The 57,671-nt window shown below is 41.7% G+C and carries 53 protein-coding genes and 1 riboswitch (1 of these 54 running past the window's edge); of the genes, 48 read left to right on the top strand and 5 right to left on the bottom strand.

Annotated features, from left to right (window positions below; translation table 11 throughout):
- Positions 1 to 810: the 5' portion of an asparaginase gene (locus EKM61_RS01325; protein ID WP_068223268.1), read on the bottom strand. 165 nt of this gene lie to the left of the window's left edge; only the first 810 of its 975 coding nucleotides appear in the window; it begins with the start codon at positions 808 to 810; the stop codon falls past the left edge of the window.
- Positions 811 to 1,305: 495 nt separating this feature from the next.
- Positions 1,306 to 1,403: riboswitch (THF riboswitch) on the top strand.
- 130 nt (positions 1,404 to 1,533) lie between these two features.
- On the opposite strand from EKM61_RS01325, the gene EKM61_RS01320 reads away from it, so the two are divergent.
- From EKM61_RS01320 to tsaD, 5 genes are all read left to right on the top strand, one after another.
- Positions 1,534 to 2,064 carry a folate family ECF transporter S component gene (locus tag EKM61_RS01320; protein WP_225359715.1) on the top strand — a complete coding sequence of 177 codons (531 nt, stop codon included), beginning with the start codon at positions 1,534 to 1,536 and terminating at the stop codon, positions 2,062 to 2,064.
- Positions 2,065 to 2,385: 321 nt separating this feature from the next.
- Entirely contained in the window at positions 2,386 to 3,114 is a 729-nt protein-coding gene (gene tsaB / locus EKM61_RS01315; RefSeq protein ID WP_068223276.1) for a tRNA (adenosine(37)-N6)-threonylcarbamoyltransferase complex dimerization subunit type 1 TsaB, read from the top strand.
- Complete coding sequence (gene rimI, locus EKM61_RS01310; RefSeq protein WP_068223279.1) at positions 3,098 to 3,646, top strand: ribosomal protein S18-alanine N-acetyltransferase; 549 nt, start codon at positions 3,098 to 3,100, stop codon at positions 3,644 to 3,646. Before tsaB ends, rimI (EKM61_RS01310) begins: the two co-directional genes overlap by 17 nt.
- 4 nt (positions 3,647 to 3,650) lie before the next feature.
- Positions 3,651 to 4,118: a ribosomal protein S18-alanine N-acetyltransferase gene (gene rimI, locus EKM61_RS01305; protein WP_158234209.1), complete on the top strand. Its 468-nt coding sequence runs from the start codon at positions 3,651 to 3,653 to the stop codon at positions 4,116 to 4,118.
- Positions 4,119 to 4,129: 11 nt separating this feature from the next.
- Positions 4,130 to 5,173 (top strand): tRNA (adenosine(37)-N6)-threonylcarbamoyltransferase complex transferase subunit TsaD, encoded by a 1,044-nt coding sequence (tsaD, locus tag EKM61_RS01300; RefSeq protein WP_068223282.1) that lies wholly within the window; start codon positions 4,130 to 4,132, stop codon positions 5,171 to 5,173.
- A 146-nt stretch (positions 5,174 to 5,319) separates the two neighbouring features.
- Here tsaD and EKM61_RS01295 read toward each other — a convergent pair whose 3' ends face one another.
- The gene (locus tag EKM61_RS01295; RefSeq protein WP_068223284.1) at positions 5,320 to 7,278 is read right to left on the bottom strand and encodes an ABC-F family ATP-binding cassette domain-containing protein; all 1,959 of its coding nucleotides are present in this window, start codon (positions 7,276 to 7,278) and stop codon (positions 5,320 to 5,322) included.
- Positions 7,279 to 7,620: 342 nt separating this feature from the next.
- On the opposite strand from EKM61_RS01295, the gene EKM61_RS01290 reads away from it, so the two are divergent.
- Entirely contained in the window at positions 7,621 to 8,280 is a 660-nt protein-coding gene (locus tag EKM61_RS01290; protein ID WP_068223287.1) for a redox-sensing transcriptional repressor Rex, read from the top strand.
- Between the two features lie 266 nt (positions 8,281 to 8,546).
- Here the strand turns inward: EKM61_RS01290 and EKM61_RS01285 are convergent, their stop codons facing one another.
- Positions 8,547 to 9,185: a CPBP family intramembrane glutamic endopeptidase gene (locus tag EKM61_RS01285; RefSeq protein WP_068223290.1), complete on the bottom strand. Its 639-nt coding sequence runs from the start codon at positions 9,183 to 9,185 to the stop codon at positions 8,547 to 8,549.
- A 196-nt stretch (positions 9,186 to 9,381) separates the two neighbouring features.
- On the opposite strand from EKM61_RS01285, the gene groES reads away from it, so the two are divergent.
- From groES to EKM61_RS01135, 30 genes are all read left to right on the top strand, one after another.
- The gene (gene groES / locus EKM61_RS01280) at positions 9,382 to 9,666 is read left to right on the top strand and encodes a co-chaperone GroES (protein ID WP_068223293.1); all 285 of its coding nucleotides are present in this window, start codon (positions 9,382 to 9,384) and stop codon (positions 9,664 to 9,666) included.
- A gap of 162 nt (positions 9,667 to 9,828) precedes the next feature.
- Positions 9,829 to 11,469 (top strand): chaperonin GroEL, encoded by a 1,641-nt coding sequence (gene groL / locus EKM61_RS01275; protein ID WP_068280896.1) that lies wholly within the window; start codon positions 9,829 to 9,831, stop codon positions 11,467 to 11,469.
- 874 nt (positions 11,470 to 12,343) lie between these two features.
- A complete protein-coding gene (locus EKM61_RS01270) occupies positions 12,344 to 14,173 on the top strand; it encodes an APC family permease (RefSeq protein ID WP_068223299.1) in 1,830 nt (609 codons plus the stop codon).
- A gap of 95 nt (positions 14,174 to 14,268) precedes the next feature.
- Positions 14,269 to 15,078, top strand: coding sequence for a TIGR00282 family metallophosphoesterase (locus tag EKM61_RS01265; RefSeq protein WP_068223302.1), 810 nt, complete (start codon positions 14,269 to 14,271; stop codon positions 15,076 to 15,078).
- 13 nt (positions 15,079 to 15,091) lie between these two features.
- The gene (locus EKM61_RS01260; protein ID WP_068223305.1) at positions 15,092 to 15,472 is read left to right on the top strand and encodes a YlbF family regulator; all 381 of its coding nucleotides are present in this window, start codon (positions 15,092 to 15,094) and stop codon (positions 15,470 to 15,472) included.
- Between the two features lie 2 nt (positions 15,473 to 15,474).
- Complete coding sequence (mutS, locus tag EKM61_RS01255; protein WP_068223308.1) at positions 15,475 to 18,180, top strand: DNA mismatch repair protein MutS; 2,706 nt, start codon at positions 15,475 to 15,477, stop codon at positions 18,178 to 18,180.
- Between the two features lie 65 nt (positions 18,181 to 18,245).
- On the top strand, positions 18,246 to 20,195 hold the full coding sequence (gene mutL, locus EKM61_RS01250; protein ID WP_068223312.1) for a DNA mismatch repair endonuclease MutL: 1,950 nt from the start codon (positions 18,246 to 18,248) through the stop codon (positions 20,193 to 20,195).
- A 263-nt stretch (positions 20,196 to 20,458) separates the two neighbouring features.
- Entirely contained in the window at positions 20,459 to 20,791 is a 333-nt protein-coding gene (locus EKM61_RS01245) for a DMT family transporter (protein ID WP_068223316.1), read from the top strand.
- A complete protein-coding gene (locus EKM61_RS01240; RefSeq protein ID WP_068223319.1) occupies positions 20,788 to 21,102 on the top strand; it encodes a DMT family transporter in 315 nt (104 codons plus the stop codon). The genes EKM61_RS01245 and EKM61_RS01240 overlap by 4 nt, the downstream gene beginning before the upstream one ends.
- Positions 21,103 to 21,201: 99 nt before the next feature.
- Positions 21,202 to 21,813: a Holliday junction branch migration protein RuvA gene (gene ruvA / locus EKM61_RS01235; RefSeq protein ID WP_068223321.1), complete on the top strand. Its 612-nt coding sequence runs from the start codon at positions 21,202 to 21,204 to the stop codon at positions 21,811 to 21,813.
- A 17-nt stretch (positions 21,814 to 21,830) separates the two neighbouring features.
- Positions 21,831 to 22,841 (top strand): Holliday junction branch migration DNA helicase RuvB, encoded by a 1,011-nt coding sequence (gene ruvB / locus EKM61_RS01230; protein WP_068223324.1) that lies wholly within the window; start codon positions 21,831 to 21,833, stop codon positions 22,839 to 22,841.
- A 27-nt stretch (positions 22,842 to 22,868) separates the two neighbouring features.
- The gene (queA, locus tag EKM61_RS01225) at positions 22,869 to 23,903 is read left to right on the top strand and encodes a tRNA preQ1(34) S-adenosylmethionine ribosyltransferase-isomerase QueA (protein ID WP_068223326.1); all 1,035 of its coding nucleotides are present in this window, start codon (positions 22,869 to 22,871) and stop codon (positions 23,901 to 23,903) included.
- Between the two features lie 512 nt (positions 23,904 to 24,415).
- On the top strand, positions 24,416 to 25,558 hold the full coding sequence (gene tgt, locus EKM61_RS01220; protein WP_068223330.1) for a tRNA guanosine(34) transglycosylase Tgt: 1,143 nt from the start codon (positions 24,416 to 24,418) through the stop codon (positions 25,556 to 25,558).
- A gap of 79 nt (positions 25,559 to 25,637) precedes the next feature.
- The gene (yajC, locus tag EKM61_RS01215) at positions 25,638 to 26,033 is read left to right on the top strand and encodes a preprotein translocase subunit YajC (protein ID WP_068223332.1); all 396 of its coding nucleotides are present in this window, start codon (positions 25,638 to 25,640) and stop codon (positions 26,031 to 26,033) included.
- 775 nt (positions 26,034 to 26,808) lie between these two features.
- Complete coding sequence (gene adhE, locus EKM61_RS01210; protein ID WP_068280888.1) at positions 26,809 to 29,433, top strand: bifunctional acetaldehyde-CoA/alcohol dehydrogenase; 2,625 nt, start codon at positions 26,809 to 26,811, stop codon at positions 29,431 to 29,433.
- A 291-nt stretch (positions 29,434 to 29,724) separates the two neighbouring features.
- A complete protein-coding gene (gene zwf, locus EKM61_RS01205; RefSeq protein ID WP_068223338.1) occupies positions 29,725 to 31,227 on the top strand; it encodes a glucose-6-phosphate dehydrogenase in 1,503 nt (500 codons plus the stop codon).
- A 147-nt stretch (positions 31,228 to 31,374) separates the two neighbouring features.
- Positions 31,375 to 32,490 (top strand): DNA polymerase IV, encoded by a 1,116-nt coding sequence (gene dinB, locus EKM61_RS01200; protein WP_068223341.1) that lies wholly within the window; start codon positions 31,375 to 31,377, stop codon positions 32,488 to 32,490.
- A gap of 81 nt (positions 32,491 to 32,571) precedes the next feature.
- Complete coding sequence (locus EKM61_RS01195; RefSeq protein WP_068223344.1) at positions 32,572 to 32,805, top strand: hypothetical protein; 234 nt, start codon at positions 32,572 to 32,574, stop codon at positions 32,803 to 32,805.
- 4 nt (positions 32,806 to 32,809) lie between these two features.
- Complete coding sequence (locus EKM61_RS01190; protein ID WP_068223347.1) at positions 32,810 to 34,114, top strand: DRTGG domain-containing protein; 1,305 nt, start codon at positions 32,810 to 32,812, stop codon at positions 34,112 to 34,114.
- An 8-nt stretch (positions 34,115 to 34,122) separates the two neighbouring features.
- Complete coding sequence (locus EKM61_RS01185; RefSeq protein WP_068223350.1) at positions 34,123 to 35,064, top strand: DHH family phosphoesterase; 942 nt, start codon at positions 34,123 to 34,125, stop codon at positions 35,062 to 35,064.
- Positions 35,065 to 35,078: 14 nt separating this feature from the next.
- Positions 35,079 to 36,428, top strand: coding sequence for a DEAD/DEAH box helicase (locus tag EKM61_RS01180; protein ID WP_125636141.1), 1,350 nt, complete (start codon positions 35,079 to 35,081; stop codon positions 36,426 to 36,428).
- Positions 36,429 to 36,777: 349 nt separating this feature from the next.
- Positions 36,778 to 39,417 carry an alanine--tRNA ligase gene (alaS, locus tag EKM61_RS01175; RefSeq protein WP_068223356.1) on the top strand — a complete coding sequence of 880 codons (2,640 nt, stop codon included), beginning with the start codon at positions 36,778 to 36,780 and terminating at the stop codon, positions 39,415 to 39,417.
- Positions 39,418 to 39,761: 344 nt separating this feature from the next.
- On the top strand, positions 39,762 to 40,022 hold the full coding sequence (locus tag EKM61_RS01170) for an IreB family regulatory phosphoprotein (protein WP_068223359.1): 261 nt from the start codon (positions 39,762 to 39,764) through the stop codon (positions 40,020 to 40,022).
- The gene (gene ruvX / locus EKM61_RS01165; protein ID WP_068223362.1) at positions 40,022 to 40,459 is read left to right on the top strand and encodes a Holliday junction resolvase RuvX; all 438 of its coding nucleotides are present in this window, start codon (positions 40,022 to 40,024) and stop codon (positions 40,457 to 40,459) included. The genes EKM61_RS01170 and ruvX overlap by 1 nt, the downstream gene beginning before the upstream one ends.
- 14 nt (positions 40,460 to 40,473) lie before the next feature.
- A complete protein-coding gene (locus EKM61_RS01160; RefSeq protein WP_068223365.1) occupies positions 40,474 to 40,788 on the top strand; it encodes a DUF1292 domain-containing protein in 315 nt (104 codons plus the stop codon).
- Positions 40,789 to 41,103: 315 nt separating this feature from the next.
- Positions 41,104 to 41,367, top strand: a complete 264-nt coding sequence (locus tag EKM61_RS01155) for a cell division protein ZapA (RefSeq protein WP_068223368.1) — start codon at positions 41,104 to 41,106, stop codon at positions 41,365 to 41,367.
- A gap of 23 nt (positions 41,368 to 41,390) precedes the next feature.
- Positions 41,391 to 41,924 (top strand): CvpA family protein, encoded by a 534-nt coding sequence (locus EKM61_RS01150; RefSeq protein ID WP_068223370.1) that lies wholly within the window; start codon positions 41,391 to 41,393, stop codon positions 41,922 to 41,924.
- A 149-nt stretch (positions 41,925 to 42,073) separates the two neighbouring features.
- Positions 42,074 to 44,431, top strand: a complete 2,358-nt coding sequence (locus EKM61_RS01145; protein WP_068280880.1) for an endonuclease MutS2 — start codon at positions 42,074 to 42,076, stop codon at positions 44,429 to 44,431.
- 152 nt (positions 44,432 to 44,583) lie between these two features.
- A complete protein-coding gene (gene trxA / locus EKM61_RS01140; protein ID WP_068223376.1) occupies positions 44,584 to 44,907 on the top strand; it encodes a thioredoxin in 324 nt (107 codons plus the stop codon).
- A 224-nt stretch (positions 44,908 to 45,131) separates the two neighbouring features.
- Complete coding sequence (locus EKM61_RS01135) at positions 45,132 to 46,529, top strand: helix-hairpin-helix domain-containing protein (protein WP_068223379.1); 1,398 nt, start codon at positions 45,132 to 45,134, stop codon at positions 46,527 to 46,529.
- Positions 46,530 to 46,597: 68 nt separating this feature from the next.
- On the opposite strand, the gene EKM61_RS01130 is transcribed toward EKM61_RS01135, so the two are convergent.
- On the bottom strand, positions 46,598 to 47,236 hold the full coding sequence (locus EKM61_RS01130; RefSeq protein WP_068223382.1) for a YslB family protein: 639 nt from the start codon (positions 47,234 to 47,236) through the stop codon (positions 46,598 to 46,600).
- Between the two features lie 172 nt (positions 47,237 to 47,408).
- Here EKM61_RS01130 and racE point away from each other — a divergent pair, with 172 nt between their 5' ends.
- The 12 genes from racE (at position 47,409) to EKM61_RS01075 (ending at position 56,397) form a co-directional block, all read left to right on the top strand.
- Positions 47,409 to 48,212 carry a glutamate racemase gene (gene racE, locus EKM61_RS01125; protein WP_068223384.1) on the top strand — a complete coding sequence of 268 codons (804 nt, stop codon included), beginning with the start codon at positions 47,409 to 47,411 and terminating at the stop codon, positions 48,210 to 48,212.
- 16 nt (positions 48,213 to 48,228) lie between these two features.
- Complete coding sequence (gene rph / locus EKM61_RS01120) at positions 48,229 to 49,590, top strand: ribonuclease PH (protein ID WP_068223387.1); 1,362 nt, start codon at positions 48,229 to 48,231, stop codon at positions 49,588 to 49,590.
- A gap of 92 nt (positions 49,591 to 49,682) precedes the next feature.
- Entirely contained in the window at positions 49,683 to 50,180 is a 498-nt protein-coding gene (cbpB, locus tag EKM61_RS01115) for a cyclic-di-AMP-binding protein CbpB (protein ID WP_068223390.1), read from the top strand.
- A gap of 22 nt (positions 50,181 to 50,202) precedes the next feature.
- Positions 50,203 to 50,907 (top strand): 2,3,4,5-tetrahydropyridine-2,6-dicarboxylate N-acetyltransferase, encoded by a 705-nt coding sequence (gene dapD, locus EKM61_RS01110; protein ID WP_068223392.1) that lies wholly within the window; start codon positions 50,203 to 50,205, stop codon positions 50,905 to 50,907.
- A gap of 296 nt (positions 50,908 to 51,203) precedes the next feature.
- Positions 51,204 to 52,346 carry an N-acetyldiaminopimelate deacetylase gene (locus tag EKM61_RS01105; protein WP_068223396.1) on the top strand — a complete coding sequence of 381 codons (1,143 nt, stop codon included), beginning with the start codon at positions 51,204 to 51,206 and terminating at the stop codon, positions 52,344 to 52,346.
- Between the two features lie 250 nt (positions 52,347 to 52,596).
- Positions 52,597 to 53,235, top strand: a complete 639-nt coding sequence (locus tag EKM61_RS12265; protein WP_250637285.1) for a dihydropteroate synthase — start codon at positions 52,597 to 52,599, stop codon at positions 53,233 to 53,235.
- Positions 53,204 to 53,710 carry a dihydropteroate synthase gene (locus EKM61_RS12260; protein ID WP_263850756.1) on the top strand — a complete coding sequence of 169 codons (507 nt, stop codon included), beginning with the start codon at positions 53,204 to 53,206 and terminating at the stop codon, positions 53,708 to 53,710. Before EKM61_RS12265 ends, EKM61_RS12260 begins: the two co-directional genes overlap by 32 nt.
- 49 nt (positions 53,711 to 53,759) lie before the next feature.
- The gene (folB, locus tag EKM61_RS01095; RefSeq protein WP_068223399.1) at positions 53,760 to 54,128 is read left to right on the top strand and encodes a dihydroneopterin aldolase; all 369 of its coding nucleotides are present in this window, start codon (positions 53,760 to 53,762) and stop codon (positions 54,126 to 54,128) included.
- Positions 54,118 to 54,630, top strand: a complete 513-nt coding sequence (gene folK, locus EKM61_RS01090; RefSeq protein WP_225359716.1) for a 2-amino-4-hydroxy-6-hydroxymethyldihydropteridine diphosphokinase — start codon at positions 54,118 to 54,120, stop codon at positions 54,628 to 54,630. The genes folB and folK overlap by 11 nt, the downstream gene beginning before the upstream one ends.
- Complete coding sequence (folE, locus tag EKM61_RS01085; RefSeq protein ID WP_068223402.1) at positions 54,602 to 55,165, top strand: GTP cyclohydrolase I FolE; 564 nt, start codon at positions 54,602 to 54,604, stop codon at positions 55,163 to 55,165. Before folK ends, folE begins: the two co-directional genes overlap by 29 nt.
- An 89-nt stretch (positions 55,166 to 55,254) precedes the next feature.
- Complete coding sequence (locus EKM61_RS01080; RefSeq protein ID WP_068223405.1) at positions 55,255 to 55,827, top strand: non-canonical purine NTP pyrophosphatase; 573 nt, start codon at positions 55,255 to 55,257, stop codon at positions 55,825 to 55,827.
- An 84-nt stretch (positions 55,828 to 55,911) separates the two neighbouring features.
- The gene (locus EKM61_RS01075; RefSeq protein WP_068223408.1) at positions 55,912 to 56,397 is read left to right on the top strand and encodes an S-ribosylhomocysteine lyase; all 486 of its coding nucleotides are present in this window, start codon (positions 55,912 to 55,914) and stop codon (positions 56,395 to 56,397) included.
- A 99-nt stretch (positions 56,398 to 56,496) separates the two neighbouring features.
- Here the strand turns inward: EKM61_RS01075 and EKM61_RS01070 are convergent, their stop codons facing one another.
- Positions 56,497 to 57,195, bottom strand: coding sequence for a metal-dependent transcriptional regulator (locus EKM61_RS01070; RefSeq protein WP_068223411.1), 699 nt, complete (start codon positions 57,193 to 57,195; stop codon positions 56,497 to 56,499).
- Positions 57,196 to 57,671 lie beyond the last annotated feature (476 nt).

The raw sequence follows: 57,671 nt of genomic DNA, 5'->3' as shown, positions 1-57,671 counted from the left end.
TTCCGCAACGCCGTTGAAACAGCGGGACACTAAAATAATGGGAATCTTATGGGCAATGAGTTTAGCAAGGGCAGGCAAGGTTTGTGGTGGCAGGTTGCCAGCACCAGTTGCTTCGATCACTAAACCATTGGTACTAGGCAGATCTAACATTGTTAGTAAGTGATCATCCATACCGGCGTATGCCTTTAATAGGTAAACGTGATCAATGACGTGGGTAATTGGGCAAGCCTGTTGTTCCGTTAGTTCTTGAAAAAATTTAACGCCATTTTTCTCCATAATACCAATTGGGCCAAAAGTAGGGGTACGGAAGGTCGCAACGTTAGTAGTGTGCGTTTTCGTCACAAAACGGGCGGTGTGAACTTCATCGTTCATTACGACGAGAACGCCTTTACCCCGGGCATCGTCATCGGCGGCCGTTTTTACCGCGCTTTCCAAATTATAAAGACCATCGGAACCGATTTCGTTGGAGGAACGCATGGCACCGGTGATCACCACGGGAATGGTACTGGGCAAGGTCAGATCCAAAAAATAGGCCGTTTCTTCTAAAGTATCTGTGCCATGAGTGACGACAACACCATCAACCCCGGCCTGTTCGGCCTGATTAATGCGTTGACTCAGCAGTAACATTTCTTTAGGTGTAATGTGGGGCGAAGGAAGGTTGAATAGCTCTTCAGAACTAACATCATATTGACCAGCAAATAATTGATTGTAGGCCATTAGTGGGTTGGAAGCCCCTGGAATGATGGTGCCACTTTCATTTTCGGACATGGCAATGGTGCCGCCGGTGTGTAAAATTAGAATTTTTTTCATTGTAACCTCCTAGAGCGTTTATTTAATCTAAATGATAACTTTATTTTGCATTTAAAAAAAGGGAGTGTGACAAAAGTCGGTTTTGGGTTTACTGCGTAACGTAAGCTAATCCAATAACCGTACTATGGTTATTGGATTAGCTGTAGTTAGGCACGTAAATCCAGACTTTTGGCGCACATTCTAGAGCAATGTTCAGAAACAGTAAGAGGCTAGGACTTTTGTCCCAGCCTCATTTAAAAAAAGACCATCTTCGGGGAAGAAGATGGTCTGGGGAGAGTCTCTTTTCAGTTACGAAAAAGAGTCGAAAAATGAAAAAGGTTTGGTTTGTTTTGGTTACATTCTTGATAATAAGGAACGAAAATGAAATTAAACCGTGATTTTAATCAGAGTTCGCCAAGCTTTTTCTCATTTTTTTTTAACAATAATTAAAAAACTTCGCCTAACTAGTTGGCCTGGTGAATTTGAAGCAGTATAATGAAAAATGTACAAAAAAATAACGGAGTAGGCTAGGAGCGTTAAGTGCTGACGGAACGGAATGTGAACGTCACCCGAAAACCGATATTGGTTGCGATTTCTTTGCCGCATTCGCCGCATATTTTGGGGGAGGTTTCTCAAGGTGTGCGTGAGGGACGCCTCACGTGACGGTTTGCTGAACTAGACACTTGGCTACAAAGCTAAATGCACGATCTCATATTTGTGGCACTCCAAGAGGAGATGTCCAGTTTGAAAGTAGCTTTAACAGGTAAACGGCTCAGTGCGCGCAGTATTGCGATTCTGGGTCTACTAATGGCACTGCAATTAGTGCTTGGTAAGTTTCCCGTGTTTGGAATTTGGTCAGTCCGGGTGGATTTTGTTTTTCTGGCCACGTTTATTATGGGTTGGTGGTTTGGACCCTGGTGGGCAGGACTAGCAGCGGTGATTTGTGATTTAGTTAATACCTTAATACTTGGCGGTTCGGGGACCTATTTTGTCGGTTTTACTATTTCGGCATTCTTAGGCGGCGTCATTTATGGGGTGTTCTTTTACCGGCAAAACATGAGTTGGTGGCGGGTTATTATGGCTACCTTAATTATTATGCTTGTCGTTAACGTCTTTTTAAATACATTGTGGCTAACAATTCTTTATAAAACGCCATTTTGGGGGATTTTACCCATCCGAATTTTAAAGGACTTAATATTAACGCCAATTCAAGTTCTGTTGGTGTATTGGCTGGGAACAAACCGCAATATGTTAAGTTTGCGGGATAGATTGTAAAAAATAAGTGGACCAAAAGGCAATGAAATTCTGAGGATTGGCCTAAGAGAGTGGCTTGGTCGTGAAACGGCCGAAACACTTTTGGTGGTCACCAGCAGTAATTGGCTTTTGGTCCACTTTTGTGATCAAAAAGGACTAGTGAGTATCAAAAAAGACACTTCTCAATTATGAAATTGAGTCTGGCCGCCTTTCAAATCTGCACTAGGCTATATTTAAAAATGCAAAATAGACATATTTTTTTAAGAGCCTTTAGGTAACAACTAATGAAAAAAAGGCTAATTTGTGCTACGATACCAACAAATACTAAAAAGGAAGTTCGAGATGTTAGTTTTAGCAATTGATACATCTAACCGCGCAATGAGTGTTGCACTTGTCCGCGACCAAACTGTTTTAGGTGAAACAACCATTAACGTTCGTAAGACGCACAGTGAAAGTTTAATGCCGGCAGTTGCCCAACTATTTAAGAGTACAAGTCTATTACCAGCGGCCGTTGATCGCTTTGTTGTTGCTCAGGGTCCTGGTTCCTATACTGGAATTCGAATTGCCGTGACTACGGCCAAAACGTTTGCTTGGACATTGCATAAAGAATTAGTCGGAATTTCTAGTTTAGCGGCTTTGGCAGCCAACGTGACAACTTCGGCCGGTTTAATTATTCCGGTCTTTAATGCTCGCCGGGATGCGGCCTTTACTGGGGCTTATCGGTGGCAGAATGGTGAATTAGTTTCAGTTTTGGCCGACCGTCACACACCGATGGCTAGTTGGCTTGCCGAATTGGCTACGCAAACGGCACCGTTGCAGTTTATTGGCGATGACGTTGAGTCGTTTCGGCCACAAATTACGGCTAAGTTAGGGCAACAAGCACAGTTTGTTAGTGGGATTGATAATTTACCACACGCTAGTAAATTGGCGTTACTTGGCCAAACTGCCCAACCAGTGGCGAATATTCATCGGTTTGCACCAAATTATTTACGGATTACCGAGGCAGAGGCGAATTGGTTGAAGCAGCATCCCACAAATGAGGGGCACGAACCGTATGTGGAAGAGATTTAAGGATTGGTACCAACATTCGAATACAAAGCCAACATTGAATTTTCTCGATCAGGCAGTGAACCTTGGTGGGCAAAATTTTAGCATGCGCCGAGCTCAACAAGATGATGTCGACGACTTGTTGGAAGTTGAACGGCAATGTTATGCTGGCACAACGCCTTGGGACCGGGCGGCTTTTTTAAGTGAGTTGAAAAAGACAACCCAGTCACTTTACGTTGTCCTTATTTTTGAGGGCGAAATTGTGGCCTTTATTGGTTGCTGGTTTACTAAAACTGAATCACACGTGACCAATATTGCTGTCGTACCTAAATTTCAAAATTTTGGGATTGGTCGTTTTTTGATGTTAAGTATGATCCAACGGGCGGCGGATCTTCCGTCTGCTAGGTTAACACTAGAAGTACGAGTTTCAAACGAGCCCGCTAAGCATTTATACCATCAGCTGGGTTTTTTGGATCAGAATATCAAACGTTCTTACTACGTTGTTAATCATGAAGATGCGTTGAATATGATGTTGCCTTTAGGCGAGGAGAATTAAGACTGTGGTGTTTTATTTTCCGACAAAGACGGACCTTGTGGCACACGCCGCGAAATTGAGTAAGGCCTGTTTTCAATTGTGTGAAGCAAGTTATCAATTTGGTTCACCGTGGAGTCAAACTAGTTTTCAAGAAAATATGCAAACCGATTATCAATTTTACGGTTTTTTAAAGTTGAATGGGCGGCTAGTGGGGTTTGTTAGTTACACAAAATTATTTGCGGAACTTGAGATCACGAACCTTGCTATTCACCGTGATTTTCAGCGACAAGGTTTGGCCTGGGCATTATGGCAGCGGCTATTAGCGCGGCAGACTGAAGCGTGCCGTTTTTTGTTGGAGGTTCGCGGAACAAATTTGGCGGCGCAGCAGTTATATCAAAAGTTGGGGTTTCAACTTTTGACGCAGCGAAAGGCGTATTACGCTAATCCAACTGAAGATGCGTTGGTTATGGAGAAGTACTGGCAAGGAAGGTAGGAGACAAGACGGTGACTGAAAAGAAACCAGAATTAATTTTAGCGTTTGAATCAAGTTGTGACGAAACCAGTGTGGCGGTGGTTGAAGATGGCGTCAAAATTCGTAGTAATGTGATCGCTTCACAGATTAACAGCCAAAAGCGTTTTGGCGGTGTGGTTCCGGAAGTTGCCAGTCGCCATCACGTTGAACAGGTGACCTTGTGTGCCGAAGAGGCAATGACGCAGGCTGGCGTAACCTACGGGGATTTAACAGCGGTTGCGGTCACTTACGGTCCAGGACTAGTTGGCGCACTGTTGATTGGCGTTTCTGCGGCCAAGGCAGTTGCCTTTGCCCATCAATTACCGTTGATTCCCGTTAACCACATGGCAGGTCATATCTATGCGGCTCGTTTAGTTAAGCCACTGGTTTATCCGCTGATGGCGTTATTAGTGTCAGGCGGCCATACGGAGTTAGTTTACATGCGTGGGGCTGGTGAGTTTGAAATCATTGGTGACACCAGAGATGATGCTGCTGGTGAGGCCTTTGACAAAGTCGGGCGGGTACTCAATTTGGCTTATCCTGCCGGCAAGAAGATTGACGATTTAAGTAAATTAGGGCAGGATACGTTTAACTTTCCTCGGGCAATGATTAAAGACGCTAACTATGATTTTAGTTTTAGTGGCTTGAAGAGTGCTTTTATCAATAAAGTGCACAATGCTGAGCAACGAGGTGAAAAACTATCGAAACCTGATTTGGCGGCTAGCTTTCAGGCTAGTGTGATTGATGTTTTGATCACGAAAACAATGCGAGCTTGTCAAGCCTATGGCGTTGGCCAACTGGTTTTGGCCGGTGGTGTTGCCGCTAATTCGGCTTTACGTAGTGCCTTAACCAGCGCAATCGACCAGGAAGATCCTAACTTGGATTTTGTGGTGCCACCGATTCGTTTGTGTAGCGATAACGGGGCAATGATTGGGGCTGCGGCTCACGTTATGATGGCGCGAGGTGCTCGTGCTGATTTAGATTTAAATGCCGATCCCAGTTTGTCCTTTGCCTACGCTGAAGAAGTGCTAAATTAAAAATAACGACCGCGATTGTGAAGCTTATCCTACTAGCATTTTGCTAGCTTGTGAATAAGCCACCAATAGTGGTCGTTATTTTTGTTGCTGCTTTTTTAAAGATTTTCTAGGGAATACTGGGAAAATACGATTTAGACTAAAAAACGCTAATCACCCGTTAATTCTTCCAAGGCCAAACTTTTTTCTTCCCAATCCGTTTCAACTTGATTTTGTTGTGCAGTGATTGTTTCCAATTGTTGCTGCAATTCAGTTAACTTAGTTGGGGCGGCCAAAACATCAGGTTGCGTCATTGCAACTTGAAGGTCATGACTTTGCTGGTCTAACGTTGTCATTTGTTGCTCCAGTGCCGCAACTTCGCGACTGAGTTTGCGTTCCTTTTTTTGTTGTTCCTTATTGAGCTGATAGTCCTGTTGAGCTGGTGCTGCTGCGTGGCTCACAACTTCAGTTGGGCCCGCATTGGCCATTTTTTCGGCCGTAATTGCCGCTTCCTCGGCCTTTTTATCCACGTAATAATCATAGTTACCAAGATAACGCTTCGTACCTTGGCGGGACAATTCCACCACGTTACTAGCGATGCGGTTCATAAAGTAGCGATCATGTGAAACAAATAAAATAGTCCCATCGTAATGAAGTAATGCCTTTTCTAGAACTTCCTTACTATCAATGTCCAAATGGTTAGTGGGTTCATCGAGAATCAAAAAGTTATTATGGTTCATTGCTAGTTTGACTAACATTAACTGAGCTTTTTCGCCACCAGAAAGGGCAGCAACTGATTTTTCAACATCCTTACCGGTAAAAAGAAAACTGCCCAGAATGCTGCGAATATTGACTTCAGGCATGGTTGAATGCTCATCCCAAATTTCGTTTAGAACGGTTTTATTACGGTGGAGGTTTTCCTGTTCCTGATCGTAATAGCCAATGTCAACGCCTGCACCTAGTTTTGCCTCACCGCGCAAAAACGGAATTTGTTTTAAGATACTTTTTAGCAGTGTTGATTTGCCAACACCATTCGGGCCGGTAATGGCAATTGCTTCATGACGTTTTAGGTGCAGGTCAATGGGGTCCGCCAAAACATGGGTGGCACTGTAACCGATAGCCGCGTTAATGACGTCTAATACTTGGTTACCAGAGGGCTTGTCCTCACTAAAACTAAAGCGGACGGTCTTATTGTCATTTTGCGGTTTTTCCAACCGGACAATTTTGTCTAACTGTTTCCGCCGACTTTGAGCCCGTTTAGTTGTTGAAGCCCGCACAATGTTTTTGTTAACGAAATCTTCGAGCTTGTTAATTTCTGCTTGTTGTTTTTCGTAAGCTTTCCACTCTTGTTCTTGGTAGGCAGCTTTTTCAGCACGGTACTTTGTGTAATTTCCTTTATAGTGGCGGGTGGTATGCTGACTCATGTCGTAGACCTCGTTGGCCACTTTATCAAGAAAGTACTGATCATGGGAAACAATTAACAGGGCACCTGAGTAGCCTTGTAAATAACCTTCTAGCCAAGTTAATGTATCAATGTCCAGATGGTTAGTTGGCTCATCTAAAATCAATAAATCGTGTTTTTCTAAAAGTAGCTTAGCCATGGCCAAACGTGATTTCTGACCACCAGATAACTCATTAATGGGGTGATCATAATAGTCTTCACCAAAGGCAAAGCCGTGTAAAACGGTACGAATTTCGGCCTGATAACCGTAGCCATTTTGGTCGCTAAAGTCGTGTTGCAACTGTTCATAAGATTTTAAGGTAGCTTGGTAAGCTTCCTCGTCGGCTAGTAGTTTGGGATCACCTAATTGTTGTTCTAAAGTGTGCATCCGTTTTTCCATTGCTTGAAGTTTAGCAAAAACGGTTAACATTTCAGCAAAAATCGTTTTGGTTGAGTCAAGGCCGGTATCCTGAGGTAGATAACCAATTGTGACGCCTTTACTTGTGATCACTTGGCCAACATCAGGGGGATTTTGCCCAACTAAGATCTTGAGCAATGTTGATTTGCCGATCCCATTACGGCCAACCAAGGCGACGCGCGCCTGTGATTGAATTTCCAGTTGAACGTGTTCAAACAAAACATCGGCCCCAAAGTGGCGGGCAACGTTTTGTGCTTGCAGTAAGATCAAAGTGGAATCCTTCCTTTCATTTCAGCAATTTATTCAATCTAGTTTACCATATAAGTGGGCGGGACAAAAGGTGGCCGACTTTTACAAAGGAAAAGCAGTACTAGTCATAAGAAAATTAAAGTTGCGGCTTTCACAGACAAAAGAACAAGTTTATGGTGGTTATTAAAGCGTTTTCATGTATTTTCGAGATCTGTTTAGGTTGATAAGTGATCCCTTTCCCAAATAAATTGGTGGTTATTTTAAACAGTCTAATTGCATTTCACAAGTAAATACGGTATTATAACCATTGTCTATTAAGATAAATTCACAAGCTAATTTAAGATGACTAATGGAGGATAAGCAATGGCTGAGGCAAAAATACCAAAGGCAACTGCCAAACGTTTACCGATTTACTATCGCTATTTGAACATTTTGTTCAACGCAGGCACAAACCGAGTTTCATCAACTGAACTTTCAGAAGCAGTACAAGTAGATAGTGCAACAATTCGTCGCGACTTTTCTTACTTTGGGGCGTTAGGAAAACGTGGTTACGGCTATGATGTCGAAGATCTACTCAATTTTTTCAAGAAGACCTTAAATCAAGATCGACTTACCAATGTTGCGTTAGTTGGGGTTGGTAATTTAGGGCACGCATTACTGAACTATAATTTTCAACAAACGAATAGTGTTCGAATCAGTGCAGCCTTCGATATTAATGAAGAGATTGCTAACACAATTCAAAGTGGTGTGCCAGTTTATCCAATGGTAGATATGAAGGAACAATTGCAGATTCAGCAAATCGATGTCGCAATCTTAACCGTGCCAATTAATCACGCGCAGGATGTTGCTGATGAGTTGGTTGCGGCTGGCGTAAAGGGAATCATGAACTTTACGCCAATTCGGCTTTCCGTTCCGGCAACTGTTCGGATCCAAAATGTTGATTTGGCCAACGAGTTACAAACGTTGATCTACTTTTTAGATCATTACGGTAATGAAGGTGGCACTAGCGACACTGCTAAATAAAATAGTTCAAAAAAACAACCAAGATTAGGACTTGGTTGTTTTTTTGCGCAAAATTTAATGAGGCTGGGACAAAAAGTCTTAGCCTCTTACTGTTTCCGAATATTGCTCTAGAACGTGCGCCAAAAGTCTGGATTTACGTGCCTAACTACAGCTAATCCAATAACCATAGTACTGTTATTGGATTAGCTTACGTTACGCAGTAAACCCAAAACCGACTTTTGTCACACTCCCATTAATTTAATTAAAGTAGCCTTAATCTGCGGATATTAACGATAGAGTAACATTAAGATTACAATGCCATTCATCACCATGTGGCTAATCATTGAAGTCGCAATCTTGCCCGTTCGCTGATAGAGGTAACAAAAGACTAGGCCAATGGCTGTGTAAGTTAGTAAATGGTTATCATTGTGAGCGATGGCAAAAAAGACACTGGAGATTAGAGCGGCGCCAAATTTACCAGTGAAGGGAGTAAGGTAGCCAAAAATGGTCCGCCGAAAAACTAGTTCTTCCATAATTGGTGCGGCAACGACGGCCATGATTAGGTAGTAAGGGTAGCTTCGAATAACGGTCAAGATAGCGCTGGTGTTGGCCGAGCTAGTCGTGGTGTGAAAGATAAGCTGATCTAAGTAGCTGGCGGCAAGTTGACCAATCAGAGCCAGAAAAGCACCAAGAATACCCCAGAGAATAATCTGGCTAGTTTTTGTTTGCGCTCCCTTTTCCATTTGCGTTGGTGCAAAAAATTTCTGGTAGATGATGATTAGAATAGCCGCACCCACCACGTAATCAATTGTTTGAAAAAGGTATAAAGCCGTTTTTAAACGAATAATTGAATTAACTAAAGCAGGTAATAAGAAAATAATCAAATAAACGCTAAGGGTACTGACAGCATTTTTTCGTGCGAGCATATAATCCTCCTTTAGAGCGTTGATTTTTGTACGTTAAAATATCTCTTTCTAGCTTAGCGGTTTTAATTAAATTTTTAAAGCTTTTTTGTGCTTAAGACTTGCATTCAAACTAGAACATGTTATTATAAATATTGTGATTAGCACTTAACTGCTAGGAGTGCTAAAACTCATCAAATGATAAATGGAGGGATTAAACGTGTTAAAACCATTAGGCGATCGCGTCATTGTTTCAGTAGAAGATGAAGAAGAAAAAACAGTTGGTGGTATTGTGTTAGCTTCTAACGCAAAAGAAAAACCAACAACGGGTAAAGTAGTAGCAGCAGGCCCAGGTGCCACAAATCATCATGGTGACGTTGTTCCCTTGACAGTCAAGGTTGACGATAACGTTATGTTTGATAAGTATTCCGGTACCAATGTTTCTTACGACGGCGCCGACTATTTAGTTTTACATGAAAAGGATTTATTAGCAATTGTTGAATAACTTTGCTTAGCGTATTAGTAACTTAGTTAATACGGTTCCTTTAGAATTAAACACAAATATTAAAATTTGTAACTTCCAAAAAACTGCAAAAAATATAGTAGTGAACATAACAAAAACAGATTGTAAGTTCACACTAAATTCATTTATGAGGTGAAAATTAAAATGGCTAAAGAATTAAAATTCTCAGAAGACGCTCGTTCAGCAATGCTTCGTGGCGTTGATAAGTTAGCAGATACCGTTAAAACAACTCTTGGACCAAAAGGCCGGAACGTTGTTTTGGAAAAATCATATGGTTCACCTACAATCACTAACGATGGGGTTACGATTGCAAAGGACATCGAATTAGAAGATCATTTTGAAAATATGGGTGCTAAGTTAGTTTCCGAAGTTGCTTCAAAGACTAACGATAACGCTGGTGATGGTACAACCACCGCAACCGTTTTGACGCAATCAATCGTTCGTGAAGGTATGAAGAACGTCACTGCCGGTGCTAACCCAGTTGGCATTCGTGATGGGATTGAAAAAGCAACCACCGCTGCCGTTAAGGAATTACACAAGATTTCCCATAAAGTTGACGGTAAAAATGATATTGCACAGATTGCTTCTGTTTCTTCATCAAGTAAAACCGTTGGTAAATTAATCGCTGACGCTATGGAAAAAGTCGGTAATGATGGTGTTATCACAATTGAAGAATCAAAAGGGATCGATACTTCCTTAGACGTTGTTGAAGGAATGCAGTTTGACCGTGGCTACTTATCACAGTACATGGTTACCGACAACGATAAAATGGAAGCTGACCTTGATAATCCATACATCTTAGTCACTGATAAGAAAGTTTCTAACATTCAAGAAATCTTACCATTATTACAAAAGATTGTTGAACAAGGCAAGGCTTTATTGATTATTGCTGACGACGTTGATGGCGAAGCATTACCAACACTTGTTTTGAACAAGATTCGTGGTACGTTCAATGTTGTAGCCGTTAAGGCACCTGGTTTTGGTGATCGGCGTAAGGCTCAACTTGAAGATATTGCTACTTTAACTGGTGCTACTTTAATCACATCAGATCTTGGACTTGAATTGAAAGATACAACCATCGATCAATTAGGCCAAGCTGGTAAGGTTACGGTTACTAAAGACAATACAACACTTGTTGAGGGTGCTGGCGACAAAGATGCCTTAGCACAACGTGTTGCTGAAATTAAAACACAGATTGCTGACACAACCTCAGATTTTGATCGTGAAAAATTACAAGAACGCTTAGCTAAATTAGCTGGCGGTGTTGCAGTTGTTCGGGTTGGTGCCGCAACTGAAACTGAATTAAAAGAACAAAAATATCGGATTGAAGATGCTTTAAACGCCACACGTGCCGCCGTTGAAGAAGGCTACGTTGCCGGTGGTGGTACTGCTTTGGTTAACGTTATTAAGGCCGTATCTAGCTTAAAAGCCGAAGGTGATGTTCAAACTGGTATTAATATTGTTCTTCGTGCCCTAGAAGAACCTGTTCGGCAAATTGCTGAAAATGCTGGTGTTGAAGGCTCAGTTATCGTTGAACACCTGAAGCAACAAGATCCAGAAGTTGGTTACAATGCCGCTAATGGCAACTGGGAGAATATGATCGATGCTGGGATTATCGACCCAACAAAGGTAACTCGTTCGGCTCTTCAAAATGCTGCTTCTGTATCATCATTACTATTAACAACCGAAGCAGTTGTTGCTGATAAGCCAGAACCAAAGGCACCTGATGCAGGCGCTGCTGGTGCCGGTGGTGGTATGCCTGGTGGTATGGGCGGCATGATGTAGCCTGATCTGCCAACTTAGGAAGCCATTTTTAAGCACGACTTGGTTCATAACTAATATGGGTCTAGTTTTATAGAATAGACCACGAACTACAAGTAATCGCAGCTAAATTATTCAATTAATGGTTAAACGCCAATCTGAATAAACTGATGAAAACCTTGGTTCTACCATTACGCATTAGGTAATGATCGGAAATAGTAAGAGGCCGCTGACTAAAAAGTCAGTGGCCTCTTTGTTTTGGAATATTCTAAACGTTGATTACGTTCTGAGCTGATTAAAGGTAATAATGACAGAATTGACTTTTGCGCTGTTTTGGGTGCTACTGCCTAGCGTAAAATGTCTAAATCACTAGGAAAAATTAAACAAAATTCGCTGGGGGATATACTTTAATGAATTAACTGGTATTATGAATTAGAACCTAGAAATTATTAGGTTACGACGCGCAATTTTTACCATTAATTTAGCTACGTTGTGCGTGTTGATTCAATTTGTAAATTTAAACAAAATTCGGGCTAGAATACGGAGATTGATAAGCGTACAATAATTCTTGTTTATCATTAGTAAATTAACCTAAATGTAACTATAAATGCCGTTTATGCTGCTTATACGGCTATTGGAAACTGGTAGGACAGGCAGAGCTGGTCTGAGTCATGTTTGGAAATTACTTTAAGTAGTGTTTCCCCGACTAATTCAGTGTAAATGTGTTTGAAAAGACTAGGTTCCTGCGCTTTTTCAAACACTTTCCTAGGCTGAACGCTATGCCTTGTTTTTTTGTTTAGGGAATAACGACAGTGTAGCAAGTTGTTTTACGAGTTGGGATGCGTCTGTGCCGCTCGGAGAATAAGCATTTGATTTATAAAAGGGAGAGCTAAAAGTCATGCAACATATCAAACGATTCTTCATCGGTAAACCATTAAAGTCGTCCGATGAAGGGGGACAACAGCTGAGTAAGGTTAAGGCGTTGGCACTATTGTCTTCTGACGCGTTATCATCAGTTGCTTACGGAACCGAACAGATTGTGACAGTTTTAATCACACTTTCGGCAGCAGCAATTTGGTATTCTTTACCGATTGCGGCCTTTGTACTGATCTTATTAACGTCACTCATTTTATCTTATCGGCAAATTATTCATGCTTATCCACAAGGCGGGGGCGCCTACATTGTTTCTAGTGAAAATTTAGGAACTTATCCCGGCCTGATTGCCGGAGGCTCACTGTTAGTTGATTATATGTTAACCGTGGCTGTTTCCGTTTCTGCTGGGACAGAGGCCATTATCTCGGCGGTGCCGGCGCTCTATGGTAATCAAGTGGGAATTGCAATTATTATTGTGGTGTTAATTACAGCGATGAATTTACGGGGACTGCGTGATTCAGCGTCACTGTTAATGATCCCAGTATATTTATTTGTGGTCGTCATTACCATTATGATTCTTACTGGCTTGGCCAAGATTTCCACTGGTAGTTTGGCCTTTCACGCAACATCATTAGTTGGTGCCGCAGTACCTGGGATCACTGTTGGCCTGATTTTGCGGGCCTTTTCTTCAGGTTCGTCATCCTTGACTGGGGTTGAGGCTATTTCAAATGCGGTTCCGTTTTTCAAAAAGCCTAAGGCCAAAAACGCTGCTGCAACGCTGGCAATTATGGGTATTATTTTAGGTTTCTTCTTTGCCGGAGTAACCTATTTAAACTGGTATTTAGGGATTACCCCCAAATTAAAAGTGACGATTTTATCGCAGGTTGGGGCCGCAATCTTTGGTCATGGCAGTGTCATGTTCTACATTTTACAGTTCTCGACGGCCTTAATTTTGGCGTTGGCGGCCAATACAGGCTTTTCCGCCTTTCCAATTTTGGCCTATAATTTAGCTAAGGATAAATTTATGCCCCACATGTATATGGATCGGGGGGATCGTTTAGGCTATTCAAATGGTATTTTAACGTTGGCGTTAGGTTCAATTGTTTTAATCTTTATTTTCAATGGGAGTACGGAACGTTTGATTCCACTCTACGCAACCGGCGTTTTCGTACCATTTACGTTGAGTCAAACAGGGATGATTCGTAAATGGTGGCACGAACGTTCAAAGGGTTGGATTGGGCGCTCACTGGCCAATTTTGTTGGTGCCTTAATTTCATTTTCAATCTTTATTTTTCTATTGATGTATCACCTAGGCGATGTTTGGCCATACTTTATTATTATGCCAATTGTGTTGTTGGTTTTTTATAAAATTCATGATCATTATCATAAAGTTGCCGCGCAACTCCGGTTGGTGGAACAGGTTAAATTTCATGACTACGCTGGTAGCACAGTGATTGTATTGGTAAGCAATGTGACTCAAGTAACGGTGGGGGCGCTTAATTATGCGCGTTCAATTGGTGATTATGTCATTGCCATGCACGTCTCAATGGACGAAAATCCGGCTAAGGAACACGAGACAGAATCTGAATTCAAAAAAGATTTTCCGGACATTCGTTTCGTTGATATTCATTCGTCTTACCGTTCGGTTTCACGGCCAGTACTGCGTTTTGCGGAAATTATTAGTAAGAACGCCCGGAACCGTAATTACACAATTACAATTTTAGTACCACAATTCATGCCGAAGAAACCCTGGCAGAATATTTTGCATAACCAGACAAGCTTCCGTTTGCGGGCCGCACTGGCCTCCCGGGAAGACATTGTCGTCGCAACCTATAGTTATCATCTAAAACGCTAATGTTTTGCTTAGAATCGACTAAAAAGGGTGCTTTAGCTTTCTGGTAAATTAAAAATGGTACAATGATTGTATGTTGATTGGAAAAGAGGAGTAAGATGCGGATATTATTTGTTGGGGATGTTATGGGATCGCGCGGTCGGGACATGATCAAAGATTACTTACCACAACTAAAAACGAAATTTCGGCCACAAGTGACGATTGTCAATGGTGAAAATGCTGCTGGCGGTCGCGGGATTACGGAGAAAATCTACAAAGGCTTTTTACAGGCCGGTGCGGACGTTGTCACCATGGGTAATCATGTTTGGGATAACCGCGATATTTTTGACTTTATTGACAGTGCCAAAAAAATGGTGCGACCGGCTAATTTCCCTGAAGAAACGACGCCAGGGTTAGGCTTCGTCTACGTACAAGTTAATCAGCTTAAACTAGCTGTGATTAATTTGCAGGGTAACGCGTTAATGGGGCAATCGTTGGCTAATCCATTTCATAAGGCTGATCGATTATTAAAAGAGATTCACCAGCAAACAGATCTAGTGTTTATTGATTTTCACGCGGAGACAACGGCTGAAAAAGAGGCCTTGGCGTGGTATCTAGATGGTCAAATATCCGCGTTAGTTGGAACGCATACTCACGTTCAAACCAATGATGCACGGATCTTGCCAAATGGGACGGCCTATTTGACTGATGCTGGGATGACCGGGGCCTACGATGCTATTTTAGGCGTTAAACCCGCAAAGAGTATCGAACGCTTTTTAACCCAGATGCCAACCCGGTATGAGGTTAAGGAAGATGGTCGCGGTATTTTATCGGGATGCTTTATTGAAATTGATGATACAACTGGTAGGGCAAAACATATTGAACCAGTTTTGATTAATGCAGATCACCCGTTTGGTTTTGAACAATAATGAGGTGAACGTTATGAACTTAACCGACAAAAGCTTGATGGATGATAAAACCCGTCAAGCTTTAGTGCGTTTAACACACTTAATTCAGCAAGAAGAAACAATTAAAAATTATCAATTTGTTGCTAAACAGGTCAACCAAAATGAAAAATTGCGAAAGCTGCAGCAGCAATTAGAAATAGCGCAGAAGAACATTGTTAACGATGCCCATTATGATAAGCCCCAGGCTGCTGCAAAAGCAAAGCAAGAGGCGGATCAATTAAAGCAGGAGTTGGACCAACATCCCTTAACCAAGGCCTATCGGGATGCTTTATTTGAAGCAGATGAGACGTTACGTTTTATTACGGATCATCTGCAGAAAGCAGTTTCAGATTTAACAGAGAAAGAAGGGCATTAATCGTGCCACAGAAAACAAAAGAGACACCAATGATGGAACAATATAATGCCATTAAAAAGGATTATCCAGATGCCTTTTTATTTTATCGAATTGGTGATTTCTACGAATTGTTCAATGACGATGCGATTAAAGGGGCACAACTTTTAGAACTAACTTTAACGGCGCGAAATAAAAGTGCCGCTGATCCGATTCCAATGTGTGGTGTGCCCCACCATGCTGCCCAAAATTACGTTGATATTTTGGTGGATAAAGGTTATAAAGTCGCAATTTGTGAACAGACGGAAGATCCTAGAAAAGCAGTCGGCATGGTCAAACGTGAAGTTATTCAGTTGGTTACGCCAGGAACTAATATGGATCAAAAGGCAGCCACGGCCAAGTCAAATAATTATTTAACGGCCTTAATTGAGGCCAAAAAGGATCACTATGGTTTTGCCTACACTGATCTGTCCACTGGTGAACTCAAAGTTAGCCTCTTAGTTGGCGAAGAAGATGTTGTCAACGAAACAATGAGTTTGCGCACGAAAGAAATTGTGGCCAACCATGAAGTTAGTCCCAAACTTTTGGCTGATCTAACTAAACTAGGAATTCTAATTTCCTATCAGGATAAAATTACGCCGCACGCTGAATTAGCATTTGTGACGCAAAATTTAACGGATATGACGGAAGTTAAAGTTGTAGAACAATTATTGATGTATTTGACGGTGACGCAAAAGCGAACGTTGGCCCATTTACAGGCGGCGGAAGAATATGAGCCGTCACATTTTCTCAAGATGGATCACTACGCCAAGCGCAATTTAGAATTAGTAACTTCAATGCGTAACGAGAACCGCAACGGGACGTTATTGTGGTTATTGGATAGTACTAAAACGGCGATGGGTGGTCGTTTATTAAAGCAGTGGCTTGATCGGCCGTTAATTAATTACGCTGCGATTACCCGCCGCCAAAACAAAGTAGCTAGTTTGCTGGATCATTTTTTTGAACGTTCTAGTTTACAAGAAGAATTAACTAAGGTTTATGATTTAGAACGTTTAGCTGGGCGAGTGGCCTTTGGGAATGTTAACGGGCGTGATTTAATCCAGTTAAAAACATCATTACTGCAAATTCCAAAAGTGAAGGATATTTTGGCGACTATCAATGATGGCACGTTTGATGATGTGATTGATCACTTGGATCCAGTTAGTGACGTAACGGATTTAATCGACCTGGCCATTAACGATGATCCGCCGGTTTCAACGAAGGATGGTAACTTAATTAAGTCCGGCTATAATCAGCAATTAGATGATTATCGTGACGCAATGAAAAATGGTAAACAGTGGATTGCCGAATTGCAGGCCAAAGAGCGAAAAACGACCGGCATCCATAACCTTAAAATTGGCTTTAACCGCATTTTTGGTTATTACATTGAAGTTACCAAGGCCAATTTGGCCACCTTACCAGAAGGTCGTTACGAACGTAAGCAGACGTTGACTAATGCCGAACGATTTAGCACACCGGAGTTAAAGGAAAAGGAAACACTGATTTTGGAGGCGCAAGAAAAATCAACGGCGTTGGAATATGATTTATTTACTGAAGTTCGCGAGAAGGTTAAGGCACAAATCCACCGGCTACAGCAGTTAGCAAAGGGTGTTGCCGAATTAGACGTTTTACAAAGCTTTGCCGTGACCAGCGAAAACTACCATTATGTGCGGCCGACATTAACTAAACAACAACATGACTTGAAAATTGTCGCTGGGCGGCACCCAGTTGTTGAAAAGGTATTGGGCGAACAAAAATATATTCCTAATGACGTGACAATGACGCCGGATAACGCTATTTTATTAATTACCGGGCCAAATATGTCAGGTAAAAGTACTTATATGCGACAATTGGCCTTGATCGTTATCATGGCGCAAATGGGGTGTTTTGTTCCAGCAACCAAGGCAACGTTGCCGATTTTTGACCAGATTTTTACGCGAATTGGGGCGGCTGATGATTTAATTTCAGGGCAAAGTACTTTTATGGTGGAAATGATGGAATCAAATGAGGCTTTGGCCCACGCAACGCAAAATAGCCTGGTTTTATTTGACGAAATTGGCCGGGGAACGGCAACTTATGATGGGATGGCTTTAGCCCAGGCAATTATCGAATATCTGCACGATCACGTTCATGCTAAAACATTATTTTCGACGCATTATCATGAATTGACTGCCTTAGAATCACGTTTACCTGGTTTAAAGAATGTTCACGTTGGTGCCGTTGAAGAAAATGGAACGCTCGTTTTCTTGCATAAAATGTTGCCTGGCGCGGCGGATAAGTCTTACGGGATTCACGTCGCCAAGCTAGCGGGGTTACCTGATAGCCTACTAAAACGGGCGACAACTATTTTAACTAAGCTGGAAAAGCAGCCAACGGTGTTACCCAGCGGTGAACAAACTGATACTGCGGCTGCAGGAACTGATCAGCCTGTTAGTTCTGCGGCGGCCGTTCCTTCAGCGGTTAAGGAAGTTAACGCTGAACAAAAGCCGGGTAGTGCCGTAACTTCTAAGGAGACCGAAAAGCAGTCAGCCGAAGTTGATGAACAATTGGCTTTGTTTAATTACCAAGAGAACAACGTGTCCAAAGCAGAAGGCAAAGTTCTAACTGATTTAAAGGAACTCAATTTAATGGGCATGACACCAATGGACGTCATGAACACGCTTTACAAGTGGCAGCAGAAATTAAAAGATTAGGTGCATAAATTAAGGTTTTGCGTGGTAATGCAAAATGGTCATTAAGTAACTGAGGAGGTAGGATCATGGCCAAAATTCAGGAATTGGCGGAAGTCTTAACCAACCAAATTGCGGCTGGTGAAGTAATTGAACGGCCAGCATCTGTTGTTAAGGAATTAGTGGAAAACGCTTTAGATGCCGGTGGTAATCAAATTGATATTATCGTTGAAGAGGCTGGGCTACGGCGAATTCAGGTCATTGATAATGGGGCCGGCATTCCGGCCGCTGAGGTTACCACGGCGTTTAAGCGCCATGCCACCAGTAAAATTACGTCGCGGGAAGATTTGTTTAAGGTTCGCTCATTAGGTTTTCGTGGTGAGGCCTTACCAAGTATTGCCTCGGTTTCTGACATGACACTGGAAAGCTCGACTGGCGCGGAGATTGGGGAGTACGTTCATTATCGTGGGGGTAAGTTAATTGAGCAAAAACATAGTGCCGTGCGGCAAGGGACAACAGTTAGTGTTAAGGACCTCTTCTTTAATACACCGGCCCGGTTAAAATACGTTAAGTCACCACAAACCGAACTTGCTAATATTGGTGATATTGTTAACCGCTTAGCATTAAGCCACCCCCAAGTTGCTTTTTCGTTAATTCATGAAGGCAACGTCATTTTAAAAACAAGTGGAAGTGGTGGATTACAACGAACGATTGCCGGAATTTATGGTGTCGGGAATGCACGTAAGATGCTAGAAATTTCCGCAAAGGATCTCGATTTTCAATTGACTGGTTTTGTATCACTGCCTGAATTAACCCGATCTTCACGGCGTTATTTGACCGTTTTAATTAATGGTCGGTACATCAAAAATTATCAGTTGAACAAGGCGATCATCGCTGGTTACGGGTCGAAATTAATGGTAGGTCGGTATCCAATTGTTGTGCTGGCGATTAAAATGGACCCGATATTAGTCGATGTTAACGTTCATCCAGCCAAGCAGGAAGTACGTTTGAGCAAAGAGGATGAGCTTTCACAGCTGATTCAAAAAACAATCTATGCTCGGTTGAGTCAGGAAAACTTAATTCCAGACGCAAATCGCAACTTACGCCGGAAGGATCCAGTAAATACTGATCAACTACAAATTGATTTAAATGCGGCCAGTACGCAGTGGCAGCAAGCACCAACAGAACTTGCTGCTCAAAGTTCGGCAGTGGCTGATCAAATTGCTGAGTCAGCACCAACCGTGGCCGCTAAAAAAAGCGCCGGCGCAAAACCGGCGGCCAATGCCAATCAACCCATTTTTGAAGATCCCCAGCGACTGGCCGATTTTGATGCACGCTATCAAAGTGAGCAGGTTGGTGCTGCCTTTGGGACTGAACCTAAAGCGGCCACAATAGCTGTAGAACAGCCAAAACAAGGGCAGCAACCGCGTTTTCCCCATTTGGACTATATTGGCCAAATGCACGGCACCTACTTATTTGCCCAAGGTGAAGATGGTTTCTATATTTTAGATCAACATGCGGCCCAAGAACGAGTAAATTACGAATTTTACCGTAAAGAAATTGGAAGAGTCACGCAAGACCTACAAAGTTTACTTGTACCGCTCGTTTTGGATTATCCGACCAGTGATGCTATTCGAATTCGAGATCGGGCACCGATATTAAAGCAAGTTGGTATCAATTTAGAGTCTTTTGGACAAAATAGTTTCATTTTGCGGAGCCACCCAACCTGGTTTAAGGCTGGGCAAGAAGAGGATACCGCTAAAGAAATGATTGATTATGTTCTAGAAGATAATAAAATCGATGTTGCAGCATTTCGCGAAAAAACAGCGATTATGATGAGTTGTAAGCGTGCAATTAAGGCCAATCATCATTTGGATGACAAGCAGGCACGGGCGCTTTTGCACCGCTTACCACAGTGTGAAAATCCCTTTAATTGTCCACATGGCCGGCCAGTGCTAGTTCACTTCTCGGGAAATGATTTAGAAAAAATGTTTAAGCGAATTCAAGATAGTCATGAAAGCGCGCGTGGTGAAGCTTAGTTAACAGCAATCAAATTAGGTATTTCGCGTTTTTCGTTTACAAAGTGGAATTTAGGTGCTTTTTTGACACCACTCTCAGTTGTAAGAGTTTGCTGAGCAGATTGTAAAATAGTTTTAACAATTGCCCAAATGGCGCTTTAGTTTGTTAAACTGAGTCTAAATTAATCAAGTACAGACAAGAATTTCGGCCGAAGAATGTGCCATGCATTCTTCGGTCGTTTTTTATTTTGTTAAAAGACGACGCTGAATTTGGAGGGATAAAAATGGCCTATATTTCTTTATTAATTGCTGGTTTGTTAGAGGTTGGTTGGGCGACTAGTTTGGAAGCCAGCCATGGTTTTACGCAATTAGGTCCTACTTTGTTAACTGTATTTCTGCTGGTTTGTAGTTTTTATTTTCTTAATTTTGCGTTACGAGCATTTGGTGTTGGTGTCACCTACGCCGTTTTTACGGGAATCGGTACGGCTGGAACCTCGCTAGTTGGGATGGCAATTCTTGGTGAACCAGTATCGGTTGGTAAGTTGTTGGCGCTGGGTATTTTACTGCTTGGAATTATTGGTTTGGAACTTAGTAACGGGAAGGGAGAACGTCCATGAGTTGGTTGATGTTAATTATTGCCGGTTTTTGTGAATTAGGTTTTATTGCCTGGTTGCAGCAAGCCATGGTTACCGGCGGCTGGTATTATCGGTTACTCTCGGTACTCAGTGTTGCCCTTAGCATGCTTTTATTGAGTCAAGCAACGAAAACAATTCCTTTAAGTGTGGCCTACGCAGTGTGGACTGGGATTGGCGCGATAAGTAGTGTACTTTACGGAATTTTTAGACTGCACGAAAAAAGTTCACCCGCCAAATTTTTCTTTGTTAGCTGCATTTTAGTTGGTGTTATTGGTCTAAAGATGGTTGGCTAAAATGAAATCACGGATAAGCCGGTAAAAATTGAGTCAGGTGTGGTACAATGCTATCAGGCAAACATATGTACTCATTTTAAAAAGTAAGGAATTGTGGTTATGTATGATTATTTCGTTGGCTACGTCACGTACGTAAGCCCTTTTTATATTGTGCTTGAAGTTAACGGAGTGGGCTATAAGCTTCAATTAGCCAATCCATTTCGTTTTGAAGTTTCAAAGGAAAAACAACAAAAAATTTACGTTTACCAGGCCATTCGTGATACAGATATCACTTTATTTGGTTTCAGTAATCAAGACGAAAAATTACTATTTGAAAAGTTGATTAAAGTCTCTGGTATTGGACCAAAATCAGCGCTGGCTATTTTAGCAAATAACGATCACGCAGGTTTGATCAACGCAATTAAAACTGATGACGTGGGTTATTTAACTAAGTTTCCTGGTGTCGGTAAAAAAACGGCCCAGCAAATTGTTTTAGATTTAAAGGGTAAGCTGACGGATTTAACTAGTCCAGAAACTATCCCAGGCCAGCAAAGTATGCCGGTCATGGATGAAACGCTTAGTCCGTATTTAAAGGAAACATTGGCGGCTTTATTGGCATTAGGTTATAAAGAACGTGAAGTTAAGGCAATCACTAAGCCGCTAAAAACGTTTAGTGCGGACAGTACTGACGCTTATTTAAGTGAGGCCTTACGGTTATTGATGAAAGGTTAAGGTAAAGGAGGGTTTCGATGGCAGATAAACGCGTGATTTCACCGGAAACAGAAGATAATGGCGAAGAAAGTCTTGAAAAATCATTACGCCCTCAGTATCTAAGTCAGTACATCGGCCAAGATAAGGTTAAAAGTGAGTTACAAGTGTATATTGCAGCGGCCAAAAAGCGTGAAGAGGCGTTAGACCACGTTTTGCTGTACGGACCGCCGGGTTTAGGCAAAACCACTTTGGCAATGGTAATTGCTCATGAAATGCAGGTTAATATTCGAACAACTAGTGGCCCAGCAATTGAGAAACCAGGGGATTTAGTAGCAATTCTAAATGAGTTACAACCTGGAGATATTTTATTTATTGATGAAATCCACCGTTTACCAAAAATTGTTGAAGAAATGCTCTATTCAGCAATGGAAGACTTTTTTGTTGATATTGTTATCGGCCAAGGTCCAACGGCCCATCCGGTTCATTTTCCGTTGCCGCCATTTACTTTGATTGGTGCAACTACGCGGGCAGGCTTGCTATCAGCACCGTTACGGGATCGATTTGGCATTGTTGAACATATGGCGTATTATAAAGAGGCTGATTTGACTGATATTGTGGAACGATCGGCCGATATTTTTGATACCAAGATTGCGTTAGAAGGCGCCCATGAGATTGCCCGTCGTTCGCGGGGGACGCCTCGGGTGGCCAACCGATTGTTAAAGCGGATTCGTGACTTTGCGCAGGTGGCCGATCAAAAATCAATTGATCAGTTAATTGTTGCTAAGGCACTCAAGTTGCTGCAAGTTGATGATCGCGGGTTAGACTACGTTGATCAAAAATTATTACTGACGATGATCAATTATTACGATGGCGGGCCAGTTGGGTTAGGTACAATTGCCGCCAACGTTGGTGAAGAGACGGAAACGATCGAAGAGATGTACGAACCGTACTTATTGCAGATAGGTTTCCTGAAACGAACGCAACGTGGCCGGGTTGTGACGCCGCAAGCATACGCACATTTAGGAATTAAATTTGAACCAAAAAAATAAGCTGACTGATGTAAAGGAAGTAGAATGATGGGATTAACACTTGAAGATTTTGATTATAATTTGCCCCACGAACTTATTGCCCAGACACCATTAAAAGAGCGGGATGCTTCACGCTTACTAGTTTTAGATCATAAAACTGGTGAAATGGCTGATAAACATTTCTATGACATTCTTGATGAATTACACGCCGGGGATGCTGTTGTAATGAATGATACCCGCGTAATGCCCGCTCGGTTATACGGGGTCAAACCGGATACTGGTGGGCACATGGAAGTGTTATTGTTAAACAATACAGACGGTGATAACTGGGAAACGCTGATGAAGCCAGCTAAACGGGCCAAAGTTGGGACGGAGATTGTCTTTGGCGATGGCCAATTAAAAGCAACAGTCACGAAGGAATTGGAACACGGTGGCCGGATGATTGAATTTCACTATGCTGGCATCTTTATGGAAATTCTCGAGCAATTAGGTGAAACACCATTGCCACCGTACATCAAAGAAAAATTAGATGATCCTGAGATGTATCAAACCGTTTACGCCAAGGAAAACGGCTCGGCTGCTGCACCAACTGCCGGATTACACTGGACTAAGGATCTGCTTAAACAGGTTCAGGATAAGGGTGTTAAGTTAATTTATTTGACTTTGCACGTTGGTCTTGGTACGTTTCGGCCAGTTGATGAGGAGAATATTGACGACCATAAAATGCACAGCGAATTTTACCGCCTGACACCGAAAGCGGCTGCTGAATTAAATGAGGTTCGACAAAATGGTGGTCGGATTGTTGCTACGGGGACAACGTCAATTCGGACGCTAGAAACGATTGGAACAAAGTTTAATGGTGCAATTAAGGCCGATTCTGGTTGGACCGATATTTTTATTAAACCTGGTTACAAGTGGCAGGTTGTCGATGCCTTCATTACCAACTTCCATTTGCCAAAATCAACGCTAGTGATGTTGGTGGCTGCTTTTACGGGACGGGATACCATTCTTAACGCCTATGCTCACGCAATTGAAGAGCGTTACCGCTTCTTTAGTTTCGGTGATGCTATGTTTATTAAATAGCTAGCAGATAAAACAGCAAAATTTCAATATTAATTAACGGATGATAAAGAGACCACAGTAAACTTTAGGGTTTACCGTGGTCTCTTTAGTAAATGAAATTGGTTTGAGCCATTTAATGACAAAAAAAACAGGAAATACGCCAGCCAAGATTTTTTGTTTGAGACATGATCAAGGACCATGCGGGGTGTTACAAAAATGTCACTCTAACGCATTAGTAATCAAAACGGCTGTACGAACGTAACAAGCTAATGGAGACTGTTCAAGACAACAATTTATTTTGACAACAATTGATTAGGTTCAATTAGCGAGAAAGTTCGGACTTGGCTTTAGCAATACTTCCCGTCAATCGTATTTTAACACATCTTTAAGCGCTTTCAAATACTTTTTGATTACTTGCCAAATTGTTTTAAAATGATAGAATGTGACAGTTAAGAAGATTTAATGGCATCCTTTTGGCCGTTTAGGTTATAGGTTTATTGCTAAATTGATTTAATAATAAAGGAGTCAAAATTATGGAACCAGCGATCAAATATCGCTTGATTAAAAAAGAGAAGCACACTGGTGCCCGCTTGGGTGAAATTACGACCCCCCACGGTACTTTCCAAACACCAATGTTTATGCCAGTTGGAACTAATGCTTCTGTAAAAACGATGGCCCCTGAAGAGCTGGACACGATGGGCGCCGGAATTATTTTGGCGAATACGTATCACTTATGGTTGCGGCCAGGTGAGGATATTGTCAAAGAGGCGGGCGGCCTGCATCGTTTTATGAATTGGGATAAAGGAATCTTAACTGATTCTGGCGGTTTTCAAGTTTTTTCCCTTGCGAACACACGGAACATCACTGAAGAAGGCGTTCATTTTAAGAACCACCTCAATGGTGCGGCGATGTTTTTGTCACCGGAAAAGGCCATGCAAATCGAAAATGATCTTGGCCCGGACATTATGATGAGTTTAGATGAATGTCCACCATTTTTTGAAAGTTACGAATACGTTAAACATTCGGTTGCGCGAACTAGTCGTTGGGCCGAACGAGGATTGAAGGCCCATCGTAATCCTGAAACCCAGGGCCTGTTTGGAATTGTTCAAGGCGCCGGTTTCAAAGATCTGCGTGAACAAAGTGCCAAAGATTTAGTTAGTCTGGATTTTCCCGGTTATTCAATTGGCGGTTTGTCCGTTGGTGAATCCAAGGCGGAAATGAATCATGTTTTAGATTTTACAGCACCACTGTTACCAGAAAATAAACCGCGCTATTTAATGGGAGTTGGTTCTGCGGATGCTTTGATTGATGGAGCTATTCGAGGGATTGATATGTTTGATTGTGTCTTACCAACGCGAATTGCCCGTAACGGGACAGTTATGACAAGCCATGGTCGGCTAGTCGTTAAAAATGCTCAGTATGCGCATGATTTTGGTCCGCTGGATGATAATTGTCAATGTTATGCTTGTCGTAATTACAGCCGGGCTTATATTCGGCATTTGATCAAGGCTAATGAAATCTTTGGAATTCATTTGACGAGTTACCATAATTTATACTTCTTGTTGCACTTAATGAAACAAGTACGGCAGGCAATTATGGATGATAATTTACTTGAATTTCGGGAAGCATTTTTCGAAAGTTACGGATTTAACCAAGAAAATGCGCGTAATTTTTAGTTTTAACTGGAAGTCCGAAAGTAAGTCTGTTAGGCTTATTAATAGAGTTTCAGAAAAAATATAATGAGGTGTTAAATTTATGAATAGCGGTATGAGTTCAATTATTATGATCGTCATTTTGTTTGCTTTAATGTACTTTATGATGATTCGGCCCCAAAAGAAGTCACAAGATAAAAAGAAACAAATGATGTCGGCAATGAAGCCAGGCGATGAGGTTGTTACGATTGGTGGGCTTCATGGTGTTATCAGCAAAATAGATAATACAAAACAAACGGCCGAATTAGATATTGAAGGTGTTTATTTGACCTTTGATCTACGCGCAATTGGGCGTGTTGTTAATCAGTCTACACCGACTAATGTTGAAGAAGCTACACCAACTAGTGATGAAGCAAAGCCGTCTAGTGAAGAGGCCGAGGCCAAAAGCGAAGTACCTTATAACGAAGACGAAGCTAAAAAGGACGACCAAACTAAGTAAGCCGACCTGGTAATAAATAAAAAGAAGCCTTCCGGTAGCATTTTGAGCTACTAAAATCCCGCCATAATTGATAGATGAGTTAACCTAATTTATCTAGTAATTATGGCGGGATATTTGTATCTCTAAAGCAAGCATCAGCCTCAAGAAAATTTAGCTTTCAAAAATTTGATTAAAGTGAAGACACTCAGGCAATCAAGTGGCAAATAGACTTTTTCCAGACAATTTGGAATCGATTGGAGGTCATTTGCTTAAAAGATCTTCAGGTCAATTTCCAATGAAACGTAGCTGGAATGAATTTAGACTGTGTTGGATGATACGTCTCCGTGAGTGAAAACATAGCCGGAACTTATTATTTAATTACAATAATTGTTTAATACACTAAAATGGCCGTGCCTTAGATGAATACTGGAAAGTGACCATTTTAGGTGCAACAAAGGTATGATATTGTTATATTTTTCACTTGACAAGTATGTGTGTAGTGTGTTAAAATATCAATTAGGAGATCTTCTATTTTGAAATTATCACTAAAAATTTCAACTTTTTCCACCAATTAATTTGTAATTTTTATGTTTCATTGCGAAAGTATTCACAAATATTTTTAACCATCTTTTTTGGAAAACATAATGAAAAACTTGTTTTTGTTATGTTGAAAGCGCTTAATATAGCCAAAAAAATTCTATATTAAAAAGCTTTACAAAAAGAATTGAGAGAGGTACTATTTACTTGTGAAATAAATAACAAACAAAAATGATAATTTGGAATGGAGATTCGAGATATGCTTAAACCGACAAATGCACCAAGAGTAACAGAAAAGAAAGAAACTGTTGATGTTGATAAGATGATCGATAACCTAGTTAAAAAATCCCACGTTGCTTTAGATAAAATGGCAAACTTTACGCAAGAGCAAGTTGATAAAGTTTGTGAAGCAATGGCAATTGCGGCACTGGATAACCATATGAAACTAGCCAAAATGGCAGTTGCTGAAACACACCGTGGCGTGGTTGAAGATAAAGCAATTAAGAATATGTACGCAAGTGAGTATATTTGGAATAGTATTCGCCACGATAAAACAGTGGGTATTATTGAAGACAATGATGAAGAACAATTGATGAAAATTGCAGAACCAGTTGGGGTTGTTGCTGGTGTTACACCGGTAACAAACCCAACGTCAACCGTTGTTTTTAAATCATTAATTTCGCTTAAAACGCGGAACACAATTATTTTTGGCTTTCATCCACAGGCCCAAAAATCTTGTGTTGAAACGGCAAAAATTATTCGTGCCGCGGCCGTTGAGGCTGGTGCACCAGAAGACTGTATTCAATGGATTGACCAACCAAGTATTCAGGCAACTGGAGCTTTAATGAATCATGATGGTGTTGCAACTGTTTTAGCAACTGGTGGCCCAAGTATGGTTAAGGCGGCTTATTCGACTGGTAAGCCTGCTTTGGGTGTTGGTCCTGGTAATGGGCCAACTTACATTGAAAAGACGGCCAACATTAAGCAATCAGTAAATGATATTGTTCTTTCAAAGACGTTTGATAACGGGATGGTTTGTGCTTCTGAAAATAGTGCCGTTGTTGACAGTGACGTTTATGAAGAGGTTAAGGCTGAATTCAAGTATTGGAACTGCTACTTTGTTAAAAAGAGTGATCAGAAGGCACTTTCTGACGCAATGTTTGATGAAAAACGTGGCGGTGTTAAAGGACCAATTGCTGGAAAGTCAGCTTACCAAATTGCCGAGTTGGCGGGTATTAAAGTTCCAGAAGACACTAAAGTTTTAATTGCCGAAATTGATGGTGTTGGGCCAAAGTACCCATTATCACGGGAAAAGTTATCACCAGTTTTGTCAATGTACAAAGCCTCCGGTCACGAAGAAGCCTTCAAGTTATGCGAGGAATTACTTGATTTTGGTGGGTTAGGACATACTGCTGGGTTACACACGACTGATGATGATCTAATTACAAAATTTGCACTTAAAATGAAAGCTTGTCGGATTCTTATCAACCAACCATCAGCAGTTGGTGGGATTGGTAACATCTATAACAATATGGTGCCTTCACTAACGCTTGGAACTGGTTCTTACGGTAAGAATTCAATCTCGCATAACGTGACTGACTTTGATTTACTAAACATCAAAACAGTGGCAAAGCGGCGTAACAACATGCAGTGGATCAAGTTACCACCGAAGGTCTACTTTGAGCGTAATTCGGTTCGCTACCTTGAACAAATGGAAGGAATCAACCGAGTATTTCTAGTTTGTGATCCTGGCATGGTGAAATTTGGTTACTCGGATCGGGTATTAGATGTTCTGCGCAAGCGCCGCAATAACGTTGAAGTTGAAGTCTTTTCAGACGTTGAACCTAATCCATCTACGGACACGGTTAATAAAGGCGTTGCCCGGATGGATGCTTTTAAGCCGGACACGGTCATTTCTTTAGGCGGTGGCTCGGCGATGGATGCAGGCAAGTTTATGTGGTTAATGTATGAGCATCCAGAATCTTCCTTCTTTGGTGCTAAGCAAAAGTTCTTGGATATTCGTAAACGAACTTACCGCGTACCAACGCCAAACAAGGCTAAGTACATTGGGATTCCAACAACTTCTGGTACTGGTTCGGAAGTAACGCCGTACGCCGTTATTACGGATTCTAAGACGCACGTTAAGTACCCAATTACGGACTACGCAATGCAGCCAGATGTTGCCATTATTGATTCACAATTTGTTGAAACAGTACCAAAACGTACGACTGCGTGGACTGGCCTGGATGTTATCACCCACGCCACTGAGTCTTACGTTTCTAACATGGCTTCCGACTATACCCGTGGCTGGTCATTACAGGCTTTACAGCTAGCCTTTAAATACTTGAAGGCTTCCTATGATGGTGATCCAGTGGCGCGACAAAAGATGCATGACGCTTCCACGCTAGCTGGGATGGCATTTGCCAACGCCTTTCTGGGAATTACCCATTCAATTGCGCATAAACTTGGTGGTGAATTTAACTTACCCCATGGCCTAGCCATTGCGATTACGTACCCACAGGTGGTACGGTACAATGCTGAGACACCAACTAAGATAGCAATGTGGCCAAAATATGATCACTTTAGTGCCTTGAAGGATTACGCCGACATTGCTCGCTTCTTGGGCTTTGAGGGTAACAATGATGAAGAATTAAAAGAGAGCTTAGTTAAACACTTTATTGACTTAGCACATTCAGTCGATGTGACTCTGGATTTGAAACATAATCGAGTTGAAAAGGATCACTTTGATAAAACTGTTGATGAATTAGCTGAATTGTCCTATGAGGATCAATGTACAACGGCCAATCCACGGGAACCACTTATTAAAGAATTGAAAGAGCTGCTTATCCGTGAGTGGGACGGTAAGGGTGTTGAAGTTAAATAATTAGGGATTGAAAAAGAACGTTTACGTTTTGCGCTTAGGCTGCCCGGAGGTGGGTGGTTAAAGCAATTAGACGTGAACGTTTTTTATTTTGGCTAAAGTAGTAACATAAACGATTTTTGTCTGGAAGGGTCAATAATTCAATTTTAGCCTAGCTTTAGTAGGTAGGCCGATTACACTACTTTTATTGGCATCGAAAAAATTCACAAAAGTTGAATTTATTTGATTGCCGGGAACTTAGTTAATGGTTACAATAGGAGTAGTTTGAGACTTAATATGGAAGTGGTGTCAGGAATGCAAAACGAAAAAGTTGCCTTATTTATTATTTTTGGCGGTTCCGGTGACCTTGCGCGCCGAAAGCTCTACCCCTCTTTATTCCGCCTGTACCAAAAGGGGTATTTAAAGGATCATTTCGCGGTGGTTGGTACTGCTCGGCGGCCGTGGACGAATGAATATTATCATAATATCATTAAAGAATCACTTGCCGATTTAAAACCTGATGATGCTCAGGCAACCGCATTTGCTGATCATTTCTACTATCAATCACATGATGTGACTAATACTGAACATTACGTTGTTTTACGCGATTTGGCGGCAAAATTAGATCAAAAATATCAGTTAAACGGTAATCGAATTTATTATATGGCAATGTCACCACGTTTCTTTGGTGTTATTGTGGGCCATTTAAAGTCAGAGCAAATTCTGACGGATGCTGGGTTTAACCGGTTGATTATTGAAAAACCATTTGGGCATGATTTCCAATCTGCCAAAGAATTGAATAGCGAGATTCGGACTTCATTTTCTGAGGACCAAATTTACCGAATTGATCATTATTTAGGTAAAGAAATGGTTCAAAATATTTCGGCGATTCGTTTTGGTAATAACATTATCGAATCATTATGGAATAATCGTTATATTGATAACATTCAAATCACGTTAAGTGAATCATTAGGTGTTGAGGAGCGGGCCGGCTATTACGAAACTGCTGGTGCCATGCGGGATATGGTTCAAAATCACATTTCACAGATTGCCACGTTACTCGCAATGGAACCACCAGTATCTTTTAGCGCCGAGGACATTCGCAACGAGAAAATTAAAGTGTTACGTTCTTTGCACATTGATACGATTGAAGAAGCTAAACGTAATTTTGTCCGTGGTCAGTATGGTGCAGCAACCATTGATGGTCAACAACTTGATAATTATCGGGATGCTGACCAAGTTGCAACTGATTCCAATACTGAAACCTTTGTGGCGGGTAAGATGGAGTTTGAAAATTTTCGTTGGAGTGGTGTTCCTTTCTTTGTTCGAACGGGCAAGCGTCTGGCGCAAAAAGCAACGCGGGTGGATATTGTTTTCAAACAAGTGCCACAGAATATTTTTAAGGCGGCCAGTGATAATGATGAGTTGGCGCCCAATGTTCTAACTATCTACATTGAACCAACGGAAGGCTTTGGCTTACGGGCTAACGCCAAACAAATCGGTCAAGGTTATGCAACACGGCCAGTTGATCTGGATTTTCGGCATAGTGCCCGCGCGACGGCTAATAGTCCTGAGGCGTACGAGCGTTTGTTATTGGACGCCCTCAACGGTGATTCGACTAACTTTACACATTGGGATGAACTCGCACAGACTTGGCGGTTTGCTGATGTGATTGAACAGGCTTGGGCCCAGGAACCAGCGGCTGATTTTCCTAATTACGTCAGTGGTTCAATGGGACCTAAGGCTGCTGATGAGCTTTTAGCTCGCGATGGCGCCAAATGGGTGTTTGATCCAGCTAGGCCTGAAATCGAAAATTAAATATAATTAGGTACTTGAAGTGGACCAAAAGACAATGAAGTCAGTAGTCATAACTAGGTAAGAACCATTATTTAGGCATGCTGTGTTCGTCTTTTGGCCCACGTTTATTGTTTTAAGGAACGTTTTGAGTTCAAAGAAGGTGAGTGGATGGCAACTGGTGGATTGTTACAAATTCCTTTGGAAAACGATACATCACGCAAAATTATTCACGTGGATATGGATGCGTTTTACGCGTCAATTGAAGAGCGAGAACACCCTGAATTTAGAAATCAGCCTTTAATTATTGCCCGTAATCCTAGTGATACTGGTGGAAAAGGGGTTGTGACAACCGCAAATTATGTTGCCCGCAAGTTTGGCGTCCACTCTGCTATGCCGGCTGCCAAGGCGCTGGCGCTTTGTCCTAAGGCAATTTTCAAGCGGCCTGATTTCACTTTATACCGAAGTGTTTCCGAGCAAGTTCACGAAATTTTTCACCGTTTTACAGATATTATCGAATACGTTTCTTTGGACGAAGCGTACCTTGATGTGACGGTGAATAAAATGAAACAAAATTCGGCGGCCCAGCTGGCCAAAATGATTCAACAAGCAATTTTTGAAGTCACACATTTAACCAGTTCAACCGGAATTTCGTACAATAAATTTCTGGCCAAAATGGCATCTGATTACCGCAAGCCCGCTGGTTGTACGGTGATTATGCCGGAACAGGCCTTAACTTTTTTAGGTGACCTACCAATCGAAAAATTTCATGGTGTCGGTAAAAAGACGGTGCCTAAATTAAACGATATGGCAATTTATACCGGGCGTGATTTACAACAAATACCGGAAATGCAGTTAATTCAGCGTTTTGGTAAAATGGGTTTTCAACTTTACCGGCACGCTCACGGAGTAGATACACGGCCAGTAGAGTACCAGCGGGAGCGCAAGTCAATTGGCAAAGAAGAAACATTTGGTAATCCCCTTGGCGCGGAAGATCAAGTGACTACAGAATTACATTTTTTGGCGCGAAAAGTGGCCGCCAATTTAGTGAAATTACAAAAACACGGTAAGACAGTCGTGTTGAAGGTGCGTAACCGCAACTTTGAAACAACGACCAAACGATTAACAAGTAGCGAGTATGTTTTAGATGAAACAACGATTTATGCTGATGCGCAGCAGCTGTGGGATGAAATTGGCGATTTAAGTGAAGGGGTTCGTTTACTTGGAATTACCGTGACCAATTTAGATCCCATTGGTTTTGAAGAATTACGCTTGCCACTCTTTTAGTGATTTTGTGTTTTTAGTGTAAAACCAGTATACTTTAGGCAGTTAACTATCGGAAAATTAGTGAAGGGAGAAGTCACATCAATGAAATTTAATTGGTACGGGCAGTTATCTTTAAAATTTAAAATAGCGGCGAAACCGATCTCATTGATCACAATTGTAGTTGCCCCTCGGCCAGTGGCTACGCAAACAGGACTAACTGGGCCGACAATTTTTACCCACTTTTTTTTAAAGGTGAGGTACGCTTCACAACTGTTTACGCAACGAACGGCCAGTAATACTGCTTTAATCGGTGTTGCTCGGTCAGTTACGGTGTAGCGCGATGGCACATAAACGTGAACAAGTGATTCGTTTTATTGAAAAGTTGGTCGTTGGCAAAAAAGTTTCCGTTCGTGGTTTATCTCATCAGCTTGGGTTAAGCGAAGGAACTGTTTATCAGGGAATCAAAGAAGCCGAAGAGCGTGGATTAGTCGCGACAATTCCGCGAGTTGGCACGATTCGAATTAATCATACAATCCAAACAATGCAAGACACACTAACTTACCAAGCGCTGTTACAAATCATTAATGGCCAAGTTTTGGCCGGTGAGCAAGGTTTAACTAAAGTGTTGCATCATTTTTTGATTGGTGCAATGACGGCCGACCGAATGTTACCTTATTTAACGGCGAATGCATTAGTTATTGTGGGTAACCGTGAGGATGTTCAGCAGACCGCGTTGCATAATGGGGCCGCCGTGCTGATTACTGGTGGTTTAGCAGTATCACCGGCAATTGTTGATTTGGCTAATCGCAAGGAGTTACCAATTCTTTCAACTAAATTTGACACTTATACTGTTGCGACAATGATCAACCGTGCCTTGGCGGATCAAAGAATTAAACACAAAATTGCTACCGTGGCGGACGTTTATACTGCACTGGAACACACACGTTATTTATACAGCCGGCAAACCGTTGTTGATTATAAGCGCTTAAATCGCGTTTCAACCCATGCACGTTTTCCAGTGATTACCCAAACAAATCAGTTGGTAGGCATTATTGCCGTTAAGGATATTTTTGATAAGGCCGGTAGTTTAACGCTGGATAAAGTAATGACGAAGGCACCGGTAACTGTGAGTTTAACGACTAGCTTGGCCAGTGTTCGGCACATGATGGTTTATGATGGCTATGAGTTACTGCCCGTTGTGGACGCCCAGCTGCACTTGTTAGGGATTATTAGTCGGCAGGATGTTATGGCCAAAATGGACGAGCGAAAAGAAAAGGCCGCGGGTACTTATTTTGACCAAGTTACGAGCTCATTAACGGCACAACAAGGTGGTGCAGCTTACCACACAACGGTTTTACCGCAGATGACCAATCAGATTGGGACAATTTCCTTTGGCGTTCTCAGCGAACTAGTCGCTTCTGCGTGTCAGCGTCATTTACATTATAAAATAAATCGTGCTTCAACAATCGATCAAGTGAGCCTACATTATTTACGACTCATTCAGTTAGACGCACGTTTAACAATTATTCCTTTGATTATGGAGGCAGGACGACACTCTGCCAAAATTGACGTTAATGTCCAACAAAATAATCAGCTGGTAGCAAAAGCAATCGTTACCTGTCAGCTATTAGAGAATCCAAAGTGAGGTATAAAATGAAGCAAGAACAAAAAGCAATTATTGAAAAAATTCAGGCGTATGGTACGATTATTATTCACCGCCACCAAAGTCCTGATCCAGACGCACTTGGTTCCCAAGTTGGATTAGCCAAAATTATTCAAGCAACCTATCCGCAGAAAAAAGTTTACGTTGTGGGCGAGGCCAGCGAAGGATTGACCTGGATGGCACAAATGGACACGGTTGCCACGGAGCAGTATACTGGCGCTTTAGTGATTGTAACCGATACTGCAAATACACCACGGGTTAGCGACGATCGTTATACCAAGGGTGCTGACCTAATTAAGATTGATCATCATCCTAATGATGAACCTTACGGTGATCCAATGTGGGTTGAGCCAGCAGCTTCCAGCAGTTCAGAATTAATTTATGATTTAGCCGTTGCTGGAAAAATGACGGTTCCAGCTGCTGCAGCGCGACTTCTTTATACTGGAATTGTGGGTGATACTGGTCGGTTTATGTATTCAGCGACAACACCGCATACTTTTGAAGTGGCCGCTGCGTTAATTAAACATGATTTTGATTTTACGTTAGTTAACCAAAACTTAGATACAATGTCGGCCGAACAGGCGCACTTATCGGCCTACGTCTTAGAAAACTTAATTATTTTGCCAAGTGGGGCGGCCCACATTACCTTGAGTCAGGAATTATTGAAACGTTTAGGATTAAGTGTTGCCCAAACGTCATCAATTGTGTCATTACCTGGTAAAATTGCGGCAGTTTCCGCCTGGGTTATTTTTGTTGAACAGGTTCCGGAGAATTACCGGGTTCATTTTCGTTCTAAAGGTCCGATCATCAATGAATTAGCTAAAGCCCATCATGGCGGCGGCCATCCACTTGCAAGTGGTGCGCGTGCTCAGGGAGAAGCTGAAACAAAGGAGATTGTGACGGCCTTAGACCAAATTGTCAGTCACCAATAATGAAAGAGGTTTTTATGAGTAAACAATTTACAGATTTTAAATTGCAGCCCTATATTATAGCGGCACTACAAGCAATTCATTTTAAAGAAGCAACACCAATTCAAGAGCGTTTAATTCCAGTGATTGCGTCTGGCAAGAGTGTTGTTGGCCAATCACAAACCGGGAGCGGTAAAACGCACGCCTTTTTGGTACCAATTTTTAATGTACTAGATCCAACTAATCAAGATGTTCAAGTAGTTATTACGACACCTAGTCGAGAACTGGCTGAGCAAATTTTTCAGGCCGCTGAGCAGATTGCAAAATTTAGTCCCCGGCCAATTCGAATTCATAACTACGTTGGTGGAACCGATAAGAAGCGCCAAATTGAGAAATTACACCACCAGCAACCGCAAATTGTGATTGGTACCCCTGGACGAATTCGCGATTTAATTGATAATGAAGCTTTGAAGAGTTACACTGCAACAACTTTTGTCGTCGATGAAGCAGATATGACGTTAGATATGGGCTTTTTAAATGATGTTGATAAAATTGCGGCAACATTCCCGGATAACTTGCAAATGCTAGTTTTCTCGGCAACTATTCCTCAAAAATTGCAACCATTTTTGAAGAAATATTTGAACGCACCAGTTATTGAAGAAATTCCAGCGACGACTGTGATTAGTCCAACCATCGATAACTGGCTTGTGTCCACGCAAGGTAAGAGTAAAAACGAGCTAATTTATCATTTATTAACGGCAATCAACCCTTACCTGGCCTTAGTTTTTGCTAACACTAAGCGCAATGTTGATGATATTGCAGCCTATTTAACCAAACGTGGTTTAAAAGTTGCTAAAATTTCTGGTGATCTAAGTCCCCGTGATCGTAAAAAAACCATGCGGCAAATCCAAAACCTTGATTTTCAATACGTTGTGGCAACTGATTTGGCCTCACGGGGAATTGATATTCCTGGTATTTCTCACGTTATTAATGCTGAAATTCCGGATGATTTGGATTTCTTTATTCACCGTGTTGGAAGAACTGGCCGAAACGGGTTATCAGGAATTGCAATGACCTTGTATGAGCCAGGACAAGAAAATTTGGTAACCGAAATTGAAAAATTGGGAATTGAGTTTGAACCTAAACAGGTTAAAAATGGCGAAATTGTTGATACCTATGACCGAAATCGGCGGGCAAAACGTGAAAAAACTAAGCCGGCATTAGATACACGCCTCGTTGGTTTAGCAAAGAAAGAAAAGAAAAAGCATAAGCCAGGTTACAAGAAACGAATTCGTAAGGCCATTCAAAAGGATGAATGGTTTAAGCGCCGGGTACGGCATCAAAAAGAGGCACGGGATGAACGCACTAAGCGCCGAAATGAACATTAGTCCGTCTTTGAAATTGGGTTAGTGAATTAAACGACAATGCTTTTTTAGAGGCGTTTCGTGGCATTTGCCGGCAGTAGTTGACAGCTGCCTAGTTAAATTCTATAATAATTCCAGAAAATAAATGACAGGATATCTTTTAAATAAACGTTTCTTCAGGAAGGTAAAATTAACTGAGAATTTACCACTAACGTTTTTTAATTGGCTCCCTGGTGAGATTTCGCGACTCGGCGTTATGAGTTCAAGAGGGAACGATTAACATCGTTGCAATCAAGGTGGTACCGCGCAAAAGCGTCCTTGAAGTTGCAGGGGTGTTTTTTATTTGCTCTAAGATAAGAGAGGATGAATTGAGTTGAAGAAGTTAAGTAGTAGTCAGATTCGGCAAATGTACCTCGACTTTTTTAAAGAAAAGGGCCACACAGTTGAACCGTCAGCGTCACTAGTACCAGTGGATGATCCAACGTTACTGTGGATTAATTCAGGCGTTGCAACAATGAAAAAGTATTTTGATGGCCGAGTAGTGCCAGAAAATCCCCGGTTGACTTCATCACAAAAAAGTATTCGAACTAACGATATTGAAAATGTTGGTAAAACAGCACGCCACCAAACGCTGTTTGAGATGCTAGGGAACTTTTCCGTCGGTGATTACTTTAAGAAAGAAGCAATTCCGTGGGCCTGGGAATTTCTAACCAGTCCTAAATGGATGGCGTTTGCCGCGGATAAATTATACATTACCGTTTATCCGGAAGATAAATTGGCCAAGCAAATCTGGAAAGAAACTGGCGTTAAACCAGCTCATATTATTGAAGATGAAGATAACTTCTGGGATATTGGTGAAGGCCCAAGCGGTCCTGATTCGGAGATTTTCTATGATCGTGGCCAAGAATTTAATAACGTTGCTACTGATGATCCAGAAAACTATCCTGGTGGCGAAAATGAACGCTACCTTGAAGTTTGGAATATTGTATTTTCTGAATTTAATCATAAACCTGACGGCAGTTATGAGCCACTACCACATAAAAATATTGATACCGGGATGGGCCTAGAACGCTTGGTTTCTGTTGTTCAGGGTGCTAAAACTAACTTTGAAACGGATTTATTTTTACCAATTATCCACGCAACTGAAAAAATGAGCGACGCCAAGGTTTACGGTAAAGATGAACAGGATGATGTTTCCTTTAAAGTTATTGCTGATCATTCCCGGGCGGTAACCTTTGCCATTGGTGATGGTGCCTTACCTTCAAATGAGGGCCGAGGTTACGTGTTGCGGCGCTTAATTCGCCGGGCAACGGTTCACGGCAAAAAATTGGGGATTAACGAACCATTCTTGTATAAATTGGTTCCTGTTGTTGGCAAAATAATGGAAAGCTATTATCCTGAAATTTTGCAGCAAAGTGATTACATCGCTAAGATTATTAAGTCGGAGGAAGATCGGTTTAATAATACGCTGACTGACGGTCTAAAACTGTTGGATAAAGAAATTACGACGGCCAAAAAACAACAACCAGCCATTTTATCTGGTGCGGCGGCCTTTAAATTATTTGATACTTATGGCTTTCCTTTTGATTTAACAAAAGAATATGCTGGTGATGAAGGTTTGGCCGTTGATGAGGCCGGCTTTAACGCCGAAATGAAGAAGCAAAAAGAGCGTGCCCGGGCTGCTCGCAGTCAGGATAACGGTATGGGCGTACAAAGTGGTCTGTTGTTAGACGTTAAAACCACAAGTAAGTTTATTGGTTGGGATCATTTAAGTAAGGATCAGGCAACTTTGGCGGTCATTGTGGCCAATGATCAGATTGTTGATCAGGTAACAACTGGTACGGCCGAGCTTATTTTTGATGAGACACCATTTTACGCTGAAATGGGCGGTCAAGTTGCTGACCAAGGTGTGATTCAGAATGAGGCTGGGCAAGTAGTTGCTGTGGTCACGGATGTGCAGCACGCACCAAATGGCCAAAATTTGCATACTGTTGATGTTAAAGCACCTTTGAAAAAGGGTGAGCACTATCAATTGAAAGTTGATCAGGATTTCCGGCGTAAAGTTTCGCTAAACCATACGGCAACTCATTTATTAGATCAGGCATTGCGGGATGTTCTAGGCGAACACGTACGACAAGCGGGTTCACTAGTTGAGCCAGATTATTTGCGCTTTGATTTCACTCATTCTGGTCAAACAACGGCTGCAGAATTGGCCCAAATTGAACAAATTATCAACGAAAAAATTTGGGCGGCGCTACCAATTTCTTGGGTAGTTACGGATATTGAATCGGCTAAAAAATTAGGGGCCATTGCGCTCTTTACTGAAAAGTACGGTAAGGAAGTCCGGGTTGTTTCAATTGGCGATTACTCAAAAGAATTTGATGGTGGAACTCACGCCAAGAATACGGCAGAATTGGGCTTGTTTAAGATTACGGGCGAAACGGGAACTGGTGCTGGTATTCGACGAATTGAGGCCGTAACGTCTAAGGCAGCCTACAGCTTTTTAAATGAGCGTGAACAATGGCTGCAGCAAGCGGCAACTGAACTAAAGACAACCCAATTAAAGACGGTCCCCACAAAGGTTGTTCAACTGCAAGAACAGTTAAGGGATGCTAATAAACAGATTGAAAGTTTACAGGCTAAGTCAGCACAACAACAGGCCTCTGACGTTTTCAAAAACGTTCAAGAAATTAACGGAACCAGCATCATTGCTGAACAGGTCAAGGTGTCTGATATGAAACAACTACGTCAGTTGGCCGATGATTGGAAACAAAAGGCGGCCTCAGATGTTCTTGTGTTGGGCACGGTTATTGGGGCCAAAGTGAATTTAATTGCGGCAGTTAGTCCGGCTGGTATCAAAGCTGGATTAAAGGCTGGTGATTTAATTAAGGCCATCGCACCAAAAGTTGGTGGCGGTGGTGGTGGTCGTCCTGATATGGCCCAGGCTGGGGGTAAAAATCCAGCCGGCCTGCAGGATGCCTTAAAGGCAAGTACAGAATTCTTACAAGGTTAACCTATTTTTGAATTAAATTAGGGGACTAAAAAGTTTATCATAGTGTAAAGTTAAAGTGTATTTGAAAAAAAGTTCCAGCACACGCTAGTGCAACATAATCATCATCGGGCAATGCCGTTTAAATTAAATGCTGGTATGTCTTCGCTTAAGATTAGCGAATGAAATTAATTATGCAGACGACGCTGTACTAATGATGATGTTCTTCATTTGGTCGCTTTTATGCCAATTTAATGTCATTTCGATTACGAATGCTGTAACAAAAGCAAATTAAATTGTTTCCTTGCTGAGTTTCTAGTAGAATGTAGCATGGAATAGATGATAGTGAAAAGGGTGGGGTGTTAGTTATGAGTTCATTGGATAAAACGGTTAGTTTTGATTTTGGCCACGAACAACCAAAGAATGTTAAACAGACATTAGAGACGGTTTACAAAGCATTGGACGAAAAGGGATATAACCCGATTAACCAGATTGTTGGTTATTTACTGTCAGGTGATCCGGCCTATATTCCGCGGTATAACGACGCCCGGAATTTAATTCGTAAACACGAACGCGATGAAATTATCGAAGAGTTGGTTCGTAGTTACCTAAAGAAAGAGGCTAATTAATGCGCTATATGGGGTTAGATGTTGGCTCGCGGACTGTGGGTGTGGCCGTCAGCGATTTATTAGGCTGGACTGCTCAGGGTGTTGAAATCATTCGCATTAACGAAGATGAGGGTGAATTTGGGATGGAGCGGCTTAAAGAATTAGTTAAGCAGTACGATGTGACTGATTTTGTAGTCGGTTTACCTAAAAATATGAATAATTCAATTGGACCACGGGCCGAGGCTTCACAAGCGTACGGAGAACTCTTAAAAACAACCTTTGCGTTGCCGGTTTCTTTTATTGATGAGCGGTTAACAACCGTCGAGGCCGAGCGCATGCTAATCGATCAGGCGAATACATCACGTAAGAAGCGCAAAAAAGTAATTGATAAGCTGGCTGCTGTCATGATCTTACAGAACTTTTTAGACCGAGAAGCAATCAAAAAAAACCAATTATAGAAAGAGGTGCCCGGATGGCAAACGAACAAACTCCGAAAAATGAAGATGAACGTCAGATTACGTTAGTTGATGAAAATGGTAACGAGGAGCTTTATGAAATCCTGTTTACATTTGATTCAGACGATTTTGAAAAATCGTACGTTTTACTTTATCCGGCAGGAACTGCAGAAGGCGACGATGTTGACATTCAGGCGTTTTCTTTTAAATCAAATGATAAGGGCGATCCCGCTGAAGGAGATCTATACCCGATTGAGTCCGATAAGGAATGGGACATGGTCGAGGAAGTACTCAATACTTTCTTAGCCGATGATGATAACGATGAAGATTAGTGAGTGTTTACAAAGACTATCAAAGGATTTTGAAAACACGTTGAATATCTTTTGGGAAACAGCTTAAATTAAGAACGGATAGTTCAATCGTTAACTTTATGTGTGCTAATTTAACTAACAGTCAGTTAAAAGCTTAAATTTCCTTAAAACTAGTTATTTAAGGTTAGTCAGCTTTAAAACTGACTGTTTATTTCGTTAATTTCATGCTAAAATTAAGCACGTTGAATTTTACAAAAGCAGGTAGTGTGCGCCATACGCTACTGTGAATTAATTGTGTTAATTAATCGGCTTTTGTTCACGGAGGAGGGCCAATCAGTGGCTGAAAATAAGCGGCGTTTTAAAGTTGTTATCGGTGGTAAGTCGTATATTATCATCGGTGACGCAACAGACGCACACATGCAGACTGTTGCTAAACTGGTTAATAACCAGTTGGGGCAAATTAAGGATGTTGCGGCCGATTTAAGTGATGAACAAGCGGCCGTCTTGCTTGCAATTAATACGGTTTCAGGTCAGCTTAAGTTGCAAGCGCAAATTGATGCCTTAAGGGACCAGTTAAATAATCGGTCGAAGAATGATTAAAGCTAGAAATTAAGAGGAAACTAATGTTAACAATACTTATTTTATTGGTGCTGCTCTACGCATACTATGCTGGTCGCCGGCGTGGATTAATGTTGCAGCTTGTTTATACGGCAGGTTATCTAATCAGTTTTATCTTTGCGCGCCTACTTTATCGATCAATTGCGCCAAAGTTAACGTTATGGGTACCTTACCAATCGGCCGATTTATCAAGCCGATTTGCTTTCTTTAGCCAAAAAACTGGTTTAAAATTAGATAATGCGTTTTATGCGGCCTGTGCCTTTATGTTAGTTTTAGTGATTGGTTGGGTCATCGTGCGCTTTGTGGGCGTATTAGTTAGTCAATTAACTTTTTACCCATTAGAACAGCAAACAAGTATGATTGGTGGCGGTATTTTAAATGTGTTAACTGTCTACGTTGGCATTTTCCTGATTTTGACGTTACTTGCTTTATTACCGATTGCAGGGCTACAAACGGCGTTAGCTCATTCAATCTTGGCGCGGGGGATGGTTAAATTAACCCCTATTCCAGCGATTCACTGGTGGTTACAGGCAATTTAATTAGTTTATTATAAGTAGGACGAAAGGTAGTCTGATTTTGGTGGTTTCTAGCGCGGCTAGTTAACTGTTAATTACCTTTCGTCCTATCTTAATGTCATTAAAGTGAATTATAATGAAGAAATGGTCACTACTGAAAAGGAGTGGGAGTTGTGGATTCAAAGATTCTAGCGACTTTAGAATTTAGTAAAATTAAACAAGCGATCGAACAATATACGGTATCTGCCTTGGGCAAGCAAATGAGTCGTCAGTTAGTGCCTACGGCTGATCAGGCCACGATTCAACGTGCCTTAGACGAAACTAAGGATGCAGCCGATATCTTACGCTTAAAGGGAGCCATTCCAGTCCCGCAGCTAGAAAATATTCGGCCGCACATGAAACGTTTAGTGATTGGCGCAACCTTAAATGGGTTAGAACTTGCCCAAATTGGGCGTGTTTTACGGGCAACTGCAGAAGTTGATCGTTTTTTTACCGATTTACGTGGTGCTGAAATTGATTTGCGGCAGCTTTATCACTGGCAAGACGAATTGGCCACGCTAACTAGTTTAACGCGGCGACTTCGGGTTTCGTTGGAGGATGATGGTCACGTCACTGATGATGCTTCGACCAAATTAAAGGGGATTCGAAATGGTATTCAACAATTAGAAGGCCAGATCCGGGAACGGATGGGAAGTTTTACCCGGGGAAAACAGGCTAAGTATTTAAGTGAGCCAATCATCACCATTCGAAATGAACGCTACGTTATTCCCGTCAAACAAGAATACCGTAGTCATTTTGGTGGCGTTGTTCATGATCAAAGTGCAACTGGGCTAACACTATTTATTGAACCACAAAGTGTGCTGGACCTTAATAATCGTTTAAGACAACGCCAAGTAGAAGAACGCCAAGAGGTACAACGACTTTTAGCAGAATTATCTAACGAATTAGCGCCTTATCAAACGGAGATTATCCAGAATGCCGATATTCTCGGCCATTTGGATTTTGCCAACGCCAAAGCACGTTACGCCAAGGCAATTAAGGCTACTGAACCGCTATTAGACGACGCTAATCACGTTAACCTGCGTCAGGCGCGGCACCCGTTGATTGCGGCGGATAAAGTGGTTGCTAACGACATTTCAATTGGTGAAAATTTTCAAGCTGTTGTCATTACTGGGCCCAATACAGGTGGTAAGACAATTACCTTGAAGACAATTGGATTATTACAATTGATGGCCCAGGCAGGGTTATTTATTCCGGCCAATGAGGAAAGTCATGTTGGTATTTTTGCTGATATATTTGCTGATATCGGTGATGAACAATCCATCGAGCAGAATTTAAGTACTTTTTCTGCTCACATGTCAAATATCGTGACAATTTTAAAGCGAATCGATGGGAAAAGTCTCGTTCTTTTAGATGAAGTGGGTGCCGGAACTGATCCCCAAGAAGGCGCGGCACTAGCAATTTCAATTTTGGATCGCATTGGTACAATTGGCAGTTACGTTATGGCAACTACCCATTATCCGGAATTAAAAGCGTATGGTTATAATCGGCCTAATACAATTAACGCGAGTATGGAGTTTGATGTCGAAACGTTGCAGCCAACCTATCGCTTATTAATGGGGGTACCTGGTCGTTCCAATGCCTTTGATATTGCGTTACGGCTGGGACTTGATCCACTGGTTATTAGCCAATCCAAGAGTCTAATGAGTGATGATAGTCAGGATCTGAACAATATGATCACGGATTTAGAAAATCAGCGTAAGGCCGCCCAGAAGGAATATCATGAGGCACAGGTGACGCTGCAAAAGGCCACTGAGCTGTATGATGATTTAGAAAGTGCCAGTCGGGAGTTCTTTAACGCACGGCAAACGCAGCTGGACAAGGCTAAAGATCAGGCCAACGAAATTGTGAATAAGGCACAAAAAGAAAGTAACCAAATCATTCATGAATTACGCCAGTTACAATTAAGTGGCCAGGCCGGCGTCAAAGAACACCAGTTAATTGCCGCAAAAACGGATTTGGAGAATTTGAAGCAAAATAAGGCCTTGGCTAAAAACAAAGTATTACGTCACGAAAAAAACAAACAGGCCTTAAAGGTTGGCGATGATGTCCTGGTAACAACCTACGGGCAGCACGGCGTATTGTTGCAGCAATTAGATAAAAAATACTGGGAAGTCCAGGTTGGTATCATTAAACTAAAAGTAAAGGTTAGCGATTTAGAAAAGACCAAGGCAGAAGCGCCCCAAAAGCAGAAACAGCATACAACTACGATTCACGCTACTAATCGGGTTAATCCAACACTTGATTTACGGGGCGAACGGTACGAAAATGCGCTGGCAAAAGTTGACCGTTACATTGACTCGGCACTTTTGGCTGGCTACCCACAAGTAACCATCGTGCACGGTAAGGGTACTGGTGTCTTGCGCCAGGGGATTACGAGCTATTTGCAGGGTAACCGGCAAGTTAAGAAATTTGCTTTTGCGCCGGCTAATGCAGGTGGTAATGGTGCAACCGTTGTTACTTTTAAATAGTAGGCTTATTTTTTGTAAGCAAAGTGTTTGTTGTCGGTGAATTTTTCTGCTAAACTATAAATATCGATTGGGTAGATCAGGTTTCTTTAGTTTGAAATCTGGCTATGGCAATCAAATTCTGTAGTAGGTAAATTAAATAGGGGGTCTGCAAAATGGTAAAAGCAATCACTGATAAAGACTTTAGTGAAGAAACTGATAAAGGGGTTGTCCTAACAGATTTTTGGGCAACTTGGTGTGGTCCTTGTCGGATGCAATCACCTGTTGTTGAACAGCTAGCTGAGGATTATGATGGTGAAGTTAAGTTCACTAAAATGGACGTTGATGAAAACCCAAATACCGCTCAAAATTTCGGTATTATGAGTATCCCAACGCTGCTAGTTAAAAAAGACGGCCAAGTTGTTGAAACCTTAGTTGGTTACCATACTAAAGATCAATTAGATAAAATTTTGGCACAGTATACAGCAGCAGAGGCTTAACAAATAAGCTTCAATGCTGAGCATGACTATAATCGGACCAACCACAAACTTAGGTTTTGTGGTTGGTCCTTTTTGGTGAAGAATATCGGGCTGGTTTTGAAAGTGGTGATTAATAAATTGACACGCTAATGAATATTTTTGTATTAGACTAGCTTGACTGCAACTGGTGGCCAGCCAGAACTTCAATGCTATAATTAAGTGGATTGACTCTGGAGGTAATGACCGTGATTCGAAAGCAAAAGGGACGCGATTTAAAAGTTTACGCATACTTAAAGCTGGCAATAAAACCGGCAGTGTTATCCGTGACGACAATGATTTCAGCTGATGAAGCAGCCTACTCTGGACCGTATCCTGATTTTAAGGTGGCCCAAACATTGTCGGATTTACTTGAGGGACTCAAACCGCTATTAGGAACAGATCAATGGCTGCAAAACTGTCATGTTTTTTTGGCCGGTGATTATCAGCCGTTACAAATGTTGTTAACCCAAAGAATGCAACAGGAAGCAACTAAATTAAATTTTGAATTAGCGGCAACCTATCGCAATCACTGGCAAAAACTGGCCACCTTAATTGAGCAACAACATTGGGTGGCAACCAAGGTAAGCCAAGATGCATTTGGGTACGCCGTAAAAGGGAACCAAATTTGTCTGACAACCTTGTTCATTCGCCAGGAGAGCATTCAGCAACGAACCGCCGTTACTGTAAAATTACAAACATCGATTGAACAAACAATGAAGGCCTATTTAACCAGATTTTATCAACAAAAAAATCATTTAACACCAACCAATGTGTTACTGCCAAAAGAACTTACTTTGGCAACTGACCGTGAACATAATTGGCAACAGCCTGAACATGGCTTCCAGCGTGGCGCTGTTTTATTGGCAATTAAATTTGCACAGTCGCAGGTGGTAACGGCTAAGTTAGATGGTCAGCAGGCAGTTCGTGATTTAGGAACTGCATTAGGAATACCGGCGCCAACCCGAATTGAGGCCTTTGATAACTCTAATTTGCAGGGCGCGGACCTGGTTTCGGCGATGGTTGTGTTTGAACATGGTCGGCCGTTAAAATCCAATTATCGGAAATACAAGATTAAGACGGTTATTGGCCAGGATGATTATGCGGCAATGCGTGAAGTGATTTACCGGCGTTATTCTCGGTTATTAAAGACCGGCAGCCGCTTGCCCGATCTTATTTTAATTGATGGTGGGCCGGGCCAAGTTACTGCAGCGCAAGGTGTTCTAGAAGATCAACTTGGTTTATTAATTCCTGTGGCCGGAATGGTCAAGGACCAGCATCACCGCACGGATCATTTATTATTTAGCGGACAAATAGTTCCTTTAGAGAAAACTAGTCTGGCGTTTCGCCTGCTTACCCAAATTCAAAATGAAGTTCACCGTTTTGTCATTACCTATTTTCGGCAACGGCATGAAAAGAGCGGCTTTGCTTCATTGTTAGATACTGTTCCTGGCATTGGGCCTAAAAGAAAACAAGTACTTTTACGTCAGTTTGGTGCGATTGAGCAGATTGCAGCTGCGCCAGTTGCCGAATTGGTTAAACTGGGAATACCAACTGCAGTCGCAGAAAATTTAAATAAGGTATTAAGTCAAGCAAATCTTGATTAATTATGAAAAAAGGAGCGGCCTAGGGTTTATAAGTTTAACCCTAAGTTGCTTCCTTTAAGAATAATTGATTAATGGTGACTACCAAACCAGTGGCGTCTTTTATGGTCGTCACGGCGTGAAGGAATAAAACCTGCACGAGGCTCAGTATTATTTTCAGATTTAGTTGTGGCTGCTTCAATGTTAGGTTCAGTCTCTGTTATCTCCGGTGCTGCTTCGATCGGTTCAGAATCACTTTTTGAAAAGGTTAGTGGCTCAGTAGTTTGGTTCGTCAAAGGAGTATCAGTTGTATCCGTGGCAATCGTAATGGTAACCAAACCTTGGCCGCTCTCTTGCTGACCTTCAGCCACCACTGCAGTGATCTGTTGAATTTGTTGGGCAATAAAACCAGTTTCAAGTTGAAAGTCAGCCTTTGCAAAAGCTGCTTGCCTTTTCTCGATAATGGGGCCGGCCAAGGTAAAATGATATTGGCGGTGTCCTTGTTCAGTTAACGTCAAGTCACCCAAGCCGAATTGGCTAAAAAAGTGAGAAAGATCGCTGATATCAGCTAGTGGTAATTGCCGCGCAAGGCTTTTACCAGCCCAGTACAAAATACCTGCTGACTCTTGACCAAGTAAATTTGGCAATAACACGTCACGCAATAATTCGTAATTCAAGGAATTAGCCGGTGTGGAAGATTTTATTAAACTGTCATATAAGTTTTCTGTCATGGGTAACGTCCCCTCTTAAAAGCTCTTAGGTTCATTATACCAAAAAAGAATCGTTCGCACGTTTAATTCATGATAAAAGTGGAAACCTTGCACAATTTTTAAAATGGCGGTAGAGTTTAGGTTCGAGGTTCAATCAAGGACAGAATTTTAAAGTGTAAAAGAGGCAAAATAAATGAGCAATGAACAAGCGATTGGCTTTATGGACTCGGGTGTTGGTGGACTAACCGTTGTTCGTGAAGCAATGCGGCAGTTACCGAACGAACGAGTGGTTTATATCGGTGATACGGCACGTAATCCATACGGCCCCAGACCGCAGGAACAAGTTAAGCAATTTACTTGGGACATGACCAATTTCTTATTGGCCCAAAACGTTAAAATGATTGTAATTGCTTGTAACACAGCAACAGCGGCCGCTTTAGAAGAGATAAAGGATAAGTTAAAGATTCCGGTGATCGGCGTTATTTTACCAGGTAGCCGGGCCGCAATCAAAGCAACTAAAAACCAACGGATTGGTGTCATTGGTACTCAAGGAACAATTAAAAGTGCGGCCTACGCCAAGGCTATTCACCAAAAAGCGGCCCACGTAACCGTTAGTAGTTTAGCGTGCCCTGAATTTGTGTCATTAGTTGAAAGTAATGAATATCGATCAGCCGTTGCCAAAAAGGTGGTGGCGGATGATCTAAGTTATTTTGCGGATAAAAACATTGATACTTTGGTTATGGGCTGTACGCACTACCCGTTACTACGGCCTTTAATTCAAAATTTTGTTGGTGATCAGGTGACTTTAATTGATTCTGGTGCCGAAACGGTGACCCAAGTGTCGATGCTTTTAGATTATTTTGAGATTGCCAACGAGAATAATCAGGTAGCACCGCAACACGCATTTTATACCACGGGTAATCCCAAAATGTTTAACGAAATTGCAGGGGATTGGCTACAATTAGGCGATTTAGATACGCAGCACGTTGACTTTTAATTTGGAGGTTAAAGTTATGTTACAACGACAAAATGATCGGGGAAAGGCTGAGTTACGGCCATTTAAAATGGTACCCAATTATCTGAAAAATCCTGAAGGCTCAGTCTTGATGGTGCTTGGTGATACGCGAATTGTTTGTAACGCCAGTGTTGAAGAACACTTGCCTAAATTCTTGCAGGGACAGGGTAAGGGTTGGATTAGCGGGGAATATAGCATGTTACCCCGAGCAACACAACAACGGACTCGACGTGAAGCAACACGGGGCCACCAAAATGGGCGGACGATTGAGATTCAGCGCTTAATTGGCCGCTCTTTACGGGCAGTAGTTGATTTAGAAAGGCTTGGTGAGCGTTCAATTATCGTCGATTGTGATGTTTTGCAGGCGGATGGTGGGACAAGAACGGCCAGTATTACCGGGGCTTTTTTTGCCTTAAAGTTAGCGATTCAACACTTACTGGATACCCAAGTGCTGGCGGAAGATCCACTGAAGGATGATTTGGCCGCCATTAGTGTTGGGATCGTACCTGAATTAGGACCAGTACTTGACCTTGATTACGATGAAGATTCACAAGCCGAAGTTGACATGAACATTGTGCGGACCGGCAGTGGTGAATTTGTTGAACTGCAAGGAACTGGTGAAGAGGCAACTTTTTCTGGTAGCGAACTAAATGATCTACTTTATTTGGGAACCAAAGGGGTCGAGCAGCTCATTACGGCGCAACGGCACCAGTTTGAAAAATTACTGCACCCTTACGATACGGCTAATTTAGACGAGCAAACAATTGTGGTTGCAACGCGCAATCCTGGTAAGGCCAAAGAATTCAAAGCAATGTTTGCCGCGGCCGATTTAACGGTTAAAACCTTGCTTGATTTTCCAGAAATCCCTGAGGTTAAAGAAACCGGCAAAACATTCGAAGAAAATGCACGTTTGAAGGCCGACTCAATTGCTTTGAAATTAAATCTACCCGTTTTGGCGGATGATTCTGGGTTGATGGTTGATGCATTGCACGGCCGTCCCGGAGTTTATTCGGCGCGTTTTGCTGGTGACCATAATGATGCCGCAAATAACGCTAAATTACTGTATGAATTAAGTGAATTACCCAAGGAAAAACGTACTGCGACTTTTCACACAACGCTTGTTTTTGCCAAGCCTGGTCGTCCCAAAGATGATTTAGTCGTTGATGGCGAAGTTGCCGGTGAGATCTTATCGATTCCGCGTGGGGATAACGGGTTTGGTTACGATCCTTTATTTTACGTGCCAAGTTTGAAAAGGAGTATGGCCGAGTTAACCGAAGTTGAAAAAAATAAAATTTCGCACCGGGGTAATGCTTTACGGAAATTAGAGGATCAGTGGCAAGACTGGTTAGCCAAAGATTAGTGTATTATTTAAATTTGAATGAAGTCGTTATGAAAAGCTGGTTTTACATTTAGTTTTCAGTACAATAAAGGTAATGAATGGAGGCGGTTTTCGTGATTAGTCAGCCAATGCTTACAATGCTTGCAAAAAATCAGGATCATTTTTTAATTCCTGCTGAAAAGGTTGCTAATGTCCAAGTTGATAATAAACTAAACCACGCTTTTTTAGTCCTGACAAAAGTTCGTTATTCCAAAATTCCTGTTTTGGATGCTGATTCAAAATTCATTGGTTTGTTGTCAATGCCAATGATTACGGACACAATGTTAGGGCTGGACGATATTGATGTGAGCCAACTTAGTCAACATTATGTCGGCGAAGTTTGTGAACGCGATGTTGCAACAGTTGAAAATCCCTATGACATTGAGTTAATATTACATTTATTAGTAGATGATCCGTTTTTACCGGTAGTTAGTCGCGAAGGTGACTTTACGGGAATTGTGACGCGGCGTGAAATGATGAAAAGTTTTAACTACGTTGTTCATAATTTTGAGCGGGAACCACAACTAATTAAACAGGGAGAGGTAAATGAAAATTTAACCTTAAAAAAATGAAATAGGAAAGGTGGGTGTCGTTTTGGACGCCAACGAAATTATTCGCTTTATCAGTGAGGCAAAGAAGCAAACACCAGTTAAGGTCTATCTTAAGGGGAATCTGACCGCTTTAAAGGTGCCAGATGAATTAGAAACTTTTTTTGAAACGAAAACGGGGGTACTCTTTGGTGATTGGGCCATTGTTGAACCCTTTTTAAAGGAGAATGCGGCCGCAATTAGCGATTACCACGTTGAAAACAGTGCCCGCAATTCGGCCGTTCCAATGGTTGATTTAAAACAATTTGATGCTCGGATTGAGCCAGGAGCGTTTATTCGCGATCAGGTTGAAATTCATAAAAATGCTGTGATTATGATGGGTGCCGTAATTAATATTGGTGCCGTGATTGGCGAGGGCTCAATGATTGATATGGGCGCTGTACTTGGCGGCAGGGCAACTGTTGGTAAGCGAGCCCATATTGGTGCTGGGGCTGTACTGGCCGGCGTTGTTGAGCCACCTTCAGCCCAACCCGTTATGATTGACGATGATGTTTTAGTTGGTGCTAATGCAGTTGTTTTGGAAGGCGTTCATGTTGGTAAGGGTGCTGTTGTTGCTGCCGGTGCTATTGTCACAAAAGACGTTGCGCCAAATACGGTTGTTGCCGGTGTACCGGCTAAGAAGATTAAAGATATTGATGATAAAACCCGAAGTAAGACTGAAATTTTGGATGCCTTACGTAAATTAGATTAGTTAGCGAATTTATAGCTAGAAATTATTTTTATAAGTACGCGGCAATTAAGTTAATTTCGGGTGCCTTTTTAAATACACTTTGGATGAGTGCGCGGAGTGATGGTTCAACTTGGCTTATCGTCTTGGTTGAATCACCATCACCGTAGCGACAAGGTTATTAATGGACTTGACCGTCATTTGAGCCTCGATCGATCTCAATCTGGGTATCGTTGGCTGCTAGTAACCCGTCATAACTTGCAATTACAGCGTAGAACTGAACAATTTTTTGAGACACTCTTTTAAAGGGATGAAATAGTTTGACACTAACGACGAAGGCTCTAACAAAGATATACGAAGATTTACATCAAATTCCCGAGCTTGGTTTGCAGGAACATGAAACACAAGCATACTTACTTAACGTTATTAAGCGTTTGCCACAAACTAATTTAAAAATTAAAACGGTCGAAACGGCAACGCTGGTATTGGTTGCAGGTAGTGTGGCTAAGAAGACAATCGGTTGGCGGACGGACATTGATGCCTTGCCTGTAACTGAAAAAACTGGTTTACCCTTTGCTTCTAAGCATCCCGGAATGATGCACGCCTGTGGTCATGATTTACACATGACGGTTGCACTCGGGCTCTTAGCGTATTTTGCGGAGCACCAGCCAAAAAATAACTTATTTTTCTTGTTCCAACCAGCCGAAGAAAATGCCAGTGGAGGTAAGCGACTATACGACAGCGGTGCACTAGACGATTGGCTGCCTGACGAGATTTATGGATTACATATTAATCCACAGCTACCAGCCGGGGCAATTGGGTGCCGGCAAGGGACCCTTTTCGCGGGAACTTGTGAAATTCACGCTCGCTTTCACGGTAAGAGTGGTCACGCGGCCTACCCGCACTTAGCTAACGATATGGTGGTTGCTGGCGCTTACTTTGTCAGTCAATTACAAACAATTGTGAGTCGTAATGTTAACCCGATTGAAGCCGGTGTGGTCACGCTTGGTCAATTTCACGCGGGAACGATTGGTAACGTCATCAGTGGTGAGGCCAAAATTGATGGAACAATTCGTGCACTAACGCAAAAAATGAATCGCCACATTCAACGGCGTGTCCAAACAATTGCAGAAGGCGTTGCATTGGCCTTTAATTGTGAGGTCGAATTAAAGCTCAACCAAGGTGGTTATTATCCGGTTGAAAATAATCCGATTACAACCAAGGCGCTGATTGATTTCATGCAACAAGAACCAGGCGTCAATTTTATTGAAACTGAACCGGCGATGACCGGCGAGGATTTTGGGTACTTAATCTCTAAAATTAATGGAACCATGTTTTGGCTAGGAGTTGATCAACCATATCAACTACATTCAGAAAAATTAGCGCCAAATGAGGCGGCAATTGAAAAGGGTGTTGCTGCTATCACAGCTTACTTTAAACAACGAGATCAAACTTTAGCGTAGGGAATATTTGAAAAGGCAATTAGATTTTACTCCGCAATTGAAGTGTTATTAGCTTCGCTGACGCGGCCAATCGGACTAAGATAAACCGAAGTTCGAGTTGTCGCAGTAAACTGTCTTTCTAAATACGACCATGCCTAAGCGGGGGCCCTAAACTCATAATTGAGTTTAGGGCCCCTGCTATTTTATTGACGTTCACGTTTGAAATAGTTTAAGCTAATTGTAAGTATAAGTAAAGTGAGGAGGAACTGCCGTGGAAATTAAGCTAGTACCAGCAAAAGTACGGCAACAATTATTTGCGCCTAATTTTCTTGCCCAATTGAAGGCCGACATGATTCTTTTGGAAGTCGGAGCGGGGCAGGGATGGCAAACAACAGCAATTAAGACCTTTAATCAGCTTGGACGTGTGGCTGCTTTTAGGCATAAACAGCGTGAATTTTTAGTGGTCAATAAATATTGGCTTTACCAAGTTCACGTTACAAGTGAAAGTCTATCTGCTTACCAAACTGCCTTGCTGGCGATTGGCCGTGAGTTAAAACAGGCCAAGCAGTTTAAAGCACGGCAGTTTACAATTGATACTCAGGCCCAGACCTCAGTTTACGGTATTTTGAATATTACGGATGATTCATTTTCCGATGGTGGGCAGTATTTCACAACTGAGAAGGCAGTTGCCCGTGCAAAGGAAATGGTTGCCCAGGGTGCTGCTGTGATCGAATTAGGCGGTCAATCAACTCGTCAAAGTTACAATGAGATCAGCGCAGATGAAGAATTACGCCGTATTTTACCGGTATTAAAGGCTATTAGAAACACCATCAATGTGCCAATCGCTGTTGATACTTATAAGTATCAAGTGGTTGCGGGTGTACTGGCCCGCCGGCGCAGCAATTATTAATGATGTCAGGCCAGTGACCGCCGAAATTTTAAACGCCGTTGTTCAGGCCAATGCGGGGCTAATTATTATGCATACGCAAAACACAACGCATTACCAAGATTTAATAACGGATATTCACCAGTATTTTGCAAATACGATTCAAACGGCAATTAAGGCCGGCCTGACCCGCCAGCAACTAATGATTGACGTTGGCCTAGGTGGCGATTTCGGTAAAACTTACGAACAGGAATATACATTGCTACACAATTTAGATGCTTTTAATGATTTAGGCGTTGCAACTTTAATAGCACCTTCACGAAAAGGATTCATTGGGAAACTACTGAATTTACCAGTTAGTGAACGATTGGTACCAACAATGGCCTTATTTGCAAATTCAACCAGTTTAGACGTTAATTTTATGCGTGCTCATGACGTTGAAGAAACCCGCCAAACACTAACAATTATTGATAAAGTAAAGCGAAGTTTTGCGTATTAAGTTGTTGGTCGGCTATTAATTTATGACTGTGTTGAAAAGGGGGGCAATGATGGGCCAAATCAAAATAACTAATATGCAATTTTATACGTATAATGGCGTTTTAGAGGAAGAAAACAAGTTAGGTCAACGCTTGGAAGTCGACGTTGCTTTACAGGTTCCTTTTGAAAAAATTGGAACTAAGGATGACTTACGGCAGACGGTAAATTACGCTGCCGTTTACCAAACAATTGCTCAGTCGGTTAAAACACACCAATATCAATTAATTGAAAGCTTGACCAATTATTTAACCCAGGTAATATTGGCCGCATACCCTAAAGTGATGGGGATTAAGCTAGAGCTTCGCAAATATAGTGTGCCAATAGATGGTATTTTTGATCACGTTGCAGTTGTCAGTGAGGTGAAGCGCGATGATGCATGATGTGTATTTGAGTTTAGGTGCTAATCTTGGTGACCGTAAGCAGGCGCTGAGGAAGGCAATTATGGCGTTAAAAAAGGATTCTGAAATCAGCGTTCAGCAAATTTCAAATTTATACCAGACAGCCCCAGTTGGTGGCGTTAAACAGGATGATTTTTATAACTGTGCGCTATATTTGCGAACCTCATTAACACCAACGGCCTTATTAGTAAAACTGCAGCAAATTGAAGCAGCAGGTAAGCGGCAACGAAAAGTTCACTGGGGCCCGCGCACAATTGATTTAGATATTTTATTGTATGACAATTTAAAAATTAAAACACAATCACTGACAATACCACATTCACAAATGCACCGCCGTGCGTTTGTATTAATTCCTTTATTGGAAATTACAACTGGAAAATTACACCAACGGACATTAATTTTATTACAGAATTTAGGCGATCAACAACAAATTGAGAAGATTGGGAGTGTATTCGATGAAGCAAACAGAGTTGAAAAAGATTGAATTAGCCGTTCAAACTATTTTGGAAACAGTTGGCGAAGATATTAAGCGACCAGGTTTAAAAGAGACACCGGCGCGGGTTGCACGAATGTACGCGGAGATTTTTGCCAGCGTGAAGCAGACGGAATTTACGGATTATAAAATGTTTAAAACGGATAGCGAAAATGATCTCGTGATTGTTAAGGAAATTCCTTTTTACTCAATGTGTGAACATCATTTACTCCCTTTTTGGGGAACGGTTAGTGTGGGCTATGTTCCTAAGGCAGGCCAAATTATTGGCCTGAGTAAAATTGCTCGCTTGGTGGATTACGTTGCCAAACGGCCTAGTGTTCAGGAACGGCTAACTTCACAGATTGTGACTGAACTGGATAAAATTTTACGGCCAGGTGGTATTGCGGTGGAAGTTAAGGCGCGCCATATGTGCATGGAAATGCGCGGTATCCAAAAAACAGGAAGTGAAACGGTCACGGCCGCCTTTTCTGGAGGCCTAAAAAATGCGGTAGCTAAAAGTGAATTCCAGCAACGATTGGCATTGTGATTTTGCGGCCGTAAATAGTCAAAGAACTAAGTGGTTGCTGCCACTTTAATAATTGATGTTGCGACATTTGAAAAGGTAGTGATACTCAAATGAAAACAATTATTTTTGCGAGTCATAACCGGAAAAAGCTAGCGGAATTGAGTCAATTAATGCCGGCTAACGTTAATTTGATTTTACCGAAAACAATTAATTTTCCGGCGGAAGGTAACGTTAGTTATTACGCTAATGCTAAGGCTAAAGTAATGACGTTAAGAAATATTAATTTACCAATTTTGGCAGACGATTCCGGAATTGAGTTTAAGGCTCTACCGCAATCTTTTGGTGTTCGAACACGCCGGGACCTGGCCCAAATTCCACCGGCGCAGTGGAATGATTATTTATTAAAAAGATTGGCCGGTGAAACGAATCGGCAAGTTAGCCTACGAAGTGTGCTTGTTTTACGGTTGCCGAATGCATTGTGGTTGAGTGCTGAAGGATGTGTTACCGGTCAATTAGTTAATCTGGCTCGCGGTCATTATAGTGGTGGCTTTGATCAACTATTGGAATTACCAGGCCTAGGTAAAACATTGGCCGAACTACCGGCTGAAAGACGCCGGCAGTATAGTCACCGCGGCCGTGCTGTGGTTAATTTAATGCAGCAGTTGGGCCAACTGAAATGGTAATTGCCACATGGTTCAAAAATAGGCAAAAAAGCAGTACAATGAAGTTGGTAACTAGGATTTAAATTAAATGGGGGTTTTAAAAAAATGGCAAAAGTAGAAAGTTTTACGTTGGATCATACAAAGGTTAAAGCACCGTATGTTCGTTTAATTACCGTTGAAACGGGCAAAAAGGGTGATGAAATCTCTAACTTTGATTTACGTTTGGTTCAACCAAATGAAAACGCAATTCCAACTGCAGGTTTACATACAATTGAACATATGTTAGCCGGATTATTGCGTGACCGAATGTCTGGTGTGATTGATTGTTCGCCATTTGGCTGCCGGACTGGTTTTCATTTAATAACTTGGGGTGAACACTCTACAACCGAAGTTGCTGAAGCTTTGAAGGGCTCACTTGAATTTATTGCTGGACCAGCGACTTGGGATGACGTTCAAGGAACTGATATTACAAGTTGTGGCAATTACCGCGACCATTCATTGTTCTCCGCTAAGGAATGGGCAAAGAAGATTTTGGCAGAAGGTATTAGTTCAGATCCCTTTGACCGTAAAGTCGTAACTAAATCATTGTAGCTTCTTGAATTAACGGCACAATTTAATTTAATATTGTAAAATAAAATTTCCCTCAATTAGTGGACGGCTAAGTCTACTAATTGGGGGAATTTTGAATTACTATTCTTTTTTCTTAGCCATTTTATCAACTTTGAAGGGATTGCCTTGTTCATCAGTAACAAAAATATTATGGGAAGCCTTAAAACTGATACTAAGTTGCTTACCACTGGCAACTTCCTGCACCGCAATTGGACCATCAAATGGTTCGTGTTTGATGACCTTAATTTGAGTTTCTAATTTTAAATTAATATCGCGTAAGTAAATTAGAAGATCATGGTCATCGATAAAACGTTCAATGGTGACCGTTTTACCATCGGGAATATCATCCAAGACAGTATAACTTTCTTCTTGAAAGTTACCATCACGATCAGGAATGACACCACCATGAGGACAGTGGGTTGGGTAGTTGAGAAACTTATCAAGGTGCGCTAGTAGCTCAGCACTAGTTGCGTGTTCCAGAACCTCAGCCTCAGGGTGAATATCTGCTAACGCAAAATCAAGCGTAGAAGCCAGAAAAGTCTCCCATAAACGGTGTTTACGAATTAATAGGATGGCCTGATCGAGGCCCTTTTTTGTTAATGAAATATCATCGTAAGGTTTATGTGAAACAAGGCGTTCTTTTTTTAATTTAGAGATCATCTCTGTCACTGAACCAGCCGCAATACCTAATGCTAAAGCAATTTGTTTATTTGAAACTTCACGTTTAGCACCGCCGAGTTCGAATATTATCTTCAAATAATCTTCTTTAATAGGCGTCATTGACGTTATCACGCTCCTATAGCAAAATTCTAACATTAAAAATTTATTGTTTATAGTATACCGCAATTATAATGAATTAGGCAACGACACTAAACTGAATTGGATGACGAAACTGTAACAAATATTGTAAATTAATGACATAGGTGTAAAAACTTTAGAAAAAATTGAAAATATTGTACACTAGATCTTGTGAGTTAAAGAGTAATCAACTCATGGGTTAGTGGTTAGTAGACGTAGATTATTTTAGCCGTTTGTGTCAAATGCAATCATAATTAACTTATTAAATGGTAAACATAACTGTAAAATTATCTTAAAATACGTTATACTAAGCACTAGAAACTTCGGGGAACGTTTACGTTTTTCTGGTTCGAAATTATTGAAGTGAATATGAATAATAACAAGACTTGTGGTCAGAAGTCAAGTAGGTGATACGTAAAATATTGATAGTTCTAATTGTGAGGAGAGTATACTTCCCC

Source organism: Loigolactobacillus backii (assembly GCF_003946275.1).
In the GTDB taxonomy this organism is placed as follows: domain Bacteria; phylum Bacillota; class Bacilli; order Lactobacillales; family Lactobacillaceae; genus Loigolactobacillus; species Loigolactobacillus backii.
Note: the sequence above shows the minus strand (reverse complement) of the source record. Positions and strands in the feature narration are given on the sequence as shown.

Excerpts from the sequence above, each read along its gene's own strand:
- tsaB (WP_068223276.1), top strand. The coding sequence starts at position 2,386 with ATGTTAGTTTTAGCAATTGATACATCTAACCGCGCAATGAGTGTTGCA.
- rimI (WP_068223279.1), top strand. The coding sequence starts at position 3,098 with ATGTGGAAGAGATTTAAGGATTGGTACCAACATTCGAATACAAAGCCA.
- EKM61_RS01290 (WP_068223287.1), top strand. The coding sequence starts at position 7,621 with ATGGCTGAGGCAAAAATACCAAAGGCAACTGCCAAACGTTTACCGATT.
- EKM61_RS01285 (WP_068223290.1), bottom strand. The coding sequence starts at position 9,185 with ATGCTCGCACGAAAAAATGCTGTCAGTACCCTTAGCGTTTATTTGATT.
- groL (WP_068280896.1), top strand. The coding sequence starts at position 9,829 with ATGGCTAAAGAATTAAAATTCTCAGAAGACGCTCGTTCAGCAATGCTT.
- EKM61_RS01270 (WP_068223299.1), top strand. The coding sequence starts at position 12,344 with ATGCAACATATCAAACGATTCTTCATCGGTAAACCATTAAAGTCGTCC.
- EKM61_RS01265 (WP_068223302.1), top strand. The coding sequence starts at position 14,269 with ATGCGGATATTATTTGTTGGGGATGTTATGGGATCGCGCGGTCGGGAC.
- EKM61_RS01260 (WP_068223305.1), top strand. The coding sequence starts at position 15,092 with ATGAACTTAACCGACAAAAGCTTGATGGATGATAAAACCCGTCAAGCT.
- mutL (WP_068223312.1), top strand. The coding sequence starts at position 18,246 with ATGGCCAAAATTCAGGAATTGGCGGAAGTCTTAACCAACCAAATTGCG.
- EKM61_RS01245 (WP_068223316.1), top strand. The coding sequence starts at position 20,459 with ATGGCCTATATTTCTTTATTAATTGCTGGTTTGTTAGAGGTTGGTTGG.
- EKM61_RS01240 (WP_068223319.1), top strand. The coding sequence starts at position 20,788 with ATGAGTTGGTTGATGTTAATTATTGCCGGTTTTTGTGAATTAGGTTTT.
- ruvA (WP_068223321.1), top strand. The coding sequence starts at position 21,202 with ATGTATGATTATTTCGTTGGCTACGTCACGTACGTAAGCCCTTTTTAT.
- ruvB (WP_068223324.1), top strand. The coding sequence starts at position 21,831 with ATGGCAGATAAACGCGTGATTTCACCGGAAACAGAAGATAATGGCGAA.
- queA (WP_068223326.1), top strand. The coding sequence starts at position 22,869 with ATGGGATTAACACTTGAAGATTTTGATTATAATTTGCCCCACGAACTT.
- tgt (WP_068223330.1), top strand. The coding sequence starts at position 24,416 with ATGGAACCAGCGATCAAATATCGCTTGATTAAAAAAGAGAAGCACACT.
- yajC (WP_068223332.1), top strand. The coding sequence starts at position 25,638 with ATGAATAGCGGTATGAGTTCAATTATTATGATCGTCATTTTGTTTGCT.
- adhE (WP_068280888.1), top strand. The coding sequence starts at position 26,809 with ATGCTTAAACCGACAAATGCACCAAGAGTAACAGAAAAGAAAGAAACT.
- zwf (WP_068223338.1), top strand. The coding sequence starts at position 29,725 with ATGCAAAACGAAAAAGTTGCCTTATTTATTATTTTTGGCGGTTCCGGT.
- dinB (WP_068223341.1), top strand. The coding sequence starts at position 31,375 with ATGGCAACTGGTGGATTGTTACAAATTCCTTTGGAAAACGATACATCA.
- EKM61_RS01195 (WP_068223344.1), top strand. The coding sequence starts at position 32,572 with ATGAAATTTAATTGGTACGGGCAGTTATCTTTAAAATTTAAAATAGCG.
- EKM61_RS01190 (WP_068223347.1), top strand. The coding sequence starts at position 32,810 with ATGGCACATAAACGTGAACAAGTGATTCGTTTTATTGAAAAGTTGGTC.
- EKM61_RS01185 (WP_068223350.1), top strand. The coding sequence starts at position 34,123 with ATGAAGCAAGAACAAAAAGCAATTATTGAAAAAATTCAGGCGTATGGT.
- EKM61_RS01180 (WP_125636141.1), top strand. The coding sequence starts at position 35,079 with ATGAGTAAACAATTTACAGATTTTAAATTGCAGCCCTATATTATAGCG.
- EKM61_RS01170 (WP_068223359.1), top strand. The coding sequence starts at position 39,762 with ATGAGTTCATTGGATAAAACGGTTAGTTTTGATTTTGGCCACGAACAA.
- ruvX (WP_068223362.1), top strand. The coding sequence starts at position 40,022 with ATGCGCTATATGGGGTTAGATGTTGGCTCGCGGACTGTGGGTGTGGCC.
- EKM61_RS01160 (WP_068223365.1), top strand. The coding sequence starts at position 40,474 with ATGGCAAACGAACAAACTCCGAAAAATGAAGATGAACGTCAGATTACG.
- EKM61_RS01150 (WP_068223370.1), top strand. The coding sequence starts at position 41,391 with ATGTTAACAATACTTATTTTATTGGTGCTGCTCTACGCATACTATGCT.
- trxA (WP_068223376.1), top strand. The coding sequence starts at position 44,584 with ATGGTAAAAGCAATCACTGATAAAGACTTTAGTGAAGAAACTGATAAA.
- EKM61_RS01130 (WP_068223382.1), bottom strand. The coding sequence starts at position 47,236 with ATGACAGAAAACTTATATGACAGTTTAATAAAATCTTCCACACCGGCT.
- racE (WP_068223384.1), top strand. The coding sequence starts at position 47,409 with ATGAGCAATGAACAAGCGATTGGCTTTATGGACTCGGGTGTTGGTGGA.
- rph (WP_068223387.1), top strand. The coding sequence starts at position 48,229 with ATGTTACAACGACAAAATGATCGGGGAAAGGCTGAGTTACGGCCATTT.
- folB (WP_068223399.1), top strand. The coding sequence starts at position 53,760 with ATGGGCCAAATCAAAATAACTAATATGCAATTTTATACGTATAATGGC.
- folK (WP_225359716.1), top strand. The coding sequence starts at position 54,118 with ATGATGCATGATGTGTATTTGAGTTTAGGTGCTAATCTTGGTGACCGT.
- folE (WP_068223402.1), top strand. The coding sequence starts at position 54,602 with ATGAAGCAAACAGAGTTGAAAAAGATTGAATTAGCCGTTCAAACTATT.
- EKM61_RS01080 (WP_068223405.1), top strand. The coding sequence starts at position 55,255 with ATGAAAACAATTATTTTTGCGAGTCATAACCGGAAAAAGCTAGCGGAA.
- EKM61_RS01075 (WP_068223408.1), top strand. The coding sequence starts at position 55,912 with ATGGCAAAAGTAGAAAGTTTTACGTTGGATCATACAAAGGTTAAAGCA.
- EKM61_RS01070 (WP_068223411.1), bottom strand. The coding sequence starts at position 57,195 with ATGACGCCTATTAAAGAAGATTATTTGAAGATAATATTCGAACTCGGC.